This is a genomic window from Paenibacillus sp. JT31N11 (assembly GCF_056269285.1).
The window spans coordinates 749729-807399 of the sequence record NZ_JBWDNQ010000001.1 but is presented as its reverse complement, the minus strand read 5'-3'; the positions used below and the strand labels follow the sequence as shown (position 1 = coordinate 807399).

The following is a 57671-nucleotide window of genomic DNA, read 5'->3' as shown; positions in this document are numbered from 1 at the left end:
CCCCTCAGAAATATAAGCAAAGTATGATGAAATTTTATTCGTTCTTATATTTTCAAAAAAAAGGGACCCGGCTGCATGCAGCCGGGTCCCTTTTTTTGAAAATATGCCTTTGATGCTCAAGCATCTTCAGGATAAGAATTATAAAACACTGATCAGGTATTTGGCCCGCTCGGTCTCCAGAACCAATGCATCGTTCTCCTGCTTCGCATAGTTTAATCCCTGCAGCGGAATCTCGAAGGTGCGGGAAGGAAGCTCCTCTTCGCTGTCTTCGGTTATTACAGTACCCCGCCCGTGAAGCAGCAGCGCGCTGTCCGATGTATACTCATCGATGGAATCGCTTCGGCTGCTTCGATAATCGATATCGCTCAGCTCAAGGCGAACCTCGTCCAGATCCTCCTGCTCCTGTTTTCGGATTAGGAGCTCCTGGCCGGTATGGCTCTGCAGCCAGTCGACTAGCGATTGCCGTGATAATGTCATCATTCGTATCTCCTCCAGGACTGAAGCGGATTGTTTATGTGGTCAGAACCGCCGCTCCACGGTTGTTGTATTATTTTACCCACTTTAGGCAATTTCCCACCAGTAGATGCAAAATAAACACCGTTACTCCGTTATCAAGAAGAAACGGCTGCACCGTCCTATTGGCGTGCAGCCGTTTCTTCCTTCAGAAATAGAAGCAAAGTATAGGGGAATCTTATACTTCCTTATATGTTAAACAAAATTTCTCGTATCGTTGTTTCGTCCGAACTTGTAGGTTGCAATCAGGAAGAACACTACGGCGAACGCAAGCAGCACCGCAAGGTTGAACCAGATGCCACTGAGCGCGCCTCCCGACTGCAGCTTGCTGATCGACTGCAGCACCCAATTCTGCGGCAGGAAATCCGCTATGCGGCGGATGGCCTCCGGCATGATGCTGATCGGGAAGAAGCAGCCGGATAACAGGCAGGTGGGTGTTACAATCAGGTTCTGCATTGCTCCTGCCATAGCCGTATTCTTGGAGAAAGCGACGACAACGAGCGAGAGACTAACCGACACCAGGGCGAACAGGGACATGATGCCGAGCATCTCAACTGCAGGAATACCGGGCTCGAGTCCGAAGATAACGAACATGAAGAACAGCGCAACCACAATCTGAGCCATCATGATGCACAAATTCACAAATACATTGGACATGACGTAGGTTCTGGCATCTACCGGTGAAGACAAAATGCGGAAATAAGTGCGGTTCTCGCGATTTTTGAGAATCAGCTCCGAGAGGTTGACCGCAGACATCATCATAAACATGATCAGATAACCAATCGACTGGTAGGACATATCCTTGGTGGAGGATGTATCATTCACGGACTGTGCCGACAGCTTGAAGTCCGTTCCCCGATACGAATCGTACAGCTGCTCGAACTTTGCTGTATCTCCTGCTGATATTTTGCCGATGGCGGAGATATTGTCAATGTATCCGGCCAGCATAGACTTCATATAAGCGGTCACCTGGGCGCCCTTGAGCGACTGGATTCCGATATGAGCGGGGCTGCCTTCAAGCACGCTTTTCGAGAAGCCTTCTCCGATGACAATTCCGCTGTCCAGCTGTCCGGCTGCAAGCTGACTCTTCAGCTCGCTCTCTGTTACGCTTACGATTTTCACATTATCCAGCCCCTGAACGAAGCCCGCCGTATCCGCCGCTATGGCTTCAGATCCATCCCCGTTCACGACTCCAACTCGGAGCACCGTCTGTCCCGGGGAACCGTAGAGAAGGGTGGACAGCAGAATTCCGGCAACCGGGAGACCGAAATACAAGATCAGGTTGGAGGGCTTACGAAATGTGGTCCACAGCGTAATCCGGACCAGAAACCAAAAATCCTTCCACATTTACAAACCCTCCCTGCGTTTCATAATTGTTGCCGATATGACGAGAAACAATACTGCAAGACCAAGGTTCAACCCCATAACCGGCCAAGCCGCCGATAAGTCGTTGGAATAGATAATTTCTGTCAATCCCCGATTCGCCCAGCGAATGGGGGACAGTTCCGTCACGAAGCTCATTATGCCTCCGCCGACATCATCAACAGGGAAATAAGCGCCGCCGAAAAAGGAAAACAGCTGTACGAGCAGATTAACAATTCCGCGTGATGAGGTCCCTTTCAGCAAATAGCTTGCCGCGAGCCCGAAGCTGGCCGCCATTACCACCTCCGTGAGCAGTACGAGCAGCACCAGGCCCAGATGATCGCCCCAATACGCTTTAAACGCAAATTTGCTGAAGAATACAATAATCACGACACATAGCATGTTAATGACAATATTGCCCATAATCTTGCCGATAAAAATTTCGCTTCTGCTCACCGGAGCCGCAACAAGCCGGGCCACCGTACCGCGTTTGATTTCACTGCGGATGAGCTCTCCCGCTGACATGGCGCTCCATAAGGCGATCATGACCGTCATGGCCAAAGCATAGTAATCCATCGATCCCGCCTTGCGGTCGGCAATGATCGAGGTTTCCTGAATATAACCTCCGCCGCTCCCGGCGAATACGAGACCGATTTTATCGGGATCGCTCTTTTCTACGGCTGCGGCCGCATTATATTTATCCGTAAAAGCGCTCAGCATCCCCTGTACGATATTGCCTTCGAGGGCACTGCGGTCGCTGCCGTACAGCGATATGCCGCTATCCGTTAGTTCCACATAACCCTGGTAACGATTCTCCGCCACCTCTTCCCGTCCGTCAATGTCTGCCTTGGCCGTCTCGAACTGGACGCCTGTTGAGCCAATTTCCTTGGCGAATGCCTGGAAGGACTGGGACAGCATGCCGCTGCTTGTATCCTTGACGAGCACCTTCATACTGCCAATGCTTGCATTGCTGGTAAAAGCATTGGTCAGAGCCAGGCCGAGAATCAGCATAAGCACGATGGGAAAAGCCAGCATGAAAAACAGCGTGCGCCGGTCGCGAAAATCCCTTTTGATTTCCTTCAGGGCAATCGATAATGTATTCATAGCCATAACCTCCTCTCTATGGATGTTTAATCCCTTAATTTGCGCCCGGTCAAGGTGAGGAATACCATCTCGAGGTTCGGCTCCTGTTCCTCGACAGCACGGATTTCCATATTGTCCTCCATCAGCCGCTTCAGAATCAGATTCAGATTGTCAACGGCGGCATCGCTGTGAATGCGGAGAATATTTTCCTCCTGAAGAACCTTGCGCACCCCCGGAATCCCCTGCAGCCGCTCGCCTTCCGAGCCTTGGGCCGACTTCAATTCGATCCGGATGTCCTTCACGTCGGTTATGGTGGCTTTGAGCTGCTCCTTGGTCCCTTCCGCGATGATTTTGCCGTGATCGACGATCGCGATGCGGGAGCAGATCTCCTCCACTTCCTCCATGTAGTGGCTTGTGTAGATAATCGTGCAGCCCGATTCATTGAGCTTGCGCACGGAGGTCAGAATATAATTGCGCGACTGGGGATCGATGCCGACCGTCGGTTCGTCCATAATAATCAGCTTGGGCTTATGCGCGATGGCGCAGGCGATGTTGAGCCGGCGCTTCATGCCGCCTGAGAAATTTTTCGGGAAGGTCTTCGCCTTATCGCTCAAACCGACGAATTCCAGCGCCTCCTCTGCCCGTTCCCTCAGCCGGGAACCCCGAAGACCATACAGCCCGGCAAAAAAGCTTACATTCTCATAGGCCGTCATATCCTCATAAATCGCCAGGTCCTGCGGCACTATTCCAAGGTTGACCTTCGCGAACCGGCTTTGCTTCATAATGTCCCGGTCCAGGATGCGGATTTCTCCGCTGGTCGGTCGAAGGAGCGACGACACCATGTTGATGGTCGTGCTTTTGCCGGCGCCGTTGGCTCCAAGAAAACCGAATATTTCGCCTTCGCGGATTGAAAGCGAGATATTATCGACTGCGATGAAATCGCCGAACTTCTTCGTAAGATTGCGGATATCCAATACATTCATGAGGTTCACTCCGTTTCATTATCTCTTTCATGTCCTTATTGTAAGAAAAAAGGATGCCCTCATGCCAGTGCATAAGTTCATCCTTTCGGAATGAGAATTCTCATGTTTTTATGATGAATGCTCCCCCGGCCGGGGTGAGATTCTTCACTGCGCGCCGCTCGGAAGCAGGGTCGTGACAATAAATCCTCTTGTTCCATCGGCGATTACCGTACCGTTCATGGCGGCCGCACGCTCCTCCATACCGATCAGCCCCAGTCCCTTTACAACCTTCGGCGCACCCTGTCCATTATCCGATACCACCGCTTTGATGAACCGGTTGAGCACCCTGATTTCCACATGAATCGCCGTTGCGCTGGCATATTTGGCGGCATTGGTCAACGATTCCGTCACATTCTCGTGAATGATTTTCCACTGCAGAGGCGTAATGACCTCCATATCCCCTTCATGCACAACGCTTGTCAAGAGCCCTGTCCGGCCTCCGAAGGCTTCCACGATGGACTTCAAGCGGCTGATTCCGAGCTGCTCCTTGAGCGGTTTGGTGTTTTTGAGCGTCAGCCGGATCTGCTCGATTCCTTCCTTGGAGATGCCGATAGCGTTCTGCAGCAGCGTCGCTGCCGCGGCAGGATCGTCAGCCATCAGCCGCTTGGCCGCCTCCATCTGAATCAGAGCCCCCGTCATGGCATGACCGATGCCGTCGTGAATTTCCTGCGACAGCCGGCTGCGCTCCTCGAGCTTGGCCGTATATTCCGTAGTCCGGAGAAAATCCCGGTTCTCATTCTGCTTCTTCGACAGCCGGTGAAGATCGCCGCGCATCCGCTCCAGGCTGTCCTCCTGCTTGTTCACTCTGGCCATATACTTGCGGATCATGACGTAATTGAAGAAACTCAGCACCGCTGTAAACCCATACAGCGCCAGCATGGAGTTGCGCATGAAGAGCATAGGCAGCAAAATAAGCATCAGCACATACACCTGGTTCTGGATCCGGAACGAGGACAGCTCATAGGCGCTGAGCGGAAGGAGCAGGATAAAGTACGGATGCACATACGCTGCACAGCCGATGAGATAGAGGATAATGCACCCAATGATGCCTTGCTTGACGCGAGGGTCCTTTACAATATGAACAACCAGATTCATCGCCAAATAGATCAGGTAGTACAGCACCAGCCAGGAGATCGGCTCTGAGACGGCAAAATATGAAGCCGCGATGACATAGAGAAGCAAAATGGTTTTATTGCCGACAGTCCATAATTCCATGTGTTTCTTCGAATCCTTTCGTTCAGCGGATTTTACCCGTCAAATAATATATGGCGATCTGTGTGCGGTGCTCCAGTGTGGTCTTGCTCAGGATGGAGGTAATGTAATTGGCGATAGTACCTTCGGAAATAAACAGCTCCTTGGAGATTTCCTTGTTGGAGTACCCCTTCGCAATGAGCGCCATCACATCAAGCTCGCGCTCCGTGAACGGACTGCGGTCGAAGGGCGTGCCGGAATCGGCCGGCGCCGGCGCGCCCATACTGGATTTAAGCTTGTCCAGTGCGACATCCTGCAGAACATTATGGCCGTTGTGCACGCTCTTGATGGCGTCGCGGATCCGCTCCGGATCATTGTTCTTGAGCAGGTAGCCTCTGGCCCCGAAACGGACCGCATCCAAAATATACTCATCATCGTCGAAGGTGGTCAGGATGAGCGGTCTCGTCTTCGTTTCCTCAGTCAGCCGTCTGGTTGCCTCTACGCCGTTCATATTGGGCATGCGGACGTCAAGCAGTGCCACATCCACCTCGTTGGCTTTGCAAAATTCAACCGCTTCCGCTCCGTCTCCGACTGTTGCCACAACCTCAAACTCCTCAAAGGAATGCAAAATAATCCGCATCCCTTCGCGGATGAACGAATTGTCGTCTGCGATTAACACTCTGATCTTCATCTGCACACTCCCTATAATCATATCCATCTACGGTCAGGTTATCTATTTAGTTCAACAAAAGTACAGCGAAGACCTTCATGCAGGGAAAAGTAGGAGCCTTCGATTCTCGCGAATACAATATTCAACATAAACGACCGTTTTCATCGCATACAGCAGGGCCGCACCGCAAGACTGCCCGCCGCCACGCCCAGCTGCATATAACCCGCCAGCACAAATAACCGTTAACGTCATAGCCTGCTCCCCCTTGGCCTTCCTTCTATATTCCATTCTAGGTGCCTCAGGGGAATCTGCTCAGTTCCAACTTTCATGGGACGTAGCGATAAGGGGTACTACATGGTGTAGTACCCCTGGCTATATTCCCTCCATTAATTCAAGGATGAAGCTATCCGTTTCACAAAATAATCCGCGAAGGATATGCCCGCGGTCAGCTCCTCCGACTGCAAATATCCGTTGATCAGCTTGCCGTATACGTCAAGGGGCAGCTCGTATCCGTCCTGATTGTAAATTCTCACCGTCTGCTCATGGTTGAATTGCCCGGCTACCCAGTCCGGGATGATGACAGGTCTGCTGTCCGGTGCCGGGTCTGAGAAGAAGACACGCTCCGCGTTGTCGTGCATGACCTTCCTCAGCTGCTGCTCCGACAGCCCTGCGCCGATTTCCGCGAGCCATGAGATGCAGGCAGGCATCGTCTCATTGCGCGAATAGATGACCGGATATTCGCTCCCCCACATGGTCCGCTCATAGCCGGCCCACTCCAGGACGAACGACATCCAGGGCAGAAAATCCCGATGCGGATAAGGAAGCGTGCTTCCATGCCCCCCATGTCTGGAGAAGATGGCGTGAAATCTCGGATGGCCCAGCAGCTCCTTGACGGACGACCTGTCCCGGAAACCGGCGGATGCGGCCTCGGTGTACAGCAGATGGGGCGAGGCGATCCTCCCGGCCGGATACTGCTCCAGCCAATCCAGATAATTCCGGGTAAGCTCCTCCGACTGGAAGGGAGTGAGGGCGAACACCCATTTCCCCTGCTCCCCGAGCAGCTTGAGAATATCGGGATTGCCAAGCGCTTCGCCGGCTTCCATTCTGATGCCGATGACGCCCGCCTGAAGCTGCAGCAGAACTAGCTCCATACGCTGCTCCGGCGTTTGACCGAACGGGATTCCGACTCCCCGGATGACCTCCGGATAGTCGCGGATGCCTGCGAACAGGCTGGCGAACTCGGGAACGGCGTTGAACAGCACCATGACCGACTTCCGCAGTCCGAACCGCTTCATGTTGTTCACAAAGTCCTCAATCCCGCCGTAACGGGGCAGACCGATATGCGAGTAGGCATCTGCTGCGTAATTCATGCGATCAATCCTCTCTCCTTGTGTTTGGCTCATGCTCATAGCAGTCCGTTTCTCCTGTCATCCGACTCATAGATTTTGCCCGTAAAACGCGGCAGATCGGCAATATCGAATTCCGGTACAAATTCGTCCAGAAGCCGGACGTTGCGCTCGACTTCTTCCGGCCACCTCGCGCCGACGTTCAGCATGTGGACCCTGGAATCCGACAGCAGAAACTTCAGGCAGAGCGCATATATATCCTCGCTTGCAAGCAGCCCGGGAACCAGATGCTCCAGCATCCGCTGTAAAATCCCCGAGGTCATCGGCCTCATAACCGCAACGCCCAGCTGCTTCTCCGCAGCCCTGTCAAGCAGATGAAGCGCGGCATTCTGATAGATCAGGTTGTAATTGATCTGGATGACGTCGAACAAATCCGTATCGATCAATTCCAGAATGGAGCAGGCATCCTCTGTCGTGATCCCCAGCCATCTGACCTTGCCCTGCTCTCTTAATGTTTGCAGGGCTTCCATCGGCCCGCTGTTCAGGATGGCCTGCGAGTCTTCATGCGAAAAGACGCCGCCATGAAACTGGATAACGTCGACATACTCCATTTTCAGCCGCGCAAGGCTGTCCTCCACACCGCGAATAACGCCTTCCTTGCCGATGCCCGACCAGGAATCTGGCCATGTCACCTTGGTAGCCACCAGGCATTGACTGCGTCTGCCCTGCAGGGCATCTCCGATGATGCTTTCGCTGTGTCCGCTGCCATAGGCGGGAGCCGTATCGACATAATTAATGCCGGAATCCAGCGCTGCATGAACGACGCCGATCGCATCCGCTCTTCCCTGCTTGCTGTACGGGTCCCAGCCCTGCGCTTTGTTGACGCCCGAGAACGGATAGCCGCCCACGGCCAGACGGCTTACGTTCTGCCCTGTTTTGCCTAATGTCGTATACTTCACGGTTTACTCCTCCTTGTATGTATCAATGGTAGATCATGCCCACAAGCCCGGGATTCCGCTACAGCTGGCCGGCTTTCGCATAGGCCTGCTGCATCTTCAGCTTCCGGTAATCGGTGGGTACGACCCCTTTCTGCTCCCTGAACAAACGCGAGAAGGTTTTGTACGATCCGTATCCGACCTCGTAGGCAATCTCCGTAATATTCATCATCGTGGAGACCAGAAGGCTGCAGGCATGGCGTATCCTCAGATCGTTCAAAAATTGAACGAATGTCAAATCCGTCATTTCCTTGATCCGTTCGCTGATCCGCGACATGCTCATGGAGAATTTCACCGCCAGGTCGGACAGGGTAAGGCTTTCCTGGTAATGACTCTGAATATAATGAATGATGCGCCATGTGGGATTGAGCTTGCCGGAGCCGTTTGCGGTCTCGGCAGACGCCAGTTGGCCTGCCCTTCGCTTCCGGTCGAAGAGTACCAAGAGCTCCGTCAGCTTCGCTCTGAGCATCGAGGCCCGCAGGCGCTCGCTTCCCTCATATTCATCAAGCATATCATGAAGATGATTGCAGAAGCGTTCATGATCGCGTCCGCCAAGCTGCACGAATGAAGCCAGATCCTCATCTTCCGTCAGCAGACGGTCCAGCTCCGTCTGCCCTCCCGCTTCCATGAGCAGACTCATGCTGAACATGCAGTTGACCAGGACAAGCGTCTCGCCCGGATCGGTATGAATCTCATGAATCTGGTAGGGCAGTATGAACGTGAAGGTACCCGGAATCATGGGATGCGGGATACCGTTAATGGTCTCGTGCCCCCTCCCCTCGATGACATATGAGAATTCGAGAAAATCATGCCGGTGGCTTGGATAGCCGTTTTTAAGACGGTTGATCTTGATATGCAGCGGAAGGGATGAATCCATGTTCGGGTACGATTTTAAATTTTTAGGGAAATAGGTCATGTAAGGACTCCCCTATCGAAATATTGGGATATTCTTCGAAACAATTGGCATACATTTCTTCCGAATCTATTTTAACATGAAATGAAGCGTTTACGTACAAGCCAAAGGAGCGAAAATACGAATGAGTAAAATCAGAATCGGGATTATTGGCGCAGGCAACATCGGTGGGGTTCATATGGGGGAATTCTCCAAACTCCCGCAGGAATGCGAAATCGCCGGTGTAACAGATCTTAATCTGGCACGCGCGGAGCAGCGCGCGGCGCAGTTCGACATCCCCAGAGTATTCCAAACGAACGATGAACTGATCAACAGCCCGGATATCGACGCTGTCATTATTGGAGTGCCCAATCAATTCCACGCTCCGCTTGCTGTTCAGGTGCTGGCTGCAGGGAAGCATGTGCTGCTGGAGAAGCCTATGGCACTGAATGTGGACGCAGCCCGTCAAATCGTAAGGGCCAGCCGCGAATCGGACAGAACGCTGATGGTCGCCCATCAGATGAGATGGGAATCGGTTCCCATGCAGATCAAGCAGCAGGTTGAAGCCGGAGAACTCGGCGACATCTATACCGCCAAAGCCGGTTGGTTCCGCCGCAAAGGCATTCCCGGCTGGGGAACCTGGTTTACCCAGAAGGAACAGTCCGGCGGCGGACCTCTTATCGATATCGGCGTACATTTGCTCGATCTGGCTCTCCATCTGATGGGCAGTCCGAAGCCGATTGCCGTCTCGGGTGCAACGTATGCCAAATTTGGTCCGGAGCGCAAAGGCATCGGCACATGGGGAACCCCGGATTGGGATGGACGCTATGATGTAGAGGATCTGGGAACGGCGATGATCCGGATGGAGGATGGCAGCACATTGACGCTGGAAGTCAGCTGGGCCGTTCATATGGATACCGACAACTCACCGTTCATTCATTTGATGGGAACGGAAGGCGGAGCCAGCTACCGGGGCGATGCAGGCAAGCTGCTGACAGAGAAATTCATGCGTCCGATTGATACCGAGCTGGGTACGCCGCAAAATGATGAAGGCGCACGCCTTCGCCTGAGCCGCCACTTTCTGGAGTGCATCCGGGAAGGCAAACAGCCGCTGACATCCGCCATGACCGGATTTACAAGCAATCTGGTGCTTGATGCGATCTATGAATCCTCCCGCACCGGACAAGAAGTGAAACTGGACTGGACCATTTAATCCGTTTCCTATTGGGACTTGAACGATAACAAGAATAAGCACCGCCGGTCTCCAAGCGGCGGTGCATTCTTGATATATAAGGAGGTACAGCCCATGAGTTTGCTCACATCAGAGCAGAAGCAATCCTTGGTCAATCAGGGTTTCCTTAAAGTTCCCGGTGTCATCCCGCCTATTATGGTGGATCATGCCATGCGTCATATCAACCATTCCATCGGGAACGGGATGAATGTCGAAGACATCACAAGGTACCGCGCACAGTCCTACTGCCCGGAGCTGCAGGGTGAAGCGCCGATCGTCGATTTGTTTAACCAAACGCCTGTCAAGAGCATGGTCGATTCGCTGCTCGGTGCGAATAACGCCCGTCCGGTCAACTATGGCCAGATTGCCATCCGTTTTCCTTCGCTGCAGGATCCGCCTAGAGCTTCCTCCCCCCATCTGGATGGCATGTATTCGCCGCACAACGGCGTTCCAGAGGGCACTATCGGCAACTTTACCATGCTCGTCGGCGTGCTGCTCTCGCCTGTCCGGCAGCAGCAAGCAGGCAATTTCACCGTTTGGCCGGGAACACACCGGATGTACGAGCAGTATTTTCGCGAGCATGGCGCAGACTCGCTGCTTAAGGGGATGCCGCCGGTTGAGCTTCCGCAGCCTGTTCAGACGACGGGGGAACCTGGAGATGTGTTTCTTGTACACTACCAGCTGGCGCATAGCGTTGCGCCTAATGTCTCGCCGTTTCCCAGATACGCTATCTTTTTTCGTGTGACGCATGTGGATCATCACAAGGATTGGCGGGCTCCTATGACCGATATTTGGCTTCATTGGCCAGGGGTCAAGTGAATTGACGCACAGCAAGGCCGGAAACCTGCAGGTTCCCGGCCTCTATGCGGAAGGTTCCGTTTCGCCTCCTTTTCTTGCTGCACACGAATACCCATGCTTTTCAATTCATACTTACATAGAATGTGTTGTGCTTTACTCTCTTCTTGTGACCTTCTCTTTGGAGGTCTTTTTTTTGGGGTGATTCTGATTGAGTAATCCAATGTTAGCTTCCAGCCTGTTCAATTTAATTCCCTCCCGGATTAAAATAGCCAAACGACCCAATAGGTCAGCACAACCAGTGTAAAAATAAGAGTGATCGGAATAACGATTGAAGTCACCTTAAAGTATTGACCCCAGCTTATTTTCACGCCGCCCTTCTTGACAATATGCATCCACATCAAGGTAGCAAGTGTACCGATTGGCAGGAGCAGCGAACCGACATCGCTGCCGATCACACTCGCCAGATAGGAAATCTTCAGCATAAGCGGATCGAGTCCGATATTCGTCAGGGTAATCGTCCCGATCATCAATGCCGGATGGTTATTGAATAAATTGGATAGAACCGTCAACAGAATGCCCATCGATACGCTTGCATTGAGCAGACTTCCCGTAACAATGGGATGGAGAAGCTGGATTAGCCACTGGGTTAAACCAATATTATTCAAGCCGTAGATAATTACATACATACCGAACGCGAAAATGAGGATATACCAGGGTGTTTTTTTTAACATATCTGCAGGTGAAATTTTCAAATACCTCCATCTCCACAGCAGCAAGAGCGTTGATCCGATTACCGCCATGACAGAGACGGGGAAATGAATGTAGGAAGCGACGAACAGACTTAGCCGAACGAGAAATACAAAAATCAGAATTTTGATCATAAATCTGTTCCGGTTCTCTTTTGGTGCGTCCCCCTTTAGCGGATGGCTGCCCGGCATAAAATTCCATGTCGTCATTGTAGGTATTTTGGAGGGAATTACCCGGTAGAACACCGCGAACAGAAGAACGGCCAGCAGAACAAGTCCCAGCGATGCGGGGATAAACATCATCGCGGAATGCATGTAAAGATCCATATGGACGATCTTGAGCGCAATCAGATTCACGATGTTGCTTACTCCTATCGGGGCGCTTGAGGCCGTAGCAATCAATGCGCCGGATATCAAATAGGGGATTTTTTGAGCATTCTTTAATCCCAAATTACGCAGCAGCATCAGCAGGATCGGGGTCGTGATGAGAATACTGCCATCATTGTTCACGAACAGCGTCATGAGGAAACAAAACAAATTGGTGTACCAGAAAAGACGGATGCCTGATCCTTTCGCTTTTCTTGTCAGAATTTCGGCGGACCAGTAGAAGAAGCCGAAGCTCTCGAGCACAATTGCCATCACAATGGTGGCTATAATAGTAACGGCAGCACCGCTTATGGTACCCGTGATAGCTCCAAGGTCAGCCAATGAAACACTTCCGCTTGCTATTACAAAAAAAGCTCCCACCGTTGCAGGTATAGCCTCATTTACATTCGGACGCCAGAATATAAAGCCGATCGTCAGCAGGAAGGAGCAGACGGTAATAATGACCATTAAGTCATTCATGATTAAACCTCTTTTCAGATTACGAGTTTTCTATTTATCCATTCTCCTTTGCCTTTAAATGTTGTTTCACAGATTCATTACGTTCTCCCAAGGCCTCTCATAGATGGTCTCCCCCCTTAACATGCTTTAGATATTCAAGGATGTACTGTATGTATACGTGCAAGATAGATGGCTCGTACTGGTCAATAACCTCTATTCTATGAAAATCTGCTAGTATCAATCCTTGATGTTTATCTCTCAGTGATAGATGCAGAGCATAGATGATTACCTATATCTGCTGGAACCGGAATGCCAAAAAAAGCCCTTTTCAAGGGCCCTGCCAAGGCGTATGTCTCATGACGGCTGTATCGGCCTGTCACAATCGGCTTCCGTTTTACCTTTTCGGGAGAATGTCCTGATCTTCATCCTCGTCCCGGGCAAACCTGCTTCCAAGCTCTGCCGAAGGAAGCAAGCAGGCATCCCTTCGGCCAAATAAGCGGTAGCGGCTGCCCGCGACAATGTCATACACCTTGTCTCTGATCGCTTCATTTCTTTATCCAGCCGCTGCATGCATTCAGCGCAAATAAGAACAACAGGCTGGCGCCGTCTATAGGCGGCGAAAGCTAAAAAACCCCGAAGCACAAGCTCCGGGGCTGTTCATTCCTACGATGTTCATGCTGATCGTTATGCTTTCAATCTGCGTTTGGGCGGATGCGCTTTGGGCGGATCAGGTATCACCGCTGGAACAATGTCCGGCGGATACAGCCGTTTGGCCAGCATCGTCTGCAGGACAACGATCAGACCGCCGACGCACCAGTAAAGCGGGATGGCGGCAGGAACCGAGAATGAGAAAAATCCCATCATCACCGGGGAAAGATAGATGATCCAGCTCATCCCCATCTGTCCGTTCATCGGAGGGTTGGCGGATTGCGTTATTTTGGCCTGAAGCAGATAAACGGCCGCCGCCAGGAACGGCAGGATCTTATCCGGACTTCCCAGCTGAAACCACAAAAACGTATGCTCAGCCATATCCGGGGTCATCCGTATGGCATAATACAGTCCGGAAAGGATCGGAATCTGCAGCAGCATCGGCAGACAGCCCATGGCAAGCGGATTATACCCGTGCTTGCTGTAAACCGCCATCGTTTCCTGCTGCTGCTTGCGCTGCGACTCGGCATCCTTGTGTTTGGCGTACTTTTCCTTGATCGCATTGATCTCCGGCTGCATTGTACTCATCTTGCGTTTCATGATTTGCTGGCGCTTGTACTGGGATATCATGAACGGCAGCAGCGCCAGACGAACCAGCACCGTGATCGCGATCAGCGCTAGGCCGAAGCTGCCGCCGAACCAATCGGCAAAATGTTCAATCATCCAGGAGAACGGAAATACGACGTAATGATTGAAAAATCCCGGCGTGTTGGCATCCACTGTGCCTGTTCCGCAGCCGGCAAGCAGCAGAATCATGGCGAAGCCACCGCCAAGCAGCAGGATTCGCTGCCATTTACGGCGGCCATTCTTTATGCCGCCTGCAGCCTCATTGCGCCGCTCTTCGCGGCGATTATTATGAATGGCATTTGCTTTCTTATCCAATTCCATGGTTTCCATAACCATCCTCCCTGTTGATCGTGTATGCACGTATTCAACAGGGTCGTACACGGGGATGAATCATCGTCGGGCGCTTCCTTGCGCTTGGTCTGCCGCGTGAGCCGCTGTCTCCGGGTCTGAACGATTCCGGAAGGCTGCGCAAGGCGCGGCAGCGGGTATGCCGCTTCGCCGACCTTTGTCCAATTCATCCCGGCTGCCGCCGGGACCCAGAATAAATAGAGATAAGCAAAAGAGCACAGAATACAAATGGACATAATATCCGCAAGCGCATCATGAAGCTCGAACAATGACAATCACCCCCATTCAAGTATTATCCGTTCATTCTAAACCAATTTGAAGCTTAAAGAATCGGTCGGAAGGCCGATTGCAGATCCTTGTCGGAATACCTGCTTCTGCAGCTGCAAAGCCTCATTCACCGGGAAGCGGCTTGCGTCCGGCAAATCCATCATGCCAGCCATGATAATGCGAGGCACGCGGCTCCCCTTCCTTCCAGCATATCAGCACTTCCTCCCCATCCAGAACGGCGGGAAAATCGATCAACCCCGGGTTGATCATTTTCAGCAGCACGCCTTTTCTTGTGAAGTTCTCGATCAGCATTTCCGCTTCCATCTTGAGAAATTCGAGCCGACCCTCCCGCTCAAAAAAAGGATCCTGTGCGCCTCCTGCCGGGGCAGCTGCCTGCTTATGTAACGCCTTCCTCTTCTGCAGGTCGGAATACTGCTCTTCAAACCGTTTCGTCAATTCCTGCAGCTGGAGCAAGTCCTCTTTCAACTGCGGCAGAAGCGCATTTGCTTCACAAGGTGTAAACCCTCTCTTCTCCAGTTTAATCCTCTCCTTCGTGCAAGTATACGTTCATGCTGATTTCAACGAATATGTGCCTGGTCAGGCCAAGCCTATGGAATGAACAACGGGCAGGAATCAGGCTTTGTCTTCCATCAGCCTAAGAAAAGCCGGAGGAAGCTGGAACTGCTGATTGTTGATCACCAGCCGTTCTAATTCATCCATTTCATCCAGACGATGCTCTTCCTTTATGAGTCCGATTTCCTTATGCAGCCGTTCCATCTTCTGATCCAGCGCATTGGCCGATTCCGCGGCTTCCTTCAATTCCCGCAGAAGCTCCAGGGGTACGGACTGATTGTATTTATAAAATATTTTATGCTCCAGGCTGGCCCAGAAATCCATGGCGATGGTGCGGATCTGGATCTCCACGCATACATGCTCCTGGCGGTCGGACATGAAGATGGGCACGTTGACCAGCAAATGAAGGCTTTGATAGCCGTTTGACTTGGGCTTTTGAATATAATCCTTCACATCCAGAATTTCCAGATCATGCTGTTTCCTCAGCATATCGCTGACCCTGTAAATATCCGAAATAAACGAGCAGGTAATCCTCAGCCCCGCAATATCCTTGATATGATGCCTGATGCTGGCAAACGAAATATCGCAATTCTTCCTCATGATTTTGTTCATGATGCTTTCCGGGGATTTCAGCCTTGATTTGGTATGCTCAATGGGGTTGTAGTCATGCAGCATCTGAAATTCTTCCTGCAAAATTTCAATTCGGGTCTCGATCTCGCTCAAAGCAAATTTATACATCATCAGGAATCTCGTAATCTCTTGTTTAAAATTTTTGATCTGCGTAATCTGTTGAAAATCCATTCCTCTGTCATTCCTTTCGAATATGCGCCTTAAAAAGCAAACTCTATCATTCCTTCATCATAACGTGCCGGTAGGAACAAAGCAAAACAGACAATTAACCGGATACGCTCCTGCATAAATATCATGCTTCGGCAAATAATACCATGGATCGAATATCAGCTCTTCCTTGGACGAGGGGGATTCTTAATGGAAATGAACTTTGAGGAGCATACAAAACAACAGAATAATGCCGATAGGATTTCCGTTGATCTTAAGACCAGTGAGCAGCATATCAAGGAAATATTTGCAAACTGCCAGGATATTATTTATGAACGCTTCCATTTCGGACCGTCCTACGAGGGCTCTGCAGCCATGATTTATTGTGCGCCTCTTACGCAGGAGATGGATGGCGGCCAGTTGAACTCCGCTCTGCAGGATCTGGTTCCGGAATCTGGGGACATGGAAAGCATACAGATTGAAAATATACGCGAGTTCTTCGAGCGCAGAAGCTCGGCTTTCCAGTCTTATGAGCTGTTGACTGCTTATGACGAGATTACAGAGGCAGTGCTGGACGGTTACGCTATCCTGATTTTCGACGGCTGGGACAAAGTCGTCAGCCTGGACGCCGGCAGCGTCGAGAGAAGACAGGTGGAGGAGCCTACAAGCGAAGCCGTTGTCAACGGCCCGCGTGAAGGAATGGTCGAGCAATTGGACAAGAATATTGCACTGATTCGTCTGCGCCTGCGAACACCGGATTTGAAGATTGAAATGTATCAGGCAGGTACGCTGACCAAAACAAGATTTTTGGTGGGGTACGTGGATGGGAAAGTTGATCCTTCTGTTCTGGCAGAGCTGAAAAAACGCCTTGAAGGCGCAGACAAAATCGATGCTCTGGATACCAATTACATCCGTGAATTTGTGGAGGACTCCGTCTATTCTCCCTTTTCCCAATATCGTGTTACAGAACGTCCGGATGTAGCGGTCGGCTCGCTTCTGGAAGGCAAAATCATCCTGATGGCCGACGGGACCACATCAGCCATGATTTGTCCGACCTTCTTTACCGAGCTGTTCCAGTCTGCCGAGGATTATTATCAGCGCCCGGTCTACGCATCGATGATCCGTTTCCTGCGGATTGCCGCATTCTTTATCGCGCTTACGCTGCCCAGCCTTTATATTGCCCTCTCCAATTTTCATCCGGAGCTGATACCGACTACCCTGCTGCTCAAGATTCTTGATACGAGAGAAGGCATTCCTTTCCCAGCCTTTATCGAAGCTGTAATCATGCAGTTCTTCTTCGAGCTGCTGCGCGAAGCGGGCATACGCCTGCCTCGTCCCATCGGCTCTGCGGTCAGTATCGTAGGCTGCTTGATCATCGGCGAAGCGTCGATCCGGGCAGGAATTGCCTCTCCCATCATGATTATCATTATTTCGCTGACAGGGATGGCGTCCTTCTCCATGCCGCAGTATGAGCTTGCAATCGCGCTGCGGATCTTGTTATTTCCGCTTATGGTGCTTGCATTTATGTGGGGAGGCTTCGGTCTGATGATCGGCTACATCCTCATTTTTCTTCATTTGGCGACGCTGCGGACCTTAGGAAAACCCTTCTTCTCCCCTATTGCTCCCATGCGGATGTTGCAGATGCTCGACGTTTTCGTGCGCGTCCCGACCAAACTGAGAATGAGAGCGGCTGCCAGGGCAAAACGGGCTGCAGATCTTAATACAGCAAAGGAATGATGAGGGTGAGATGGATAGCCTTGCTTCTATGCGCCTGTCTGCTTGGCGGCTGCAGCGGGAAAGAGTTGATTGAGCGGGGATTCATTCTGGGGGTAGCTCTGGATCTGGATGAGAACGACAACCTTATTCTGACTTCACAATTCTATAAGCCGTCGAGAGGTGAAACCGATCCATCCGGCTCCTATGTCAATATCCGCACAGGAGGCAGCACCATGTTTGACGCAGCGCGCAACATTACGATGCGTCTGGGCCGTAAAGCGCAATGGAGCCATATGCAGACCATATTGGTCGGTGAGAAAATGGTTAAATCCAAAAGATGGAAAGAAGTTCTCGATTTTTTCTACCGCGACGATGAACCGAGGCTTACAACGCGGATTGTAGTCACAAAAGGAGATGCAAGCTCATATCTGTACGCCAAACCCTATATGGAAACGACCATCAGCCGGCAAACCCATGAGGTTGAAGGATCGTCCTATTACTATTCGGGCAAGACGATCCAGATGTCGCTGCTTGATCTCAGACTGGAGCTGGACAGCGCTGTAGAGACGGCGGTTCTGCCTTATATGACCTTTGACGATGTCCCGCGGAAGGATCCGTATTTCAAAGGAGCAGCCGTGGTCAATAAAAACAAAATGATTGAGCTTCTCAAGGCGAATGAGGTAGAAGCCTATCACATGCTCAAAAATACCTATCATGAAGGCATTATTGTTCTTCCCTGCGGTGAATCGGATAAAGGGGATTCCATTGAAGTCGTTTCCTTCCATACCAAGCTCTCCACCAGACTGAAGCAGGGAATACCCCAGGTTCATGCAGCTATCAAGGTTAATGTCACCGTGCGCGAGCTTATCTGCCATTCACTGGCAACAACCGCCGAAGCCTACGCTTACCAGGGTGAAATCGTCAAACAAATTGAAAAACAGCTGACAGCCTTCACGCAAACCATGAAAAAAAGCAAGATTGATCTTCTTGGCATTGGAAACGGGATCTATCAGCATCATCCCAGGGAGTGGGAAACCATGAAAAAAGATTGGGGCGATCATTTAAAGCAGGCAGAATTCAAATTTGATATCAAGGTCTCTTTATCTAACACGGGACTGGAAGATGGCAAATCAGCGCTGGATGAAGGAGGATAAGCAGTTGATAAGCAGAATCATGATCTCGCTGTTGTTTTATCTCGTCACTGTTGTGGGAATTTATGCACGATCACATGCGAACACCCGCAAAGAGAACATGGTTATTGTCGTATTGCTGTGCTGTTCGCTGTATTTTTCACTCAGCTTTATTCTGGGTCAGACCTGGCCGGGTATTGATGATCTGGCAGTCGCTCTTCTGCTTAAGCCCATGAAAATGATTATGCAGTTGATTAATGTGCATTCGTATTAACCTGTTTATCCGTTGGAGGAGGCCAGTAAATGAATGAAAAAGAATGGGTAAGCCCATCCCAAATTGCCATGCTGCTGCTGGCCTTTACGCTCGGCTCCTCAATTGTTTTTATTCCTGGTCCCGTCATCGCAGCTGCCGGCAACGGGGCCTGGCTGTCGGTAATCATCTCGGGAGCCGCAGGGATTCCCGGGCTTCTGAGCATCTTGTATCTGCATCATATCTACCCGAGCAAATCTTCCTTCCAATACCTTGGAGACGTTTTCGGCAAATGGATGGGTACGCTGTTCTCCTTGCTGATCCTGTTTGTACTCATTCTGATGATCTCTAATATTACCGTCGGTGTAGGGTCCTTCTTCTCCAGCACCATGATGGTGGAGACCCCTACCTATGTATTTAATTTCCTCATTCTGATGGTCTGCGCACTCACAGCTCTTGCCGGAATCGAAGTAACCGCCCGTTTATTTATCCTGTTCCTTATGCTGATGCTGGCTACGATTTTCGTTATTTTGTTCCTCGACCTGGGGAAATACCATCCTGAAAATTTACTGCCGCAGCTCACTGAGGGCATCTCTCCGATTATGCATGGAGCCATAATTACCCACGGCTTTCCTTATTCCGAGATGTTTGTCTTCTCCGCGCTGCTTTTTTTTATACGCCCTGCCAAAAACGAATCGACCGGCAAGTTTATGTTTTTCGCCTATTTCGCTAATATGATTATTTTTCTTGGAGTCGTATTATGCGCCAGTATGATCTTTGGAAAAGCGGCGGGAACACGCAACTTCACCTTGTATGAGATGGCGCGGGTTATTGAAATCACCGGCGTCTTCGAGAGGATTGAAATGATTGCCGGTATTACGTTGATCGCCGGCTCCTATATCAAATCGACGATAGCGCTGCTCGCGCTCAGCTCGGGCTTCGCCCATATTTTCAAGCTGAAGGACAGCAGGACGGTCATCCTTCCCGTCTCGCTGCTGATGTTTTTCATTTCGATGAGCATGTTCTCGACGGAAATGGAATCCAACACCTTCTGGACGCTGATTTGGCCCGCCATTACGACCTGCGCCACGATCCCTATTGTGCTGGCAGCGGTTGTCACCCTAATCAAGAACGCGTTTAAAGGGAGCTGATTATCGGTTTAAAAAAATAATTTCATCACATCCGTTCAAATAGAGTAGACATTGGTAGACATGACAATAAGATCGCCTGCTTCGGAAATGGCTTTTTTGCACTGCTTGCCATTCATCCGTCAGACGACCTTTTTTGTCAGAGATTGCAACTAGCCGACAAGCTGGTTATTTTAATTCTTCTACGATATTCGGCGGGGTTTGATCGCTTAATGCCGCGACCAGGTTTTGCGCCGCTAGCATCGCCATATCGAATCTGGTCCTGGCGGTAGCCGAACCGATATGCGGCAGTGTCAGCACCTGCGGCATTTGAAGCAGAGGATTGGAGACCTCGACCGGTTCCTTCGCGTAAACATCGAGACCCGCTCCCTTGATTCGTCCTTCCTGAAGCGCCTCAATGAGCGCTTTCTCGTCAACGGTTCCCCCTCTGGACGCATTGATGAAGATCGCCGAGCGCTTCATAAGCTGAAATTCGTCCCGCCCAATCAAGCCTTCTGTCTGCGGCGTCAACGGTGCCATCAGCACAATAAAATCCGATTCAGCGAGCAGCTGCTCCAGAGACGCATAGCTGACCCCAAGCTGTTCTTCCGCTTCGGGCTTCCGGCTGCGGTTATAATAGAGCACATTCATATCAAAGCCGTATCTTGCCCTCCGGGCAATGGTTTCTCCAATTCTCCCCATCCCGATAATCCCCAATGTGGCATGATGCACATCTGTACCGAACCATTTCTCGCCAACTTCCGGCTTCCACTGCCCCTGTTTCACATAAAGGTCCAGCTCCGCCACTCTTCTGGCTGTTCCCAGTATGAGTGCGAACACCAGGTCAGCAACAGTATCGTTCAGGACATCAGGCGTATTGGTGCCGATAATGCCCCGTTCCTTCATCGCTCCGACATCAAAATGATTGTAACCGACACTGATGCTGCTCACTACTTTCAGATGAGGCGCATGTTCAAGCAGTTCGGCATCAATTTTCGTGCCTGCCGTAAGCAGCCCCTTCACATGTCCAACCTTCGACAGCAGCGTTTCACGCGGTATCGGTTCCGAACCGTCCCATTTCTCAATCTCGCAATGCTCGGATATGTAAGCTTCTACCTCGTCCGGGATGCGCCGGTCGATAAATATGCCAGGTTTCATACTGATTCTCCTCTCAGGATATCCTGCCCGCATAACTTGCGGCATGATCCAATTATAGAACCAAACGGCTGATTACAAAAGCCATGAGGGGCAAAATTATACGATCATTGCTTGATTTTGCCGCATTATGTATTTGCTGTAACAGGAATCGGTAAGAAGAAATGGCTGTGTCGTCCTTTGGCGGCAAAGTTCGTTTCTTCCCTCAAACCTTATAAAATTTTATAGATGTGAAACCTATACCTTCTATAAGGTCAAAAAAATAGAGCCCTGATTCCGGCAGGCTCTATCTTTATACATTCCTGGTTTCATTGCTGTAACTGCCCTGCCGCTTCCCTGATGCTGAGCTCAAGCGGCGAATATTCGCTGCTTCCGTCCCTCTTCAGCTGCAGGCGTTCCTGCAGCGGCGTCGTCCGGTTGCACATGAACCGCGGGACTCCCGAATGGTTCTGCGATGAAGCATGATACAGAAAAGGGTGACACAGAAAGACATCCCCCGGTGAGCCGGTTGTCTCCAGCACTCTCAGCTGCACTCCGTCTTCATCGGTATACCAGCGCTTCATGAAAGTTTCAATCCGGCTGCCGGCGGTATCGCTCTCCCTCTCGTCCCCGGCTTTAAGCCCATTATGAAGCGGAAGCGAATCCGGGGCGGATGTACCCGTCAATTCGGCCAGCCACGGATGGCTCCGGTTGGCCAACGCGATCGCATCCTTATGCTCCAGACCGCCGGGATGCCGGGAGAGAAGCCTGGCGACGACTTTATGGGAGCCTTCTGCAATCAATGTGCCTCCCCCGCGGCGGCCAACCTCCGAAAACAAGCATAAACAGAGCAGCCCCTGATCCGGGCTGTCGACCGCGTGACGGAAGTGGATGCCGTCCCAATGCCAGCCCTTGACCGGAACATCCCACGGTTTATCGGCATCAAGGGCAAAATTGACCGGCCACCAGCCGTAAGCAGCCTGAAACTCCGTTTCCCTGTATACGCTTCGGTTCACCAGACGCCCTGCTCCTACCAAATCCTCAATCCCGTCGGCCAGCCGAGGCGTATTGCAGCGTTGAAATTCCTCTGTGGAATAGTTCTCGTTGATCCGGATCAGCGGCTGTGTCCAGGTTGCGCGATCCTGCTTCCTTACTCCCCGATCCTCCAGCTTGTTCCACAAACAATCCTGCGCGGCAAGCGCTGTTTCGCGCGGGAATGCTTCATCGAGCTTCACCCAGCCAAGTTCAATAAACTGTTCGATCTGGCTCTTGTTCAATACCTTGCCTGTCATAGCGATCCCTCACTTTTCGCGATTGATAATGCCCCTGCAAGCAGCCTCCGGCCTTCTTATTAGTGAACGAGCCGGTTTCCTTTTTTCTCAAATAGCCAAAGAATCGCCGTGACGCCGCGCGGGTAATATTTGCTGCCGATGATTTCTCCGGACAAAATTTGATCGCTCCAGCACCAGTAGGAGAGCTGCGGATGCAGCAGCCAGTTGACATGGGCCGCATCGGCCGCCGCGCCCTGCTGCTCCCATGGCAGATTCATAATTTCTCTGGCGATATACTGGGCCAAATAGATTTTGCTCAGCCATGAATTGTTGCTTGTCGACGAGAGCTTCCACGCCCCGTCCCCGAACAGGCATACGCCCGGCTCAAGAACCGTCTTCAGATGTGTCGCCAGAGCCTCCAGATAACCGCCGAAGCGTCCGCCCGGACTCAGCGCATCCTCGCAGCCGGTAAAGTACGGGAAGATCAGACCTTCGATTGCCGGAATAATCCGGGAATCGTTATTCTCGCCGATGACCGCAGGAATGTATCCCTTCTCTGTCAGCTGTGCCGTTACGGACGCCGCGCACCGGTCGGCCTGCCGTCCCGCTTCTTCGGAAAGCTCCGCCAGCTTCTCGTCTGCTAACAGCTTCTCCAGCGCTACATAGGCAGCCCAGCATTTCCCGGCCAAATAAATATTGTTCCGCGACTGGCCCAAAGAAACGTCCAGGCTGTCGTAGGTGGAAATCTCCGCCCCTCCCTGCGTGCGGGAGCTGTCGAGTCCCATGAGACCATTGCGCTTCTCCGCTTCAGGATGATCCCTGTTCAGCATACTGTCGAAGCATTGGCGGATTACAGGCAGCATTTCCTCCCTGAACCCCGCATCTCCGGTCTGCTCAATGTACACAAGGGCGCAGAGCAGCCAGTTGACGAGTTCCTCATGGCTCATATACGAGAAGCAGTCGTCAATACCGGCCAGCTCGTAGGCGGAATATTGGGGACGCGAGAAGACGTTCGCCACACCGACATCGTGGGTAAATGCTATTCCCCCGGGATATTCCCGTTCGTCGCCGGGGAAACGCACCTTGTCCTCGTAGCTGTAGCGCTTCACGAACAGCTCCAGCTCATTGCGGACCGTCCACGGATTCATCTTCAGTTCATAGAACAGCTGATCCGCCGTCAGATCCAGCGTATTCATCATCCTGTACTCGCCTTCATTGACGATCCAGATCGGCTCATCTGCCGCCTTCAGCAGCTGGGTGCTGCCGTAATAGCTGTGAATCGCATGATTCAGCATGAACCGTTGATCCTCGCTCAGAGCTTCCGCCTCGATCCAGCGGTCGGCCGCCTCACAGGACGCGGTCAGTCCGGCAAAGCGGTCCAGAGCAAAGTCCGCCACATCCTCGATGCTCGCAAAATAACGCGAGTAGTAATAAGACGCGTCGATGCCGGAAGTGACCAGCCCTCCGCGGTAGAAGCATACCGCGAACCGGTAGGTCCGCTTCTCGCCGGCTGGCACCTCCATCAGCAGCGCCCCTGTGCCGCCGAGGCCAAAGGCCAGATTATGGGGAAGCCTCTCTCCCAAAATTTTTTCCAGCGAGAATCCGAGCGCCGGCGTCACGCCGTCATCATCGGAAACGATGGCGGTGGAGCGTCCTTGGCCAATCCCGGTGAAGCGGTCCCCGCCCGTATCGCTCAGGCGGCGCATGGCGCTGTACCGATCGCTTCCTTCATAGCCGAAGAAGCCTCTGCGCGCGGACGTTCCATGCGTATTGTCGAGCGTCAGCTCAGCAAACACGGCGGGCACGATCGCCTCCTTTATTGCGGCTTCATCCGCTTTACCCGGCTCAGGCACGGGACGGACAGGCGAGTAGATGCGGAACGTCAAATCCCCCGCCTGCCAGGTGTCGGTACCGGTCCTGAATTCACGTGTAATCGCTTTCTCTGGAAAGTGAACGATTCCGGTTGTTTTATCCTTTTCTCCCTGCTTCTCAACATCATAGCGGGCGCTCTCGTCCTCTACCGAGCCGAAGAATGGAAGCGCTTCATAATAATCGCCGCCGCTGGCCTGAAAACCGATATACACATTCTCGTCGGCCGGCCTGCCCAGCTCGAGTCCAAGCCCTCCGCTTTTGCCGCGGAACCCCAATGTAAAGCTGGCAAATGCGCCGATTGGCGAATGATGCGCATTAAAAAATTTATTAGACTGTGCCATAAGTCGTATCCCCCTCATCTCCATGGTCGCCATGCTGACGTGGCGAGTCACGTTCATCCTAGCATAATCGAATAGGGGTGACCATTGCCAAATCAATCAATAATTTACCCAAATCGGGCCATTCATGCTATACTGGCACCAACCAAATCCGCAAGCCAAAGGGGAGAATTACGATGGCCGGCTCCTTTCCTCCGCCGACTCTGGGCCATATTATCGAAGAAACGATACTGCCCGACGTGAATACCACCGTGAACCTGTTCGCTATCCACCTGCGCCGCGTCAGCGGGGAGTGGGAATATCCGCTTCACGAGCATACGCAATTCGAGATCAATTATGTATTGGAAGGCCAGCAGCTTATGAATGCGGACGGGAGCAGGCTGCTGCAGGAGGTGGGCGATCTGATCCTGTTCCGGCCCGGATATGCCCATTCCAGCAGAAGCGGCAATGACGAGCCGTTCACCTATTTCTGTCTCCATTTCAATATTGACGACCAGCTGTTCCTGTCCATGCTCAGCAGGATCAGGCAGACGCTCTTCCGCCGCGACAGCATGCTGACGCGTCAAGTGGAGCCTGTCCTGTCCAGGCTGATCGACATCGTCCGTGTGGCCGGGAGCGCAACCATGACCCAGCGGATGCGGCTGCATTCGGCGATCTTCGAATTATTCGGAACACTGTGGGAAGCCGTATCGAATGAGGCCGATCTGCTCTCTTCGTCTGCGTATGAGAAAGCAGAACTGGCCCATCAGATCCGCAATCGATTGCAGGGTCTGATGAGCCAGCATTTCAAACAGGGCGCCGATGCCCAGAGGCATTACGGCATTGACGATATCGCAGCGGAGCTTGGCATCAGCGTCTCCCATTGCAACCGTGTATTCCGGATCGTATACGGCATCTCCCCGCGCGCGTATCTGTCCGGACTCGTTCTGCACGAGGCCAAGCTGCTGCTGTCCAATCCGCTGCTGACCGTACAGCAGATCTCCTCCGTCCTCGGCTACCGGGACATCGCCCACTTCAGCCGTCAATTCAAGCGGTGGTCGGGGGTTTCGCCGAGCGATTACCGACAGTCGGCTCAAGGCGAATTAATCCATTAGCTGCCCGCCGTTGACCTCGATAATTTCACCCGTGATGTAATTCGCAAAATCCGAAGCGAGAAATAAAGCCGCGCCAACCGATTCCCGGGGCGTTCCCTCGCGGCCCATAGGAATGGTTGCCAGCGTCTTGCTCCGGATCTCCGGAGGCGTGAAGCGGTCATGGAAAGGCGTTGCAATGACACCCGGAGAAATCGCATTCACGGTAATGCCGTATTCGATCAGATCCTTGGCCAGCCCGCGCGTCAGTGTGCTGACTCCTCCCTTGGAGGCGGCATAGGCAGCCGAGCCGAAGCCGCCCCCGTTGCGGGCGGCTATCGATGTGACGTTGATTACTTTGCCCGCGGAGGAGTTTCTGAGCAGCGGAAGCGCCGCCTTGGTCACCAGATATACCGACTTCAGATTTACATTCATCACTTCATCCCATAACTCTTCATCCAGATCGCCGAGACGGGCCCGTTTAATCAATGCTCCCGCATTGTTCATCAATATATCGATGCGGTCCCAGCCTCCCCTGATCTCCGCCACCATCCGCTCCACCTCCGGACGGCTTCCCACATCGCCGGCGACCAGCATGGCCTTGCGTCCCAACGCGGTAATTTCCGCAGCGACCTCCTCCGCCTGCTGCATATTGCTGTTGCCATGAACGATAACATCGGCTCCATGCCTCGCAAATTCGACAGCCGCGGCTCTGCCGATGCCCGTGCTGCTTCCCGTCACCCAAACGACTTTTCCGGCAAACGTATACATCCACGCACTCTCCTTTTTTAACTTATAGAAGTTATATAATGATTCACATCTATATACTTCTATAAGTTCTTGGCGAAGAAGCCTGCTTGCCGCCATGGGGACGAAAACAGGATTCTTCATGCTGCAAGCATTGCTTATCTTAGAATTACTTCTACTTCGCCTCCTGCTTTCCTGCCTGAGGTCGGCTATTATACAGCGGTTTGCCTTATCCGGCGCAGCAAAAATAAAACAAAGAAGAGTGCATGATGCAGTTCGTCCGTACGTTCCTTCTTCAAGGAATCACCTTGCGCCTGCGCAAATCGTCGAAAATATCCATAAACATCGTTTCCGTCTCCACATACTCGTGGAAGCCGAAGCGGCGCGCCTTCGATCCGTCTGCGAACAGATCATAATCCCAGGAGAAGACGAAGTCAGCGAAGCCCCAGGAGGATACATCTTTATAGGCATGACGTTCAAGGCCATGTCTCCCGGTCATCGAATCCCACAAGCCCGCTTTGTCGGCCATGACGACATCAAGCTGCATGGGCAGGGGCGGAGCCGTCTCCAGATCAAAATAGCGGGCGATTTTCGGCCACATTTCGCTCCATCTGAACAAATCGCCATTGTTGATGTTGAAGGCCTGATTCGCACAGCGTATGTCTGTGGCAGCCCAGACGGTAGCCTTGGCAAGAAGGCTGGCATCGGTCATTTCGAGCAGCTTCTCATAGGCCCCCGGCTTGCCGGGAAAACGCAGCGGCAGCCCCAGTTCCTTGCAGATGGAGGCATAGACGGCAATCGAAACAGCCAGATTCATTGGATTGCCAAGCGCAAAGCCGCCGACCACCGAAGGGCGGATAGCCGACCAGGTCCAGTTTTTACCCTTCTGCCGATTCTCCAGATAGTTCTGCTGATCGACATTGAATTCAGGCGGCATGTGGCCGGCATCCGTCTCACGGGCCGGTGTCTTGAACGGGCCCAGATGCGCGCCGTACACCTTGTAGCCCTGCATCAGACTTATATGCGTCAAGTGGGGAGAAGCCTCTTCGATCGCTTCAACCGCATGGACCAGCATTCTGAGATTCGGTTCCACGAGCTCAGCCCAGCCCGGACGGTCCTGATAAGCCGCATAGAAAATATGCGTAACCTGGCTGAGGCTTCCCAGCTTCTCACGGGAATCCTGCTGATCGAGCAAATCCACCGCCACATGCCTGACACGGCCTGCCGCCTCCCCGCCCCGCCTGGACAACCCGATAATATCCCAGTCTCCTGTTCCCTCAAGATGATTGATAAGATTGCGGCCTATAACACCCTGTGCCCCCACTACAAGAGCTGTATTATTCTTTGCTGCCTGGCTGCCCTGCTCCGATGCCGCATATTGAGAACGATTATCCATTGTGATTATCCTCTTTTCTATTTATATAGATTTATAGATATTAATAGCGGAAAAGAAAGCCTGCATCTCCACTCATTATGACTGAAGCAATGATGCAAGCTTTCAGAGACCATTAAATAACGCTTCGGACCAATCCGCCATCCACTCTCAAGGCGGCTCCATTAACGGCAGAGGCTAACGGACTGCAAACAAACACGGTAAAATCAGCGATCTCCTCAGGGCGGATCAGCCTTTGAATGATGGAAGTCGGGCGGTTTTCCTTCATAAACTTTCTTTCCGCCTCGGCAACGGATAAATTCCCTTCCGGATACAGCGTCTCCAGCATCTGCTCTACCCCTTCAGTCAGCGTAGAACCCGGCAGGACGGCATTCACAGTCACATTGGTTCCTTTGGCAAGCTCCGCCAGACTGCGCGACACGGCGAGCTGCATCGTTTTAGTCGCACTGTAATGGGCCATCTCCGGCGCCGGCACAATAGCCGATTCGCTTGCCACGAAGATGATCCTTCCTTCTCCGCGCCCGATCATACCATTCAGATAATGACGGCTCAGCCTGACTCCGCTCATTATGTTGACCTCAAAAAATCTGAACCAGTCCTCATCGCGAATCTCAAAGAAATCAGCAGGCTCGAATATCCCCAAATTATTGACCAGGATGTCAATCTCGGGAAACTGTCCGATAATGTCCTGGCAGCCCTGCTCCGTCCCCAGATCAGCCGCCGCGGGCTTCAGCATGGAACCGGGATATTGCGCTCCGATCTCCCGAATGACAGCATTCACTTTATCCGGATGGCGTCCGTTAATTAACACGGTGGCTCCTTCACGGGCCAATGCGGCCGCAATCGCCTTGCCAATTCCGGCGGTTGATCCGGTTACCAGCGCAGTCTTGCCTTTTAATTGCAAATCCATGATTGTTTCCTCCTATTGTTTAAGTAGTTAAAATAGCTCCCAAACCAAAGGCGTGCTCATCCTATATTCTCCTTTAACCCTCTATTCATACTTACGAAAATCCAGATATCTAATATTCTAGATATATAAGCTCAAAAAAAATGGGCCGGAAGGCTGGCTGCTAAAGCTCCTTCTCTATGTACTCGGCAAATTCGCGAATCGTCTGTTCGTTGCGGCGGTAATACGTCCACTGCCCGACCCGCTCTGAGTCCAGCAGACCTGCCTTCTGCATCGTATGCAAATAACTCGAGATGACGGATTGGGCAAGCCCCGCCTTCTCCTGAATATCCTTTACGCACACGCCTGGTTTGGTTTGGGTGTCCGTCTCATAATGCCTGCCGAAATGTTCAGCAGGATTCCTGAGCCATAACAAAATCTGACGTCGGGTTTCATTGGACAGCGCTTTGAAAACAAGTAAATGTTCCATATTCACATTATATCTATATTTATAGATTTGTAAATATCTATTTGCAAAAAAAGAATGATCCTGGGAAGGACCATTCTCCAATTTAAAATTGGGATATGATAGCACGCTGCTCTTTTATGTCTGTTCTCGCGTTCATGACGACTAATGGATTGCCCATAGTTCATTACAATCGTCAGGATCATAATGAAATGGTTTGCGCTTTGTTCCATACCGTGCTTGGAATCTCCCGGCGCAGGACAGGTGCAATTTCGGCGGCAAACCGCTCAACCTGCTCCAGCTGTTCGGACTCAGTAAGCCCATCGACACTAATGCTGAGCACCTGATGGCCGAATGCTTGATGATAATCAAGGATTTTCTCAATGACGGAATCCGCGCTGCCAATCAGGGCAGGGCCGTTCGCGACCATGTCCTCCAGGCTCTCGAAGGGAGACTGGTTATGCTGAGCCGCGGCTGTTTCGTTAAAAGCATTATAATAAGGCCTGAACCGCTCGATCGCTTCCTCCCTGGTATCGGCCAAATATAAACTGCCTGCACCCGCTCCGATGACGGCTTGCTTGGGATCATGTCCATAGAAGGCCCAGCGTTCGCGATAATGGTCGATCAGCGCTTTGTACTTATCCTGCTTGTGAAAAGAGTTGGAGGAAAAAATCGGCTCGCCGTATTTGGCCGCAAGCTCTGTCGATAATGTGCTGGACGCGCTGCCATGCCAAATCGGTATGGATTTCTGATAAGGCCGGGGCTCGGTTGTAACCCTGTCCAGAGCAGGACGGTATTTGCCCTGCCAGGATACCTCTTCTTCATTCCACAGACGCCTCAGCAGACCGTACCGTTCAGCCATGGAATCCCACTGCTCCTCCTCGGTAATCCCAAACAGCGGATAATGGCGCGGATCATTGCCTTTGCCAATAATCATTTCCAGGCGTCCTCCTGAAAGATGATCCAAGGTTGCATAATCCTCAGCAACACGGACAGGATCAAGGATACTTAATACCGTTACTGTTGTCAGCAGCCGGATCCGGGAGGTTTGGGCCGCAATGGTAGCCAGCATGACCGGCGGCGAAGAAGAGAGAAAAGGGGCGCCGTGCCGCTCACCAATCCCATATGCGTCGAAGCCGAGCTTTTCCGCCAGCTTGGCCTGACTCAGCACATTTTGAATTTTCTCCTGGGCAGACAGCGTTTCCCCAGTTACCGCATTGGGCAGATTCATCATCAGGCTGAATAAAGCGATTTTCATTGATATCGACTCCTCTGGAAATGAAGAAGAAACGGCTATCGCCGCGTTAGCTTCCGGGATGGCGTTCAAAGCGCCCCGGGATGAATGGCTTTACGGAGCAGATGCATCGTTCCGTCCCCATTATCGGTTTCGAAGGCATGAAAACGTTCATACCCTCTGCGTTCATACATGGACAGAAGCCAGGGATGTTTCTCCGCCGTCGCCAAAGTTACCGCAGATGCGCCCAGACGCTCGCCTATGACCGTTTCCTCCACCCATGTGAGCAGCCTGCCTCCGAAACCCCGGCCCTGATAAGCCGGATCTACAGCAAACCACTTGATGAAAGGAAGATCGGTTATGGACTTGATTTCGCCGTTTTTGGACAGCGTCACCGTGGCTGTGATCAGACCGTCAATTTCCAGCACATAACATTCATTATGCCTTATATTATCCTCAATCAGGGCCAGATCCGCATTCGCCGCGGGCCAATGAAGCTCAAGCTCCCGGATCGTTGCATAGGCTTCGTAGATAATGTGAAGCAGTCTGGGAGCATCCTGAAGGACGGCCAGACGATATATTTCGCTCATGTTTTCACCTCTGCTGTGTAATGTTAACATATCCGCATTGTTTTAATCGGAATAGTAAAACAACTTTATCATCATCTCTTCCCCGCGGCTAATCAATTTATTCTATAAGCCTATACAAGCTTGTGCAAATATCAGCGTCTGCAAAGTTCGATTAAAGAGTTGGATTATGATAATATTGCTTAATGGGTATTCGGATAATTGCAGCAGCTAAAAATCGTAACTTTATGCCCTGCTCAATCGTCTATTTTATATCGCTGTATTTCCGGGAGGTCAAGGATGGTTTTTTTGCTTAAGAAAATACTAGGCAAGCTGGACGGGATGATTTTGCTCCTTTTGCTTGTCTTTATGACAATCAGTATATTCTGCATATACAGCGCAACATGGAAGGATCCCGCCTTTGCCGGCTCCTATATAAAAATGATTTATTTTTATGTACTGGGCTTCGCCGTCGTTTTTGGCATGCTGTTTTTCAATTATAAAATTTTGTTGAAGCTGTCCCCTATTCTATATTTAATTGGGCTTGGTCTCCTGGTCTTATTGTTTTTTCGGGGACAAACCATTAACAATGCCCAGGGCTGGTTCACCGTCGGCCAGTTCAGCTTTCAGCCCGCCGAGCTTTGCAAGCTGCTTCTGATTCTGTTCCTGGCCTATTTTCTCTCCAAGCGCGAGGTGGAATCGCTCAGTCTGCTTAAGGAAGTTATCCCGATGGGCGTCATCACCTTCGTTCCGTTCCTGCTGGTGCTGATGCAGCCTGATCTGGGCAACTCTATCGGATATGTCATCATCTTCATCGTGGTTTGCTGGATGGGGAATATCCGTTACCGGCATGCCCTGATCGGTCTTGTCGTTGTCGCAGTGGTAAGCGGCGCTTCATTGTACAGCTACATCACATACCATGAACAAGTGAAGACCTTCATGGCTTCCTACGACAAAGAATATTGGCTCGATCGGATCGATGCCGTGCTGCTTCCGGAGCAGGCCTCCGAGAAAGCGACCTACCATATGGAACGCGCGGTCATCGCCATCGGCTCGGGGTCGCTCGAAGGGGACGGCTATCTCAAGGGAAGCTCGATTCAAAGCGGACGCGTCCCGTATACCTATTCCGACTCTATCTTTGTCGTCATCGGGGAAGAATTCGGATTCCTCGGCTGCTCCATACTGCTCATGCTCTATTTCTTCCTGATTTACCGGATGACCATCATCTCTCTAAGCCTTTCAAGCAAAAGGGGCATCTACATTATAGCCGGAATCTCCGCCATGTTCCTGTTTCAAATCTTTGAGAACATCGGAATGCTGATCGGCATTATGCCCATCACCGGGATCACCCTGCCTTTCATCAGCTATGGAGGCACATCCTTATTGATAAACATGATTTCGATCGGACTGGTGCTGAACATCCGGATCTATGACGATGTGGAGACGGAAGCGATGACCGTCGGCCAGCCCTCAGTATCCTGACTGACCCCAAGGCCCATTCTCAACCCGCACGAGTATATAAAACGCGCAGCCCATGTGGTTTGCGCGTTTTTTTTCTGGCTCTTAACCCTGTCCGTTTGTGAATATTGTGTGAAACGAAAAAATCCGAATCATGGCTGAATTCCGCTCCCTGCGGGGGCGGAGACTTCGGGCTGCCGCAGCCCATAGCCCAAACGGGTCATAGCACGGAAACGGAGGGTTTGCTAGAATGAAACACATCTTGCAAGCGTTTGGGGGCCTTGATTTTGAAAATTAAACAATCGGATCGGAAATTTGTTGTCGCTGTAGTCATTCTGCTTATCGTCATGGCCGGTTATTTCGCTTACAGTATGCTCGGCAATAATACCGGCAAGCTGCCCGTTGTCATGGATTCACCGGACTTCACTCTTCAGGGTCTGGACGGAAATCCATTCACCTACAGCGCGAACAACACGGGGAATGTTCACATCATTGAATTTATGTTTACCCAATGCCCGGATATTTGTCCCGCAACGACCTACAATCTGGTGCAAATACAGGAGGAGCTCAAGAAAGAGGCCCTGTTCGGCAGTAAAGTGAATTTCCTGGCGATCTCCTTCGACCCTGCCAACGATACGCCGCAGGTTCTGCGCAAATATGCCGACAGGCTTGGCATGGACATGTCCGGCTGGTCCATTCTCACCGGGAAGGAAGAAGACACAAAGAAGCTCGCGGAGAAGTTTGGCATTTCCATCACGAAGATGCCCGACGGCACATTTGTACATACAGCCACCTCTCTGCTGCTGATTGACGACAAGCAGCGTGTTCGCAAGGTCTACCGGATGGGTAATGATATGGACAATGAGCTGATTCTCAAGGATATCCGTATGCTGGTCGACGAGAAAGGAGCCTGACTTTCGAATACACTATAAGGAGAGATGGCCATGCAAAAATGGACGATGTTTGTTTTAGTATGTATCGCAGGCGCATTATGTGTCGGTTTGCTGCTGTTCAACCTTCCTGCCAAGGAAGAGGAGACAGCGGGGAATGAACCGTCTGCTGTTTCCATACCTGATACCCCGGTGGATGCCCAGGCGGCGGAAGAAGTGTTCAAGAGCAACTGCGTCGCCTGTCATGGCGATCAGCTCCAGGGCGGAATGGGTCCCAATCTGACAGCCGTCGGAAGCAGCATGGACAAAGAGAGCATTTATACCCAAATCGTGCAGGGCGGCAATGGGATGCCGGGCTTTGAGGGAAAGCTGACCGATGAGGAAATTGCCAATTTGGCAAAATGGCTGGCTGCGAAAAAATGACACCCCGCAAAATGGTTTAAATTGTGCAGGCATTCTGAATAAAATAAAAAAACCATCGCGGATGTTTGCGATGGTTTTTTGGCAGCCAGCCTCTGCCGGCCAGCAATAATGATACCCATTTTCAAACCTTAGCCTTGTTCCGGGTTGACTGCATTTTCATCCATATGCACGAACTCCCATAGATGACCGTCAAGATCCTGGAAGCTCCATTGGTACATAAATCCAAGATCCACCGGGTCATTGGAAGGCGTTCCGCCTGCCGCCAGAGCGCGGTTTACGATTTCATCGACCTTATCCTTGCTGGCCGCCGACAATGCCACAATGACTTCCGTGCTTTTAGCTGTATCGGCAATTTCCTTGGTGGTGAAGGTTTTATAGAAGCTTTCAACCAGCAGCATAACAAATATATTTTCGCTGACAATCATGCATGTTGCATTCTCATCGGTAAACTGCGGGTTGAATTCAAAACCGATGGTACTGAAAAAATCGACGCTTTTGTTCAAATCCTTAACCGGTAAATTCACAAAAATTTTATCTGCCGTCACTGCCATAACCGATCACCTCTATGGTTTAGTAGCTTGCCATTCTTTCGCTTGATCTTAAGCTCCCGGACTTTGAACACCCTTGCTGATTTGGCGCCCTCCCTTACAAGCATCTTAATCAGTGCCTGAACTGTTTGACTCTATATTCGATCTGAGTATAGCATAGAGAATATGAGATGATTTCTTATGGATTGCTATTTTCCCCGGTTCTGAACAGACAGCTCGGACATTGAAATAATCCGCCAATTGCGGGGACTTCAACCGTTTCCCGGTTCCTGCGTGGCATCTGCCTCTTCCAGCGCCCGGATCATCCTGGACAGCCTCTTCTGAAGCTGGGCGATATCGGAATACGCGGCTGTGGTCAGCCTCATTAGCTCCGCGGCGGCTTTCTGACTGGCCGCCCTTTCTGCCGGACTCCGGTCATAGTCATCATCGGCAAGAAGCGAATGCGTGTCGAACTGGGCGAGCCTGCCGATCGGCCTTCCCTGGGCCAGCAGCTCGTATACGGCTGATACGTCGGCAGCATCCATCACGCCGCGCGCTCCCTTCAACGGGCTGCTGTCCATCAGCTGATCCAGCAATTCTGCAATTCCGCTGTAATCTTCCATTGATATGCCGGGATGTGCCATATACTCCGTTTCACGGCCAGCGGAAACAGCCAGTCCTCCGTACAGCTCCTTCAGAGAATACAAGGTTTCCCCGACATCCAGACCCGGATGCATGTCAATCTCGACAAGGATATCCGTCACCGTTTTCACATCGAGCCTTGGTTTCACGACCGTTTGTCTCTCAATAAGCGCCTCCGCCCTGACAGGCAGCGCGGGGACATTGACCTCTTTGAAACTGTACTGCAGCCTGAGCGCGTCTGACAGCCTGCCTTTATATAAGCGGCCATCTTCGGATTCCATCCGGAATATTCGTCTGGCGGGATTCAACAAGATCAAGCTCCCCTTCACGCGAAACCTATCCGCCGATTCGGTTGTTTCATTGATCAACCCGCAGCCTGCTTGAAGCTGGCGCATGCTCAGATCCACAGAATTCCGCTCACCGCCTGGCGCAGCCCATTCGATGCTTGCGGAAGCAGACAGATCCAGCAAAACGCGCAAAAAATGCTCATATGCAGCGGCAGCCATGAGGGACAGCTTTCCAAGCCGCTTCTGAAGCGCCTTCAGATCTCCGGTATCGCCAAGCAGCCTGACCATATTCCCTGCCGCACGCGTTGCTGAGGTTACTCCGAACAGATCAGCAGTACCCTCGGAGGCAAGCCGGACGGCATGATCGCCGCGCTCCCTTATTTTGAAGGTATTATCTGCGACAATGGAAGCCGGCGGCTTTCTTGAATCCCTCTTCCAGCGCTCGTCGAGGGAGTAGATAACGGCCTGCAGAGCTGCCACCAGCTCGTCCGTAACGCGTCCGGCCTCTTCATGGGGGCCGTCAGCGGCTGTCAGATACAGGCTGATCACATCCCGCCCGCTATTCCCGGCTTCCACTTCCGTTGTATTTTCAAAAAAACCAGACAGTTTGCCCACCTCAACGATCAAGTGAAAGTTATAGCATAACTATAGTATAAATCACCCAATCAGACAAAATAGTCCAAAAAAAAGAAAACCCAACGATATGGGCTTTCCCGATTTGCTGCCGCCGCAGCGGCCTGCTTTGAATTTAAAGAATTCGCTCTGCAATGACAATGGCGCGCTTACTCTGTTCTACGGTTCAATTTGAACCGCTTGATGGCTTTCAATGCTGCGGTACGTATCGAATACCAGCCGGAGCGTTCGGAGGTTGTCGTCTCCCGAGGTCTGAAACGGAATGCCCGATGTGAGACAGTCGATAAAATGCGTCTGCAGCCGGAAGTGGCTTTCCTCATGATCAAGCTCCGTCTGTTCCGCTACTACCGTCTCATAGCCATTATTATCGATGATAACGATTTTCCCTTGATCTCCATACATCTTAAGCGTCGCTTTGCTTCCATCGACAACGAAATGCTCGACGAAACGGGCATCGACCTGATCTTCAATGATGGGTCCCGTCAATTCCCGGCGCGATACCCAGCATAGGTCCATCATTCCGTAAAAGTCATCGTATCCCAGCGTGACGACGCCGGAATCCTCCCCTATTACATGGCTGCTGAACGACCCGGCTTCCGCATAAAGCCTCTTTGGTTCCCCAAAGAGAAAACGCCACGTATCGAACCAGTGCGGGCCCATTTCATAGAACATCAGCCTGGGCATTTCCGCCAGGAACGGCTGCGGGAGGTTGGCCCCCGGCACCATTCGTTCAGTGAAGAAATCCGAATGAATGAACCGGGCGACACGAATATCGCCAAGAGCGCCGGAATCCAGCACCCGCTTGATAGTCTGGATGGGCTGCAGCCAGCGCCAGTTCTCGGTCACCATCAAGCGTACGCCAGCATCCCGGGCGGCCGCAACTATCGCCTCCGCCTCCTCATAGCTCGGTGCGAAGGGCTTCTGGCACATGACAGCCTTGCCCGCCGCGGCTGCCGTTCTAACCATGGCAAGATGCGTTTCGGGAGGGGTGACGAGATCGACAATATCAATATCCGCATTCGCCAGCATCTCATCAAGCGAGCTGTAGAGACGTTCATGAGGAACCCCGTATTCGTCGGCCTTTTTCACCAGCTTCTCCGTGCTTCTGTTGCACAGGGCATGAATCTGAACGCCGGGAATCCGGCTCCATGCCTTCAGATGCTTCCCGGACCAGAAGCCGGTGCCGACCAGTCCAACCTTATACATGCCATGCGCCTCCTGTTCCGCTGCCATTATTTCAGCCCTTCCGCTTTGTCCGGATGAAGCATCATATCGACCTGCTCATAGATCTTCTCGGGCTTGTAGAGGTCCTGCCAGCCTTCCTTGATCATGGCTTTGCGCCCGTAATCGATTGCGATCAGACAAGCGTCGGAGAACGGATTTACTTTCTCGAATACGATGCCAAGCTGGATGTTGATATGCCCCAGCATGAAATCCTTCGCCGCCTCGTAGGGGACCCCGTTCTTCACCACTTCCTCCATGGCCTCGCCCAGAATCGTCACCACCATCGAACCGATCGTTTCCGCCATTGCCGGCTCAAGCATGGCCATCTGCTCCAGGGTTATCCGGTGCGACCGCATGACAGGGGCGTACATCTCTCTGGCCAACTCTTCGCCAATTTGATAATGCTCCTCGGGTCCCTGCATCAGAGCGCATACGATAGCCTGCTTCGCAGCGACACCGCCGAAGAAATCCCGTTTCGCCTCGGGCGTTACTTCGTCGTTGAATACAGGCGGGTGGCAGGGGTGCGTGACAAAATAGGTGATATCTCCGCGCTGCGGAAGCTTGCCGAGATAAGCTGCCGCCGGGTCGAGCATCATTAAGATAGCGCCCTTCTTCATAGCTGGCACGACGGAAGCCGACACGTCGCCGATAGCGGCGTCCGGCACGGCCAGAATAATGATATCCGCATCAATCAGCGCTTCCTGCCGGGGAGTTGTCGCAAGTCCCCGTTCGGAGAGCCGTTCGACACCCTGCTCGCTGATCTCCACATAATGAACATTTAATGTTCCTTTTTTCAAATTATCGGCAATTCTGCATCCCATTTTGCCGCCGGCGCCGATTAGCGCGATCGTTTGTGTACGCATAAATCCTCCTGATTATAGATGAATTTGAGTATGCCGGATGTGCAAACCGGGAAAATCGCGCCGGTGGTATCCTGAATATCGCTAAGACAAATGTCGCTGTCCTTCAACTCCTGAGCTTAAGGTGCCGCATAGCCCTTGGAATCATCATCCAGGATCAGAACCCAGTCGTCGTTTCTTCCGCTTGATGGCGGAAAAAATTTGACCTCCGCTTCGTTCTTGTACAGGCCTGCCGGCTGCGTCTCGCCGGTCCGTGGATCATACCAGCTCGCACGGATACTCTCCCCGGCAATGATTCCCATCCTGACCTGGAAGGGAAGTCCGTTCGGGCTGTAGATGAAGGCATAGTCGGCGCCGCGGCTTGCCTGGATATGATTGGCGCCGCTATCATTGCCGATAACCAGGCTTTGATCCGGAATACGGTCAAAGAACGGTCTGGATTCAATCAGCCTGCGGGCATGACGCATCTGCATGGCACCCGGACGGACGATGGCCTGCCTCCAATGCATAATAAAATAGTCGCTTTGCTCCGTGGTCATCGACCAGATGCTGTGATGTCCGTACGTATGTCCGAATGCGCCGGCGAATAAAGCCCAGTATGCCGCTTGTCTGACATCCGTCGCATCGAAGTAGCCGTTCACCGCCTTGAAATTGATCGGGTGATCCTCATAGCATGGCTCCGCATCCAGGGTCGGTTTGACAGGAGCCAATCCATAATCGTGGCTAACATGCTCGTTATTGGCAGTGTTAAGCGCACCGTGACCGGATTGAATCATATTGAAATCAAGCCAACTCTCGTCATGAAGCTGCTGCGATGAGGATTTTCCGCCCATGGGATGGAACGTGATCAGGTGCTCTCCGCCATCCGCCTGCTTAATCCCTTCCGCCATGGCCTGGATAACATCGAAATGCTTGCTGGTCACAAGCGGCCTGTCCCCGCCAAGAATCCAGATAATATTGCTGTTTGCCTTGTATCTGCTGGCGATCCACTCCCCGTATGCCTTGGCATTGCTCTTCGTAAAGATTTCCGGACCTTTGCCCCACATGCAGTTGTACTTGTCCCCCCAGGTGGGCAGAAGCCCGATATAGAGACCAAGCTCCGCTGCCGCATTAATGATGAAATCCATATGATCCCAATAGCCGTATGCTCCGTCTTGCGCCAGGTCGGGCAGAAGCGGATCGTATTTCCCTTGGCCGTTCTGAAGGAGGGGCAATCTGCCGTATGCGTTCTCAACGGTGAGACCCTCGAACTCTGACAGGGCCACCGCCTGAATAACGGTAAAGCCCGCTTCCGCCCGGTTTTGCAAATATTCCAGCGCCTCTTCTTTATTCAATCTGTGAAATAGCTCCCATGCTGTATCCCCCAGCCAGAAGAACGGAGTGCCGTCCTCCTGTGCCAGATAACGCCGGTTGTCGCTGACTTTCAACTTCTGGAATTTGCTTGTCGTCATGTTTACTATCAACCTCTCTTATTGGGATCTAATTTGCAATTAACCTTTCACGCTGCCGAGCCGGATCCCGCTGACGAAATACTTTTGCAGGAACGGGTAGGCAAGCAGGATCGGAATAGCGGCAACAATCATCTGCGCGCCCTTAACGGAGCGGTCATTCAGTTTGGCTAATCGCTCAGCTTCGGTGGCCGACATGGTGGCAAAGTTGAATTTCACAACAATCGTCTGCAAATAGCTCTGCAGCGGGTAATTCTTCGCATTCTGCATATAAATCAATCCGTCGAACCAAGAGTTCCAGTGTGCGACCAGACAGAACAGCGTAATCGTGGCGATTGCCGGCGTGGAGACGGGTACGTAAATCTGCCAGAGCGTTCTCCAGTGGCTGGCGCCGTCAATATTGGCTGCATCCTCCATCTCCTCCGGAACCTGGCGGAAGAAGTTCAACATGAGAATAACATTGAACACCGTCACGGCACCAGGCAGCACAAGCGCCCAGATCGTATTCATAATACCAAGTTCCTTGACCAGAATATAGGTCGGAATCAGACCGCCGTTGAAGAGCATGGTGAAGAAGAACACCCATACATACACCGCTCTCATGCGGAATTTTTCTTTACTTTTGGACAGCGGATAGGCCAGCAGAATGACCAGCACGACGTTCAAGGTGGTACCGATTGCCGCCCGCTCCAGCGTAACGCCGAAGGCCCGCCAGAATGCCTCCCGGTTGAGAACGTATGAATAGGGCTCCCACGTGAAGCGAACGGGCCAGAAGCGTACCAGATTTCCCGTTACGGCAGAGTTGTCGCTTAAGGAAATCGCGAGAATATGGATGAACGGAATGAAGCAAAGAACACAGACCAGAGACAGGAAGATAATGTTGAATATGTTGAATATTTTTTGCCCTGTCGTTTGTCTTGCGGGCATAGTCTTCCCTCCTTAGAAAAGTCGGTAGTTGAACAGGCGGTATGCAGTCAGGTAGGATATCGAAATCAGGATAAAGGACACGAAGGATTTCAATAATCCGACGGCAGTCGATGGGCCGAATTGAGCTTGCAGAAGTCCCATGCGGTACACCATCGTGTCGACGATATCGCCAGATTCATAGACCTGCGGACTGTACAGATTGAAGATCTGATCGAAACCGGCATCCAGTACACTTCCGAGACTGAGCACCATCAAAAGTACGATGATCATATGCATGCCCGGCAGCGTAACATGCCAGGTCTGTTTCCATCTGCCCGCACCGTCCACGGCAGCCGCTTCGTAGAGGGAAGGATCAATGCTCGTAATCGCCGCCAGATAAATAACGGTGTTGAAGCCAAATGTCTTCCACACGTCGGAAGCGACCATCGTATATGGAAACCAACTGTTCTCGCCGAGGAAATAAATCGGCTTGATTCCGAAAATGCCCAGGAAGCTGTTCACGATACCTCCGGATGGGGATAAGATATCGACCAGAATGCCGCCCAAAATAATCCACGAAAGAAAATAAGGAAAATAAATAACGGTTTGCATGACACGCTTGAACAGCACATTGCGGATTTCATTCAATAACAAGGCGAATGTGATCGGTACGATCAGTCCCATAACGATCTTCATAATGGCAATGAACAATGTGTTCCAAATCACCTGCCAAATGTTCGGCATCGAAAAAACATACTTGAAGTTGCCAAATCCAACCCAGTCCTGGTTACCGAAAAGACCCTTGAGCGGTATAAAGTTCTGAAACGCAATCGTAACGCCGATCATCGGGATGTATGAGAAAATAATAACAAGAACCAGTCCCGGAAGCAGCATCAGATGGAGCGGCAGCTCTCTTTTCTTCCTGTATTTCCCCCCGCCTGCGCCGGTTTTCAGCTTCTTCGGGGCCGTTAATTCAGTTTGCATGCAGCTCCCTCATTCCAGCTTATAGTATAGATAACAGCTGCAGGTGCCCTTGAAATGCCATCCAGGCACCTGCGTAGGATCCATCGCAAATTTGCTGTCTTTACTTACCCAGTGCGGCGTTTACCTCCTGTACGACCTGCTCGCCGCCGAGATTGTTCCATTCCTTCACCATATTGTCAAATCCGCTGTCCGCATCGGTCTTGCCCAGAATGATGCCGGTGAGCGTCGTGACGATCAGCTCATCCATCGAGCTTCCCCGGGTAACCTCGGTCGGCGTCGGAGCACCCAAGTACGCATCCCACATGACCTGATCCGGATACGTTTCGTCAATGAAGGCAAACGGCGTATCCGTGGGGCCGAACATCATCGAGATGGACCAGTTGCCGTCCTCCATGGATTTGTAGAAGCCTTGCCCGGACCCCTTCAGGCTGTCCGTAGTACCATCCTTGAGCGCCTGCTTGATATCCTGATGTCCCTTAAGGTCAATCATCGGATCCAGCGTGTATACCGGCGACATCCACCAAATCCCGTCCACGCCATTCTCGCCGAAGTATTTGTTGAATTCGGCATTTTCGCCAAACAAGGCCTCAACGTAAACATTCATCATTTTGATCAGGTTCTCCGGATGCTGCGTCCCTTTCTTCACGACCAACCAGCCGTCGGCTGCAATCTTCAATGGAATGGTCGGTTTATCGCCAGTCTTGGTCGGGAGCGGAACAACGATCCACTTGGCCGCCGGATCATTCGCAAGTGTCTTCTCCGCTGTAAACGCCATCCAATGCGGCCCGTAAAACATGCCTGTCTTGCCTGCTGCTACGGATTCCATTGCTTTGGGATTGTCCTTCGACCCGAATTCCTTGTCGAGCAGACCTTCCTTGAACATCGTCTGGAGAAGGGCAAGCGGCTCCTTCATTTCCGGCTGTACGACACCGCGGTCCACCTTGCCGTCCTTCTCGATCCAATTGAGCGGGTAAGCATTATAAGCCCAGAATAGCCCCTGCATGTTGTACCGGAAATCATTGTCGATTTCCAGACCGAAGGTGTCGTCCTGGCCGTTGCCGTCAGGGTCGTTCTTCGCGAATGCCCTTGCAATTGCAAGGACGTCATCCATTGTTTTGGGACGGGAAAGGCCAAGCTTGGTCAGCCAGTCCTCGCGGATCCAGAGATGATTATAGCCATTGGTTGAAGGCATCTTCAGCGGAATGCCGTATCTTTTGCTGTCGCTTGTGACGGGCTCGAAGATCCGGTCCGTTTCACTTTCTATGATGCTCTTGAGCAGTGGCGAGGCGTACTGGTCATAGAGGGGGCCCATTTCCTCAACGGCTCCCGCATCCATCAGCTGCTTCATATCGGCTGGCTGGTCGACCTGGAATATATCCGGCAAATCCCCCGAAGCCATGGACAGCTTGAGCTTCTGATCGTACGACGTAGTATCAGGGGCCAACATTTTGTATTCAACCGTTACCCCCACTTTCTCCTTGAACATGCGGGTCCATCGGTTGTCGGTAAGCGTTTCTCCGGTTTGCTCTTTCAATTTGGCGATATTCTCATCATTTTCATTCAAATTTCTGCCGAACGTATAGGTGATTGGTTCATTGCCTGAAGGGTCGGCTGCATTGCTGCCCTCTGCTGCTCCTTCGTTACCCCCTGCGTTGTTACCATTCGAATTGGAACAACCAACGATTGCGGCGATCATAAGCATGGATAGACACCATAGAGACCATTTTTTTATCACTTGCGCAAACCTCCCAGATCTAATTTTGTATCGATTACGCCAGCCTTGCGCATGATTCGGGAATCTTCTCAGGCAGATTTTTTATGAAGCGCTTACAACTCAAATCGAATACATCTCGTTGTGATTAACCCCATACATATTGATTCGGGCATCCTGTCCATTTGGAAGCAGCGGCCTACCCGGATATGCGTTTGGCAATCCCCCTTTTCCTGTACCTGTAATGATCATCTTTGACCGGCAGCCTATCACCGACCGGCGGCAATGCCGCCTGCAGTGCTCTCCTCTGGCTGGCTAGAGCCGGATGCAGCCGTCCACCAGTGATTGACTCGCCCCATTGATATGCCTCAACCAAAAATCGTTTACGAATACACAATACAACATTGTATTCAAATTGTATACAATAAATATTTATTTAATTGACATCCGCTCTTTCCGGCTGTTAATCTAGAATTGTATTCAATAATGGAGGAGCCATTTATGAAATTTGGTCTCAGTACTTATACGCTTACTTGGTCCATCGGCGTACCCGGATATTCCGCACCGGTCCGTCCTCTTGGCGCAATTGGCCTGATCGAGCTTGCCGCCTCGCACGGTCTGGAGCTGGTGCAGATTGCGGATAATCTGCCGCTTCTACATTGCGGCGCCGCGGAGCTTGCAACGATCCGGAAAGCGGCTGAAAGCTGCGGCGTGCGGATTGAAATCGGAACGCGCGGCACAGAGCCTGCCCATCTTCTCCGGTACTTGTCCATAGCGCAGCAGCTGGATGCTGTCCTTGTGCGCACGCTGATTACAAGACCGGGCATCGACGAGGCCGGGCAGGAAATTCGAAGCATTCTTCCTGCTTTCGAAGCGGCCGGGGTGACTCTTGCAATCGAGAATCACGGGCTTCATACAACAGCACAGCTTGCCGGTCTGCTGCAGGGACTCGGCAGCGCCTATGCCGGCTGCTGTCTCGATACCGTCAATTCCTTCGGCGCGCTTGAAGGCCCGGAAATGGTTATTCAAGGGCTGGCCCCCTTCATCGTGAACCTGCATATCAAGGACTTCGAAATCACACGCGTCGATCACCAAATGGGCTTCGTCATCCTCGGTACGCCGGCAGGGGCAGGACGCCTGGATATTCCCGGACTGTGGAAGGAAATCATGCACTGCGGCAGGAATCCGACGGCCATATTGGAGCTTTGGACGCCTTATCGAGGTTCCGTTGAGGATACAATTGCCCTGGAGAACCGCTGGCTGGCCGAAAGCATCGCATATTTGAATTCACTGGAGCTGGAAGGAAGGGAGGACTGACATGGCCGTTACACTGAAGGAAAAAGCTTATGCCCAGCTTCGTGAGCTGATCATGAGCGGAGATATTCACACGAGCGGACATCTGACGGAGAAGTATCTGGTCGAGCTGCTCCAGATGAGCCGCACCCCGATCAGGGCGGCGCTGGAACGTCTGGCTGCCGAAGGCGTTGTGCTCTACTCGCCGAACAAGGGACTCAGCCTGCCTGAGCATTCCTTCCGGAGAGTCGTTGATTTTTTTGATTTCCGGATCGCCATTGAAGGTCATATTGTTTATAAATTGGCTTCTCGCATCTGGGAGGAATCGGAGATCGCCTGGTTCAGGAACAATCTGGCAGAGCAAAACGAGCATAAGCAGAATCTCGATTACGCTGCTTTCACCAAGGCGGACACGCTGTTCCACAGCCAGCTCGCGATTCTTTACGACAATCAGGAAATTGTCCAGACGATGGAGCAGCTCCAGGACAAGCTCTTCCTCGTCGCTTTGGGCGTGCTGAAGAAGGATAACGCCAGGATTCAACGCTCCTATGAAGACCACTGCGACATCTTCGAGTTCATATTGGCGAATAAGCCGGAAGAAGCACGGGCTAAAATGATCGAGCATCTGGAGTTCGGCGCGAGAATTCTCGTTTTCTAAAACTGTCTGCCCCGTACCGCAGCTGCTTCCCCGATCGCCGCTGGGTCAGATTTGAACCGGCCGCCATTCTGCCGCTCTTAAAGATGCGCGCCGGAAATAAAAATCAGCTCTGGCCTAAGCTCTCAATCACAGAAAAGGGATAAGGTTCTCGTCATCCGCAGATGACAGCACCTTATCCCATATCTTGTGTCACGCCTGCTCTGCTTCTTTCAAATGTTTATCGAGACAAGTGCTGCAAATACAGGATTTTCTCACCTGGCTTGCCGGTACGCGTTCCAATAATTCTTCGGGAAATACAGCCCCGTAGCACCAGCACGAGCCCTGCGGATCTCCCGACGGATTTCCGCATTTGTTGTCCCCGCCGCAGATGGGGCAGCGTTTAACATTCTCTTGTATCATGGCTTATTCGGCCCCTGTCGAGTCTCTGAACGGACATCTGCGGGCTTCCCCGTCCTTTCTGCAATAACTGGATCTGTCAATATGAGCTGTTGGTTGTAACCCCGAATGAGACTACCGCGAAATGAAGCTGCCCTAAATCGCATCATGCGCTCCATCACAGGCGGCAAACGCCTCACTCAATCAAGCAAGCCGCGGATCGAAGCTTTGCTCCTTGGCCAGCTCGCTGTACAGCTCCTTCACCTTCTCCGAGCCTGCGCTGGGCACGGTTACCTCCACCGTAATGTAGAGGTCCCCGGCAGTTCCATCAGGCTTGCGCATCCCTTTGCCTGATAACCGCAGCTTCTGGCCTGCGCCGATACCTGGCGGCACCTTCACACTCAGCATGCTCCCGCCGGGCACGCGAATCTTCGCTTCCGTGCCAAGCGCCGCGTGCCAGGGAGCTACCAGCAGCTTCGCGGCAAGATCGTAACCATCGACCGCATACTGCGGATCCGGTTTGATCTGCAAGGTTACATACAAGTCTCCTTTGATGCCTTTTGCGGTGACGCCGCCCATTCCCTTCAAGCGGATACGCTGGCCGCTGGCTACAGATTCCGGGAGCGTGATGTTCAATTCCTTCTCCCCCACTTGAACGCGGACCTTGCCTCCCCGGACGATTTCATCCAGCGTTACGGATAAAGCGGCATCCTGATCCGCCGGATCATCGCGGGTATCCCAGCCGTCATCATTGAAAAAACCGCGCCCGGCCTGCGATCCGCCAAAAAACTGCCGGTACAGATCATCAAAGTCCGCTTGTCCCGCCTGGGAGTTGGCCGTGCGGAAGCTTCCTCCCGCCCCCTGCCCGTTGAAGCCGCCGCTTTGCCCATAACCTCCGCTTGCCGACTGTCCGGCATGAGTCCGTTCGCGCCAATGCTGCCCGTAGCGGTCGTAGCTTTCCCTCGATTCATCGTCGGATAGCACTTCATACGCTTCCTGTCCTTCTTTGAAGCGCTGCTCCGCTTCAGGCTTTTTGTTCACGTCCGGGTGATTGGATTTTGCCATTTTTTTATAGGCTTTTTTGATATCTTCCTTGCTTGCCTTGCGGTCAACGCCAAGAATAGCATAATAATCCTTTGCCTGTGCCATCGGCTCCACCCCCTACACTTGGTCAGTTAAGGTCAAACCATCTTTAATAAAAAGCACACGGCATAACGGTCATACCACCCGCTGCCAGTGCGTTATCCATGTTCGTTGTGATTGTCTTTATTATACATCTTTTGGCTAAATCAATCAAAACAGCGCCTCTGAATAAGGGCACGGCAATACCATTATTTCAGCCAACGGGGCGCCCACCAGTTCCATTTGCCAAGCCAATTCATAAGGGAGGGCACCAGTATCAGGCGAATTACCGTCGCGTCGACAAGAACAGCCGCTGCAATGCCAACACCCAGCTGCCGCACACCGGCAACCTCTCCGAAAGCAAATGGAGCAGTGACTGCAACCATGATTGCGGCAGCCGAAGTAATAATTCTGCCTGTTGAGACAAGTCCCCATCTAACCGAGTACTCATTATCGCCTGTTTGCCGATGGATCTCATAAATCCGCGATACCAGAAATACTCCATAATCCATGCTGATGCCAAAAGCCAGTCCGAATATAAAAACAGGAATCATGATCGCAATGCTGCCCGGAGCAATACCGAAGAATCCTCCCTGGAAGACCCAGACGAGAATGCCGAATGAAGCGCCAATGCTCATAAAATTCATCAGAATCGTCTTGAGGGGAATCAGAACGGAGCGGAATGCGAGGAACAGCACGGCAAAATTGGAAACAAAGATAAATGCCAGAACCTGATGGATATGGTCAAAGACCGCATCGTATACCTCCTGCTGATATTTGGCTTCTCCTCCCAACAGGAAGGGGCTTGCTGATGCAGCCCCCCGCCGCTCCCATTCCCTGAGCCAGGACATCACTTCACGTGAAGAAGGCTCTCCGGCGAGCATCACTTGAAGCGACGGATATTCACCCCTGAGTTCATCCACCCGCAGCACACGGGGATCGGTTTTCAGTGCGAGGGTGAGCGGGCCGGCATCGATCGGATTCCGGTTGTTCTGCTCCTGCCGCTCCTCCCCGTCCACGATATAGACAGTGGAAACGGAAGGGGAAACAAACTCGGCTTGATAAACATCGAAGGCCATGCGGGACTTATAGTCAGGAGGCAGGGAACCGGCATCCGGGACCGCCAGCTTCATACCTGCAACAGGCAGAATACAGATGCCCAGAAGGAATAACGCCAGCAGAGCAGACCGGCGTGGTCTGTTCATGATAAGGGATGACCATGCATGCCAGATAGGGGTCCTGCGGATTGTCCGTGCAGAGCTCCGCTTCACCTGAATCGCAGGCCACAGCATGGCCAGCAGTGCCGGAACCAGCGTTAGTGCGGCCAGCGCCGACACAACAAGCACCGTCATGGCCCCGATAGCGACAGTCGTAAAAATAGGCAGCGGGATAAACAAGATCCCGAGCAGTCCAAAAAACACGCTTAGAGCGGAATACAAGATTGCTCTCCCTGCGCTTTTCATTGTTGTGATCATCGCTTGTTCCACTACCGCGCCGCTCGTCAGCTCTTCCCGGAAACGGCTGACCAGCATCAAGGCAAAATCGATACTGAGGGCAAGTCCCACCATCGGGATTACGTTCAGGACAAAGTTCGACAGTCCGATCTGGGTTCCGGCCATGTACATGATCCCCATAGAGCCTGCAACCACCGTTAATCCAACCATCACAGGGATGACGGCCGCTGCGATACCACCGAATGCGAGCAATAAAATGATAAAGGCGGCAGGGATTCCGATTGTCTCCGCCTGCCGCATATCATGCTCGCTTGCCTGATTGACATCGGCTTGCACCGCCGCTTTCCCGGTTATGCCAACGGCCATATCCCGGTCAACCGGCAGCCTGCTGCGCAAATCCTCCAGAACGGAGGCCCGATCGCCGATCCCGATATCGGAAGATAGAAGCGCGTAGGCATAATTCCCCCTCATTCTTCCGGCTCCCTCAAGCGGGGACCATGCTTGACTCACTCCTTCTGCAGCTTGAAGCTGCCGCATCGTCCGCTCAATGAAGCGTCTGAATACTTCCGGAGATACCGATGCTCTCTTCTCGAATACGAGAATAACAGGCTCCTCGGGGATATGAAAGTCAGCTGCGAGAGTCCGCTTGACCTGTTCATTGGCTCCTGCCGGAGATAGGCCGTGATCCTGCAGAACACCAGGCAGCCGGGAAGCAAAGAACCCAAAAAAGGCCAGGAAGACCACCCAGAGGAGAAGGATTATTTTCGGATGGCGAAGCGACATCACCGCAAGCAGATGGAAGCCCATAACCATGCTCCTAACGGATGTATTTCTACGAATGATCGTTCAATCTCGTTGCCTGAACCATGCCGAATGCCAGCCGGGGCGTAAATTGCGCTGCGCCCAATACCAACCGGGGCAGCACAGGGACGCCGAACATCCATTGAAGCCGTCTTCCCCATCGCAGAGGACGCCGGAACTCGCGACGAACCGATTGTGTGTAGAGATGCTCCCACTCCTGGAGAGAAATTTTCCCGCGCAGATAGCCGCCAGCAAGAGGTGCGCACAGCTCTGCCGACCGCAAAGCCATTGACATGCCGTCGCCGCATAATGGCGGAATCATGACCGTTGCGTCGCCCACCTGGGGAACAACATTCCAGGCCAGCAGCTCCCGCTTCAGATTGACCGGCGCGACAGCCGCTTGCGTGCCCGCAGCCGGAACAGCATCGGCCAGACGCCCGGACAGCCGTGAATTTCTGCCGGCTGCGGCATGGATCATTCCGAGAACGGATTTGTCTTCTGTATGCCCGAATGTTCCCTGCCGCAGAAGAGCGGCTGCATTGACATAGCCGTCCTCGACCGGCGAGATTCCCAGATACCCGCCAGGGAAAAAATACAGCTCGACAACCGGCTCCTTCCCGATTCCCGAAAAATGGGACTTCACCCCCATATACCTGTCCTTTAAGGAACGCTCGGGCTGACTGCTGCCGGGAAGACCCGCGCGCGGATTAGCGCCCCATGCGGCAATGACAATCCGCGCCTGATAGGCGACCCTTCGCTTGCTCTGCATGGCCTCAACGAGGTATCCCGATCCGCTTGTATAGACGGAGGTCACGGTTGTGTCCGTCTGCACCTGGACACCGGCCCGCAGCGCCCCGCGGTGAAGCTCGGAGTCCAGCCGATAGCGGCTTATTCCAAGCGCCGTTCCGGGCAGCGGGATTTCCAGCTGCTTCCCGCGATTGAAGATCAGACGCGTCCGGGTGATTAAGCAAGGACCGATTTGATCCAGCGCTTCCTGCAGGCCCAGCGCCTTCAGCATGCTCTGGGATTCCGGAGAGAGAAATTCGCCGCACACTTTATGGCGGGGAAACGAATGCCGGTCAACCAGCAGCGTGTTCCAGCCCTGCCCGGCCAGCGACAGGGCCATGCTGCTTCCGGCAATTCCCGCACCCAGCACAATGGCGTCATACATCATTCTTTCCAACTCCTATGGAAGGATCGGTTAGGGCTTGTCTTTTGAATGACAACGGCATATCGGAATAAAGGCCGCCAGGAATAGGTCATATGGGGATTTTCAAGAGCGAGTTGAAGCTTTCTCCAATCAGATGAGCGGAAGCCTTTTGCCACCGATAATGGTCCATCATGCCTGATATACGGGTTTTTGGAAATCAGCCGCGCCGTAAGCCATACCGCCGACCAAGGTATAAAATGGCGGTGAATGTCATTGATCACAACTCCGAGCCGCGACACGTCAAGCAGCCTTTCGACCACCCCGGGGAGCTCGTCCTCCGGAAAGTGGTGAACAAACTGCGTTCCCGTTACCACGTCCGCAATACCTTCCTGCAGGGCAAACAAATCCTTCCGGATCACCTTGACCCGCGGTTCGTTCCGGAAGAGTATTCTGGCTTCCACACAGGCTTCCTCCGTAAGATCAACCAAAGTGACGGTCATGGCAATCTTGTTCCTGTCCGCCCAATTCAGAAGATGGGCGTTCACATCTCCCGAGCCGGAGCCCGCATCCAGAATGGACAAGGAGGCAGGCCTTCCCGCTTCCTCCCATAATTGTCTGACTCCGAGGAGTGTAGGCGCTGCAGCCGCGAAGATCCGGTTCAAGCGGCGCAAATGCCGCAGCGCCTCGCGCAGCTCCGGCCCGCCTCTTGCGAAGTCATCCATCAGTTCCGGCTCGGCGGCGCGCTGCCTCAATCCTTTAAACACTTGAACTCACAACAGGCTGCTTTTCAATAATGGTGGCCGGCAGGTAGGTGAATTGGATTATTTCCACCGTAAGCCCTGGTCCGAATGCCATCGCAAGCCCGCTTACCCGGCTTGAACCGGCTGCTTCCAGCGTCCGCCTCATCTCGTCCAGCACGAACAACAGGGTTGCAGAGGATACGTTCCCGTAATCGCGAAGCACGGTCCGGCTTGGCGCCGTCTGCTCATCTGTAAGCTCGAATGCCTCCTGCAGGGCATCGACAATTCCCCGGCCTCCGGGATGGATCGCCCATAATTCAGGCATAACGTCATCCGGCAGCAGGCGTTTCACTTCCGCTGGAATGACTTGTCCGATCAGTCTGGGGATCGCCGTGGACAAATACAGATCGAAGCCGTGAACGCCAACCTCCCAGACCATTTCTTCGGACGAGTCCGGCAGCAAGGCGGAAAGTTCCTCTCCCAGCTGGAACAACCCCTTGTGGGCGGCACGAGGCGGACCGACAATACATGCGGACGCTCCATCGCCAAAGAATGAAGCCGCGTAAAGCGCTTCCCTCTTGCTGGAGGGCTGGATATGCAGCGTACACAGCTCGACGCTGACGATTAATATATGTGCCGCTGGATCTCCAGCAGCAAGCTGCCTCGCGAGGCAAATAGCTTTCAATCCGGCTGCGCAGCCCAGAAAATTGAGCGGAATCCGGTTGACAGTAGAGCTGAGTCCCAACTGCTTGGTTATCGCCGCATCCATACCCGGAAGAAACTGTCCCGTGCAGCTGACTGTAATCAGGTGGGTTACCTCAGACGGCGCTATACCACTATCCTGAAGGGCAGCCCTTGCGGCTTTCATACCAAGAGGAACCGACTCCCGCTTGTATATTTGCATCCGCTGGGCGGTAGATGGCGCTTCAACAGTGGAATTATGCGGAAAATAACGGCAGCTATCTGCATCCTGCAGCAAATTCGGCTCGCAGGTATAGCGTGTTTCCACAGCGCACTGCTTAAAAATCCGTTTGGCCCAGCGTCTGGAATCGGAATGATCCCGGAGCGCATCGGACAGCCGCTGCGAAACGTCATTTTGATCCATTTTATAGTCCGGGACGGCCGTACCGATCCCCAATATCGCAATAACCGGAGTTGCCTGCTCCATCACCAGCATCAGTTCCCTCCTGCTTATTTGCATGCCTTCCCCGTGTTTTAAGAGAGGCTGGACATGCCGCTAACTCTATCTATTCCTATTCATTTTTCCCGCATATATGACAGTCATCACAGGCAGGGCGGCTTGCTCCAGGTATGGATAAAGGTATAAAAACAGGAAGAAGTACGATACTGGTAAGTAAAACAAGATTATGGAGATATGTTTATGAGCGCAAATTCTTATTGGTACCTGGGTTTGGCGATTCTAAGCGCGGCTCTTCTCCTCTATATCTTTATCAAAAAAAGAGAAGTGCGAAGCGTGCTGCTGTTCATAGCCATGATCGGCTTTGGATATATGATTGAGACCATTATCTATACATTTCTGGGAAGCTATCAGTATTATCCGAAATTCATTGAAGATAATGCTTATTTCGACAGCAATTTAGGCGCTAAAGCCTCAAACGCCCTGTCCCTGCCGATCATTGCCGTATTCCTGTCGTCTTTTCAGCTGGGCTGGATCTGGATACTGGTGTTTACCGGGATGTTTGTCGGAATCGAGTGGTTGTTCCGGGAGCTTCATATCTACGCCGATAACTGGTGGCGGCTGGGCTATACGGCTATTGGTCTTCTGCTTTATTTCCCCTTTGCCAAATGGTTATATCATAGCATGTTCCGCCCTCTGAGCGGATTTGTTCTCGGACTTTTGCTTTTTCTGATTGCGTTGGCGATTTCCGATACTTTGAATATTGTTCCTATTATGGCCTTCTCGAACCGGGTTTATGAGCCTGGCTGGTTCCAGAATCCGTCCCATGATATATCAGCCTTCGGAACGGTCTATTGTATTAGTATCAGTCTTTTCACGGTGATGGTTGTAACCCGATACTGGAAGCATACGTGGGTGAAATACCTGTTCGCCCTGCTGTGTATCATGGGTGTGGAAATGGCTCTGAAGGCAGCGGGAATCCAGCGGAGCCTCGTCTGGTGGGATGAGTGGTACTTCCTGCTGATCAATTTCGGCTTGCTCGCCATCACTCAGGCAATCTGCAACTACTTGATGAAGGGACCCCCGATTTGGAAAATGTAAGCGGTATGACTCTCCAATTATATGGCTGCAGCTGCCGCATCAATCTCCAAAAGAATAGCAAATAAGCATGGCGGACTGCCCGCAGGCAGCCCGCCATGCTTATTTTGCGACATGATTTGGCATAAGCAGTGAGTTTGGACGTTATTGAGCTCCCTGTGACGGGGAGTGCAAACATCGCTGCAGCCTAGCTTCATATCTGCATGTGAAACCCGGCTTACAAAGCATCAATAATATCGCCCGCAATAAGCGAAGCATTGGACCATCTGGATGCAGCAGCCCGATCTCCCGCCATACCGTGCCAGTAAACCCCGAGGGCAGCGGCCTGAATCGCATCCAGACCTTGGGCGAGCAGGCTGCCGATTATACCTGCAAGCACATCCCCCGAACCCCCGGTAGACATCCCCGGATTCCCCGTCGTATTGACATAGACATCCCCATCAGGAGCCGCCACCACTGTGCGAGCCCCTTTAAGCACAACGATCACATCCTGCTCCCTGGCAAATCTGCGCGCAATCCCGATCCGGTCACGCTGCACCTCCGGCGTGCTTAACCCGCACAGCCGCGCCATTTCGCCGGGATGCGGCGTAATAATCGTCGCTGCTTCCCGCCGCTGCCAGGCAGCCGGAGCCTGCACACTGTCATTTGCTTCAACAGACAGATCCTGTGACCTTTCGTTTGCGAGCTTCCTGTAATCGGCCCACATATTGAGCGCATCGGCATCGATAACCATCGGCGCTTCGATGCCTTCCCACAGCTCCTGAAGCCATTTCGCGTCGCCCTCCCATCTGCCGAGACCCGGCCCGATCACGACCGCCTGCTTTCCCTTGGCAGCTGCGAGCAGTTCCGGTATATGCGCTGTTCCCCATTGGCCGCTCCCGCCATCGTCAAGACCAAGGAGCATCGCCTCCGGCAGCACTCCTATCATTTCCGGTGCCAGACGCCCCGGCAGCGCCCAGCTGACCAGCCCGCTGCCGCCTCTTAATGCGGCTTTCGTGCACAATACGCCCGCGCCGCTCATTGCAGCGGAGCCGGCCAGAACCAGCACATGACCATAAGTGCCTTTATGGGAATCCTGCGGCCTGTTTTGGGGAAATTGCAGATTTAACTTGCGGGTCAACCCGGAGGTATCAAGCACATATGTCTTTACGCCAATAAACTTGGCCAGATCCTCCGTGATGCCGATAGAACGAACCACAACCCTGCCGGCTGCTTCGGCTCCCGGGTGCAGCAGCAGACCGCGCTTGCTATATGCAAGCGCCACTGTAAGATCCGCCTTCACGCAAGCATCGGATACCGCTCCGGTATCCGCATCCAGCCCGCTTGGGATATCTGCCGATATAATGGGCAGTCCGCTGGAATTTGCCGCCCGAATGAGCGAAGCGTACGGTTCGCGGGGCTCGCCTGTCGTCCCTGTTCCCAGCAAGGCATCAATAATGCCGTCCCAGCTGCGCCAGGAAATTTCCCAGGAACCGTCTTCATTCACGGCTTCCGGAAGTTCCGTCAAGCCGAGCTTCCGTACAATATCCCGTTGCAGCGCCGCTTCAGCCCTCAACTCATCAGGATGCACCGCGTAAACAATACCAACTTCATATCCCATCTCAGCCAGATGTCTTGCACAGACAAGCCCGTCCCCGCCGTTGTTCCCTTTGCCGGCAAGAATCAGCCAGCGGAACCCGCTGCCTTGTCCATTCCGGCCGCATTCCTGGCCCCGCTTGCGTGCAAATTCCACCGCTTCCTCCGCAATCGCCCGCCCGGCATTCTCCATCAGGACCATTGCAGGCAGGCCGGTCGCTTCAATGGCATGCCGGTCTATTTCCCTCATTTCTGCTGCAGTAACCAGATACATTTCATTTACTGTCATCGGATAATCCCTCCTTTCATCATTGAACTATTCATCCCCGTTTCCGGCTGAAGTGAACCGTACACCCCAATACCATCCATTAATCCATAAGCGGCAAAGGTCAAAAAAGCCCAAACCTTCTGGCAGGAAGGTTCAGGCTCCGTACGATTGCCAAGCTGTAACCGGGGGTTTTAGTTCTTGACAGCCTTCACCCAGTCGCCAGCGAATTTCTCGATGCCTTGGTCTGTCAAAGGATGTTTCGTCAGCTGCTCGATGACGCTGTATGGGATAGTCGCAATATGCGCGCCAGCCATCGCTACGCGGGTCACGTGATCCGGGTGGCGGACGGAAGCGGCGATGATTTGCGCATCCAGATTATGCACGCGGAACAGCTCGGCGATTTTCGCGACCAGCAGGACGCCGTCTTCCGAAATATCGTCCAGGCGGCCCAGGAACGGAGAAACATAAGCTGCGCCTGCACGGGCGGCGAGCAGCGCCTGGTTCACGGTGAAGATCAGCGTTACATTGACTTTGACGCCTTTTTTGGCGAGGTAGCGGCAAGTTTCCAGGCCTGCGAGGGTCATAGGGACTTTGATGGTGACGTTCTTGTCGCCGCCATTTATTTTGATCAGCTCATCGGCTTCGGCTTTCATATCTTCAGCAGTGACCGCGTCTGGCGTTACTTCTGCGGAAACAGATTCAACCTCAGGCACAAGCTGCAAAATTTCAGCAATACGGTCTTCGAATTTGATGCCTTCCTTGGCAACCAGGGACGGATTGGTCGTAACTCCGGACAAAACTCCAATTTTGTATGCTTTCTTGATATCCTCGATATTTGCACTGTCAATAAAGAATTTCATTTCCCTAACCTCCAGTATTTTTGTCTGCTCACGGCTTGTCCAACGGATTCAAGCACAAGAATACCTTGCATGAACAATGTCGCATCATCAATTATTATAGAACATATGCCAAAATAATGTAAGGGCGCTAGGATGGCAGGCGGAAGAGAGCAAAGGGCTCGCCGAAACGGAATGAACGGCTGAGCTCGTCCAGTTCTGCCGCAAGCTCCGCACCGATGGCAAGCGGAACACTTGCCAGATTCTCGGTAACCTGCCCGGCTTTAGTGGCCCCGACAATAACGGTTGAGACTGCAGGCCTGCGGATCAGCCAGGCGATCGACAGCACTCCGGGGCTGTACCCGTGGGCCTCCGCCAATCGTGCGACCTCCTGCCCCAAACGGATCTTGTCGCCGCCGAGATATCTTTTGAAATTGGGATCCTTATCCGCCCGCGAGCCTTCCGGCGCCGCTTCCGGTGAATTATATTTGCCTGTCAGAATGCCCCCCGCCAGCGGGAAATAAGGGATGATGCCCACGCCTTGATCGAGGCACATCGGGACAAGCTCATTCTCAGGAATGCGATCCGCCAGGGAATAACTGACCTGATTGGATACAAAACGGTTGAGTCCCGACTTCTCCGAGATGCCAATCGCCTTCATCAGCTCCCAGGCGGCATAATTGGAAGCCCCGATATAACGGACCTTCCCTGCACGCACCATATCGTCCAAAGCCCGCAGCGTTTCTTCAAGCGGCGTATTGGGATCAAATGTGTGGATTTGGTAAAGGTCAATATAATCGGTCTTCAGCCGTTTCAGGCTTGCTTCCAGCTCCATCATCAAATGATGACGGGATGAGCCTCTTTCATTGGGGCCGTCACCCTTTACAAGCCCGGCTTTGGTTGCCAGTACGACCTGGTGCCGGTGCCCCTCCAGCGCCTCACCGATTATTTTCTCGGATTCGGATTTGGTGTAGATATTCGCGGTATCGATAAAATTAATTCCATTGTCCAGGGCATGATGAATAATTCCCATGGATGCCTCTCTGTCCGCTCTTGTACCAAATGAATTCGTGCCCAGTCCCAGAACGGAGACCTTCACTCCGCTTGCCCCAAGATAACGATATTCCATACCAGCCACACTCCTGTCCAGATATGTAAAAAGCTCCAGAGCTTTATCATACCCTATTTGAGCAGATCGATCTGCTTGAGAAACGAAAACCGTCACTCCGATCGGCTCTATTATGATACGCGGCTGATCAAATGATACCCAAAAGGCTAGCGGCTGCTTTTAAAAAGGCTTGCTGATCATTAAAAACAAAATCACAACGGGCGCAAGCGTCGCCAATGTGCCAAATACCGCCCAATACGCGGACATTCTCCGGTATGCTTGCGAAACACCGCAGCCGCTGACCGCTTCCGCGCTGAGCCTGATCATTCCCCTCTGAAGCGGCAGCAGCACCGCGGCCCACAGAATGCCCGTGATAACGAACAAAATCAACGAGGCTGTCAGCCAGCTCATCCCCCACATTGCGTAATCTGACTTCACAGCCATCATGATGCCGGATACCACGATCAGCACAAGTCCTGGCAGCGTAAAAGCATAATCGGCCAGCATCACATTCTTCGCCGTCTGGTGAATCATAGCCGCATCGCCCTTCACATCGGCCCGGACCTTCCAAAATGCCGCTGTTATAATATTGCCCAGAAACAGCACGCAGCCGATAAGATGCATGAATAATAGAAGCTTCATGGCTTGTCAGTCCTCCTTCTTGCGTCCGGGCTGCAGAATCCCGGATATAAACCCGGCATATTCTTTCGCGCCAAAAGCGGAATCCGCGGCCCCAAAGAAGCTCCGCACCCGCAGTCCAAAAGTAATCAGCTCAAACAGCTCGGCCGTTTGATCCGGATCAAGGCCAGCAGGAATAACTCCGGCGTTCTGGCCTGTTACTATCCAGCTTTTGGAGGTTGCCACCGCCCGGGTATAAAATTTGCCGACGATTTGGGAAACCTCCGGCCGGTCGCTTTTGCCGATTAAATACATCAGAATGAGATTGGC

The 57671-nt window shown here is 52.5% G+C and carries 55 protein-coding genes (1 of these 55 cut by a window edge); 13 read left to right on the top strand and 42 right to left on the bottom strand.

The window, feature by feature from the left end; genetic code table 11:
- Positions 1–138: 138 nt before the first annotated feature.
- The 9 genes from ymzB to AC0YNV_RS03610 all read right to left on the bottom strand — a co-directional run bounded on the left by ymzB (position 139) and on the right by AC0YNV_RS03610 (position 9098).
- The gene (gene ymzB / locus AC0YNV_RS03650) at positions 139–480 is read right to left on the bottom strand and encodes a protein YmzB (protein WP_210039309.1); all 342 of its coding nucleotides are present in this window, start codon (positions 478–480) and stop codon (positions 139–141) included.
- Positions 481–708: 228 nt separating this feature from the next.
- Positions 709–1860 carry an ABC transporter permease gene (locus tag AC0YNV_RS03645; RefSeq protein ID WP_475765890.1) on the bottom strand — a complete coding sequence of 384 codons (1152 nt, stop codon included), beginning with the start codon at positions 1858–1860 and terminating at the stop codon, positions 709–711.
- Positions 1861–2979, bottom strand: a complete 1119-nt coding sequence (locus AC0YNV_RS03640) for an ABC transporter permease (protein ID WP_475765888.1) — start codon at positions 2977–2979, stop codon at positions 1861–1863. It lies immediately after the preceding gene.
- Positions 2980–3005: 26 nt separating this feature from the next.
- Positions 3006–3941, bottom strand: a complete 936-nt coding sequence (locus tag AC0YNV_RS03635; protein ID WP_210039312.1) for an ABC transporter ATP-binding protein — start codon at positions 3939–3941, stop codon at positions 3006–3008.
- Between the two features lie 144 nt (positions 3942–4085).
- Positions 4086–5195: a sensor histidine kinase gene (locus tag AC0YNV_RS03630; RefSeq protein WP_475765886.1), complete on the bottom strand. Its 1110-nt coding sequence runs from the start codon at positions 5193–5195 to the stop codon at positions 4086–4088.
- 22 nt (positions 5196–5217) lie between these two features.
- Entirely contained in the window at positions 5218–5862 is a 645-nt protein-coding gene (locus AC0YNV_RS03625; protein ID WP_475765885.1) for a response regulator transcription factor, read from the bottom strand.
- Between the two features lie 365 nt (positions 5863–6227).
- Positions 6228–7211 (bottom strand): amidohydrolase family protein, encoded by a 984-nt coding sequence (locus AC0YNV_RS03620; protein WP_475765883.1) that lies wholly within the window; start codon positions 7209–7211, stop codon positions 6228–6230.
- Positions 7212–7246: 35 nt separating this feature from the next.
- Entirely contained in the window at positions 7247–8146 is a 900-nt protein-coding gene (locus AC0YNV_RS03615) for an aldo/keto reductase (protein ID WP_475765881.1), read from the bottom strand.
- Between the two features lie 58 nt (positions 8147–8204).
- Positions 8205–9098, bottom strand: coding sequence for an AraC family transcriptional regulator (locus AC0YNV_RS03610; protein WP_475765879.1), 894 nt, complete (start codon positions 9096–9098; stop codon positions 8205–8207).
- A gap of 121 nt (positions 9099–9219) precedes the next feature.
- On the opposite strand from AC0YNV_RS03610, the gene AC0YNV_RS03605 reads away from it, so the two are divergent.
- A complete protein-coding gene (locus AC0YNV_RS03605) occupies positions 9220–10287 on the top strand; it encodes a Gfo/Idh/MocA family protein (protein WP_475765878.1) in 1068 nt (355 codons plus the stop codon).
- 93 nt (positions 10288–10380) lie between these two features.
- Positions 10381–11124 carry a phytanoyl-CoA dioxygenase family protein gene (locus AC0YNV_RS03600; RefSeq protein WP_475765876.1) on the top strand — a complete coding sequence of 248 codons (744 nt, stop codon included), beginning with the start codon at positions 10381–10383 and terminating at the stop codon, positions 11122–11124.
- A gap of 239 nt (positions 11125–11363) precedes the next feature.
- Here the strand turns inward: AC0YNV_RS03600 and AC0YNV_RS03595 are convergent, their stop codons facing one another.
- From AC0YNV_RS03595 to AC0YNV_RS03575, 5 genes are all read right to left on the bottom strand, one after another.
- Positions 11364–12695, bottom strand: a complete 1332-nt coding sequence (locus AC0YNV_RS03595; RefSeq protein ID WP_475765875.1) for an arsenic transporter — start codon at positions 12693–12695, stop codon at positions 11364–11366.
- A 663-nt stretch (positions 12696–13358) separates the two neighbouring features.
- Positions 13359–14279 carry a membrane protein insertase YidC gene (gene yidC, locus AC0YNV_RS03590; protein WP_475765874.1) on the bottom strand — a complete coding sequence of 307 codons (921 nt, stop codon included), beginning with the start codon at positions 14277–14279 and terminating at the stop codon, positions 13359–13361.
- Entirely contained in the window at positions 14192–14566 is a 375-nt protein-coding gene (locus AC0YNV_RS03585) for a hypothetical protein (RefSeq protein WP_475765872.1), read from the bottom strand. The genes yidC and AC0YNV_RS03585 overlap by 88 nt, the downstream gene beginning before the upstream one ends.
- Before the next feature lie 121 nt (positions 14567–14687).
- A complete protein-coding gene (locus tag AC0YNV_RS03580; RefSeq protein ID WP_475767284.1) occupies positions 14688–15101 on the bottom strand; it encodes a DUF2203 family protein in 414 nt (137 codons plus the stop codon).
- Between the two features lie 96 nt (positions 15102–15197).
- Positions 15198–15938 carry a GTP pyrophosphokinase gene (locus AC0YNV_RS03575; RefSeq protein WP_475765870.1) on the bottom strand — a complete coding sequence of 247 codons (741 nt, stop codon included), beginning with the start codon at positions 15936–15938 and terminating at the stop codon, positions 15198–15200.
- Positions 15939–16124: 186 nt separating this feature from the next.
- Here AC0YNV_RS03575 and AC0YNV_RS03570 point away from each other — a divergent pair, with 186 nt between their 5' ends.
- The 4 genes from AC0YNV_RS03570 to AC0YNV_RS03555 are packed head-to-tail and all read left to right on the top strand — an operon-like array spanning position 16125 to position 20161.
- Positions 16125–17651, top strand: a complete 1527-nt coding sequence (locus tag AC0YNV_RS03570; RefSeq protein WP_475765869.1) for a spore germination protein — start codon at positions 16125–16127, stop codon at positions 17649–17651.
- A 5-nt stretch (positions 17652–17656) separates the two neighbouring features.
- A complete protein-coding gene (locus tag AC0YNV_RS03565) occupies positions 17657–18784 on the top strand; it encodes a Ger(x)C family spore germination protein (RefSeq protein ID WP_475765867.1) in 1128 nt (375 codons plus the stop codon).
- A 4-nt stretch (positions 18785–18788) separates the two neighbouring features.
- A complete protein-coding gene (locus AC0YNV_RS03560; protein WP_475765865.1) occupies positions 18789–19034 on the top strand; it encodes a hypothetical protein in 246 nt (81 codons plus the stop codon).
- Positions 19035–19063: 29 nt separating this feature from the next.
- Positions 19064–20161 (top strand): GerAB/ArcD/ProY family transporter, encoded by a 1098-nt coding sequence (locus AC0YNV_RS03555; RefSeq protein WP_475765864.1) that lies wholly within the window; start codon positions 19064–19066, stop codon positions 20159–20161.
- A gap of 165 nt (positions 20162–20326) precedes the next feature.
- Here AC0YNV_RS03555 and AC0YNV_RS03550 read toward each other — a convergent pair whose 3' ends face one another.
- The 3 genes from AC0YNV_RS03550 to AC0YNV_RS03540 form a co-directional block, all read right to left on the bottom strand.
- A complete protein-coding gene (locus AC0YNV_RS03550) occupies positions 20327–21295 on the bottom strand; it encodes a 2-hydroxyacid dehydrogenase (protein ID WP_475765862.1) in 969 nt (322 codons plus the stop codon).
- 305 nt (positions 21296–21600) lie between these two features.
- Positions 21601–22563: a phytanoyl-CoA dioxygenase family protein gene (locus tag AC0YNV_RS03545; protein ID WP_475765860.1), complete on the bottom strand. Its 963-nt coding sequence runs from the start codon at positions 22561–22563 to the stop codon at positions 21601–21603.
- 59 nt (positions 22564–22622) lie between these two features.
- The gene (locus AC0YNV_RS03540) at positions 22623–24755 is read right to left on the bottom strand and encodes a glycoside hydrolase family 52 protein (RefSeq protein ID WP_475765859.1); all 2133 of its coding nucleotides are present in this window, start codon (positions 24753–24755) and stop codon (positions 22623–22625) included.
- A gap of 173 nt (positions 24756–24928) precedes the next feature.
- Between AC0YNV_RS03540 and AC0YNV_RS03535 the strand changes: the two genes are divergently transcribed.
- Positions 24929–25846, top strand: a complete 918-nt coding sequence (locus AC0YNV_RS03535; protein WP_475765857.1) for a helix-turn-helix domain-containing protein — start codon at positions 24929–24931, stop codon at positions 25844–25846.
- Here AC0YNV_RS03535 and AC0YNV_RS03530 read toward each other — a convergent pair.
- From AC0YNV_RS03530 to AC0YNV_RS03505, 6 genes are all read right to left on the bottom strand, one after another.
- Complete coding sequence (locus AC0YNV_RS03530) at positions 25835–26593, bottom strand: SDR family NAD(P)-dependent oxidoreductase (protein WP_475765856.1); 759 nt, start codon at positions 26591–26593, stop codon at positions 25835–25837. The two genes, AC0YNV_RS03535 and AC0YNV_RS03530, sit on opposite strands and share 12 nt — an antisense overlap.
- A 271-nt stretch (positions 26594–26864) precedes the next feature.
- On the bottom strand, positions 26865–27965 hold the full coding sequence (locus AC0YNV_RS03525) for an SDR family oxidoreductase (protein WP_475765854.1): 1101 nt from the start codon (positions 27963–27965) through the stop codon (positions 26865–26867).
- A gap of 112 nt (positions 27966–28077) precedes the next feature.
- On the bottom strand, positions 28078–28872 hold the full coding sequence (locus AC0YNV_RS03520) for an SDR family NAD(P)-dependent oxidoreductase (protein ID WP_475765853.1): 795 nt from the start codon (positions 28870–28872) through the stop codon (positions 28078–28080).
- A 160-nt stretch (positions 28873–29032) separates the two neighbouring features.
- Positions 29033–29338 (bottom strand): ArsR/SmtB family transcription factor, encoded by a 306-nt coding sequence (locus AC0YNV_RS03515; RefSeq protein ID WP_475765851.1) that lies wholly within the window; start codon positions 29336–29338, stop codon positions 29033–29035.
- Positions 29339–29516: 178 nt separating this feature from the next.
- On the bottom strand, positions 29517–30572 hold the full coding sequence (locus AC0YNV_RS03510; RefSeq protein WP_475765849.1) for an LLM class flavin-dependent oxidoreductase: 1056 nt from the start codon (positions 30570–30572) through the stop codon (positions 29517–29519).
- A gap of 65 nt (positions 30573–30637) precedes the next feature.
- Positions 30638–31138 carry a GNAT family N-acetyltransferase gene (locus AC0YNV_RS03505; protein ID WP_475765847.1) on the bottom strand — a complete coding sequence of 167 codons (501 nt, stop codon included), beginning with the start codon at positions 31136–31138 and terminating at the stop codon, positions 30638–30640.
- A 276-nt stretch (positions 31139–31414) separates the two neighbouring features.
- On the opposite strand from AC0YNV_RS03505, the gene AC0YNV_RS03500 reads away from it, so the two are divergent.
- From AC0YNV_RS03500 to AC0YNV_RS03490, 3 genes are all read left to right on the top strand, one after another.
- Entirely contained in the window at positions 31415–32596 is a 1182-nt protein-coding gene (locus AC0YNV_RS03500; protein ID WP_379113127.1) for an FtsW/RodA/SpoVE family cell cycle protein, read from the top strand.
- Positions 32597–32859: 263 nt separating this feature from the next.
- Positions 32860–33486 carry an SCO family protein gene (locus tag AC0YNV_RS03495; RefSeq protein ID WP_475765846.1) on the top strand — a complete coding sequence of 209 codons (627 nt, stop codon included), beginning with the start codon at positions 32860–32862 and terminating at the stop codon, positions 33484–33486.
- 30 nt (positions 33487–33516) lie between these two features.
- Positions 33517–33885 carry a c-type cytochrome gene (locus AC0YNV_RS03490; RefSeq protein WP_475765844.1) on the top strand — a complete coding sequence of 123 codons (369 nt, stop codon included), beginning with the start codon at positions 33517–33519 and terminating at the stop codon, positions 33883–33885.
- A 128-nt stretch (positions 33886–34013) separates the two neighbouring features.
- Here the strand turns inward: AC0YNV_RS03490 and AC0YNV_RS03485 are convergent, their stop codons facing one another.
- From AC0YNV_RS03485 to AC0YNV_RS03450, 8 genes are all read right to left on the bottom strand, one after another.
- Positions 34014–34436, bottom strand: a complete 423-nt coding sequence (locus AC0YNV_RS03485; RefSeq protein WP_210039339.1) for a VOC family protein — start codon at positions 34434–34436, stop codon at positions 34014–34016.
- Positions 34437–34684: 248 nt separating this feature from the next.
- Positions 34685–35956, bottom strand: coding sequence for a hypothetical protein (locus tag AC0YNV_RS03480; RefSeq protein ID WP_475765842.1), 1272 nt, complete (start codon positions 35954–35956; stop codon positions 34685–34687).
- Between the two features lie 177 nt (positions 35957–36133).
- On the bottom strand, positions 36134–37207 hold the full coding sequence (locus tag AC0YNV_RS03475; protein ID WP_475765840.1) for a Gfo/Idh/MocA family protein: 1074 nt from the start codon (positions 37205–37207) through the stop codon (positions 36134–36136).
- A complete protein-coding gene (locus tag AC0YNV_RS03470) occupies positions 37207–38061 on the bottom strand; it encodes a phosphogluconate dehydrogenase C-terminal domain-containing protein (RefSeq protein WP_475765838.1) in 855 nt (284 codons plus the stop codon). The genes AC0YNV_RS03475 and AC0YNV_RS03470 overlap by 1 nt, the downstream gene beginning before the upstream one ends.
- 116 nt (positions 38062–38177) lie before the next feature.
- Positions 38178–39509, bottom strand: coding sequence for a glycoside hydrolase family 140 protein (locus AC0YNV_RS03465; RefSeq protein ID WP_475765836.1), 1332 nt, complete (start codon positions 39507–39509; stop codon positions 38178–38180).
- A gap of 39 nt (positions 39510–39548) precedes the next feature.
- Positions 39549–40433, bottom strand: coding sequence for a carbohydrate ABC transporter permease (locus AC0YNV_RS03460; protein WP_475765834.1), 885 nt, complete (start codon positions 40431–40433; stop codon positions 39549–39551).
- A gap of 12 nt (positions 40434–40445) precedes the next feature.
- Positions 40446–41306 (bottom strand): ABC transporter permease, encoded by an 861-nt coding sequence (locus AC0YNV_RS03455; RefSeq protein WP_379113148.1) that lies wholly within the window; start codon positions 41304–41306, stop codon positions 40446–40448.
- Between the two features lie 190 nt (positions 41307–41496).
- Complete coding sequence (locus AC0YNV_RS03450) at positions 41497–43131, bottom strand: extracellular solute-binding protein (protein ID WP_475765832.1); 1635 nt, start codon at positions 43129–43131, stop codon at positions 41497–41499.
- Positions 43132–43608: 477 nt separating this feature from the next.
- On the opposite strand from AC0YNV_RS03450, the gene AC0YNV_RS03445 reads away from it, so the two are divergent.
- Positions 43609–44424 (top strand): sugar phosphate isomerase/epimerase family protein, encoded by an 816-nt coding sequence (locus tag AC0YNV_RS03445; RefSeq protein WP_475765831.1) that lies wholly within the window; start codon positions 43609–43611, stop codon positions 44422–44424.
- A 1-nt stretch (position 44425) separates the two neighbouring features.
- Positions 44426–45058 (top strand): GntR family transcriptional regulator, encoded by a 633-nt coding sequence (locus tag AC0YNV_RS03440; RefSeq protein WP_210039347.1) that lies wholly within the window; start codon positions 44426–44428, stop codon positions 45056–45058.
- 189 nt (positions 45059–45247) lie between these two features.
- Here the strand turns inward: AC0YNV_RS03440 and AC0YNV_RS03435 are convergent, their stop codons facing one another.
- The 6 genes from AC0YNV_RS03435 to AC0YNV_RS03410 all read right to left on the bottom strand — a co-directional run bounded on the left by AC0YNV_RS03435 (position 45248) and on the right by AC0YNV_RS03410 (position 51868).
- Positions 45248–45457, bottom strand: a complete 210-nt coding sequence (locus AC0YNV_RS03435) for a cysteine-rich CWC family protein (RefSeq protein ID WP_475765829.1) — start codon at positions 45455–45457, stop codon at positions 45248–45250.
- Between the two features lie 180 nt (positions 45458–45637).
- Complete coding sequence (locus AC0YNV_RS03430; RefSeq protein ID WP_475765826.1) at positions 45638–46582, bottom strand: DnaJ C-terminal domain-containing protein; 945 nt, start codon at positions 46580–46582, stop codon at positions 45638–45640.
- A 182-nt stretch (positions 46583–46764) separates the two neighbouring features.
- A complete protein-coding gene (locus AC0YNV_RS03425; protein ID WP_475765825.1) occupies positions 46765–48816 on the bottom strand; it encodes an MMPL family transporter in 2052 nt (683 codons plus the stop codon).
- Between the two features lie 25 nt (positions 48817–48841).
- The gene (locus AC0YNV_RS03420; RefSeq protein WP_475765824.1) at positions 48842–49984 is read right to left on the bottom strand and encodes an NAD(P)/FAD-dependent oxidoreductase; all 1143 of its coding nucleotides are present in this window, start codon (positions 49982–49984) and stop codon (positions 48842–48844) included.
- The gene (locus AC0YNV_RS03415; protein WP_475765822.1) at positions 49981–50724 is read right to left on the bottom strand and encodes a methyltransferase domain-containing protein; all 744 of its coding nucleotides are present in this window, start codon (positions 50722–50724) and stop codon (positions 49981–49983) included. The genes AC0YNV_RS03420 and AC0YNV_RS03415 overlap by 4 nt, the downstream gene beginning before the upstream one ends.
- Positions 50717–51868: a type III polyketide synthase gene (locus AC0YNV_RS03410; protein ID WP_475767281.1), complete on the bottom strand. Its 1152-nt coding sequence runs from the start codon at positions 51866–51868 to the stop codon at positions 50717–50719. Before AC0YNV_RS03410 ends, AC0YNV_RS03415 begins: the two co-directional genes overlap by 8 nt.
- A gap of 213 nt (positions 51869–52081) precedes the next feature.
- Between AC0YNV_RS03410 and AC0YNV_RS03405 the strand changes: the two genes are divergently transcribed.
- Positions 52082–52939 (top strand): hypothetical protein, encoded by an 858-nt coding sequence (locus AC0YNV_RS03405; protein WP_475765819.1) that lies wholly within the window; start codon positions 52082–52084, stop codon positions 52937–52939.
- A 214-nt stretch (positions 52940–53153) separates the two neighbouring features.
- Here the strand turns inward: AC0YNV_RS03405 and AC0YNV_RS03400 are convergent, their stop codons facing one another.
- The 5 genes from AC0YNV_RS03400 to AC0YNV_RS03380 form a co-directional block, all read right to left on the bottom strand.
- A complete protein-coding gene (locus AC0YNV_RS03400) occupies positions 53154–54785 on the bottom strand; it encodes an NAD(P)H-hydrate dehydratase (RefSeq protein WP_475767279.1) in 1632 nt (543 codons plus the stop codon).
- 185 nt (positions 54786–54970) lie between these two features.
- On the bottom strand, positions 54971–55639 hold the full coding sequence (gene fsa, locus AC0YNV_RS03395; RefSeq protein WP_475765817.1) for a fructose-6-phosphate aldolase: 669 nt from the start codon (positions 55637–55639) through the stop codon (positions 54971–54973).
- Between the two features lie 127 nt (positions 55640–55766).
- The gene (locus AC0YNV_RS03390) at positions 55767–56744 is read right to left on the bottom strand and encodes an aldo/keto reductase (RefSeq protein WP_475765815.1); all 978 of its coding nucleotides are present in this window, start codon (positions 56742–56744) and stop codon (positions 55767–55769) included.
- 159 nt (positions 56745–56903) lie between these two features.
- Positions 56904–57365, bottom strand: coding sequence for a DUF2269 family protein (locus AC0YNV_RS03385; protein WP_475765813.1), 462 nt, complete (start codon positions 57363–57365; stop codon positions 56904–56906).
- Between the two features lie 6 nt (positions 57366–57371).
- Positions 57372–57671: the end of a TetR/AcrR family transcriptional regulator gene (locus AC0YNV_RS03380; RefSeq protein WP_475765812.1), read on the bottom strand. The gene runs 303 nt beyond the window's last position; the window shows 300 of its 603 coding nt (coding positions 304–603); its start codon lies off the right edge, out of view; it ends in the stop codon at positions 57372–57374.

Coding starts and splice junctions, on each gene's coding strand:
- AC0YNV_RS03460 (WP_475765834.1), bottom strand. CDS start 40,433: ATGCCCGCAAGACAAACGACAGGGCAAAAAATATTCAACATATTCAAC.
- AC0YNV_RS03440 (WP_210039347.1), top strand. CDS start 44,426: ATGGCCGTTACACTGAAGGAAAAAGCTTATGCCCAGCTTCGTGAGCTG.
- AC0YNV_RS03500 (WP_379113127.1), top strand. CDS start 31,415: ATGGTTTTTTTGCTTAAGAAAATACTAGGCAAGCTGGACGGGATGATT.
- fsa (WP_475765817.1), bottom strand. CDS start 55,639: ATGAAATTCTTTATTGACAGTGCAAATATCGAGGATATCAAGAAAGCA.
- AC0YNV_RS03390 (WP_475765815.1), bottom strand. CDS start 56,744: ATGGAATATCGTTATCTTGGGGCAAGCGGAGTGAAGGTCTCCGTTCTG.
- AC0YNV_RS03420 (WP_475765824.1), bottom strand. CDS start 49,984: ATGATGTATGACGCCATTGTGCTGGGTGCGGGAATTGCCGGAAGCAGC.
- AC0YNV_RS03470 (WP_475765838.1), bottom strand. CDS start 38,061: ATGCGTACACAAACGATCGCGCTAATCGGCGCCGGCGGCAAAATGGGA.
- AC0YNV_RS03525 (WP_475765854.1), bottom strand. CDS start 27,965: ATGGATAATCGTTCTCAATATGCGGCATCGGAGCAGGGCAGCCAGGCA.
- AC0YNV_RS03635 (WP_210039312.1), bottom strand. CDS start 3,941: ATGAATGTATTGGATATCCGCAATCTTACGAAGAAGTTCGGCGATTTC.
- AC0YNV_RS03465 (WP_475765836.1), bottom strand. CDS start 39,509: ATGACGACAAGCAAATTCCAGAAGTTGAAAGTCAGCGACAACCGGCGT.
- AC0YNV_RS03540 (WP_475765859.1), bottom strand. CDS start 24,755: ATGGCACAGTCTAATAAATTTTTTAATGCGCATCATTCGCCAATCGGC.
- AC0YNV_RS03475 (WP_475765840.1), bottom strand. CDS start 37,207: ATGGCAGCGGAACAGGAGGCGCATGGCATGTATAAGGTTGGACTGGTC.
- AC0YNV_RS03445 (WP_475765831.1), top strand. CDS start 43,609: ATGAAATTTGGTCTCAGTACTTATACGCTTACTTGGTCCATCGGCGTA.
- AC0YNV_RS03505 (WP_475765847.1), bottom strand. CDS start 31,138: ATGAGCGAAATATATCGTCTGGCCGTCCTTCAGGATGCTCCCAGACTG.
- yidC (WP_475765874.1), bottom strand. CDS start 14,279: ATGGAAACCATGGAATTGGATAAGAAAGCAAATGCCATTCATAATAAT.
- AC0YNV_RS03555 (WP_475765864.1), top strand. CDS start 19,064: ATGAATGAAAAAGAATGGGTAAGCCCATCCCAAATTGCCATGCTGCTG.
- AC0YNV_RS03520 (WP_475765853.1), bottom strand. CDS start 28,872: ATGGATTTGCAATTAAAAGGCAAGACTGCGCTGGTAACCGGATCAACC.
- AC0YNV_RS03435 (WP_475765829.1), bottom strand. CDS start 45,457: ATGATACAAGAGAATGTTAAACGCTGCCCCATCTGCGGCGGGGACAAC.
- AC0YNV_RS03385 (WP_475765813.1), bottom strand. CDS start 57,365: ATGAAGCTTCTATTATTCATGCATCTTATCGGCTGCGTGCTGTTTCTG.
- AC0YNV_RS03510 (WP_475765849.1), bottom strand. CDS start 30,572: ATGAAAATCGCTTTATTCAGCCTGATGATGAATCTGCCCAATGCGGTA.
- AC0YNV_RS03485 (WP_210039339.1), bottom strand. CDS start 34,436: ATGGCAGTGACGGCAGATAAAATTTTTGTGAATTTACCGGTTAAGGAT.
- AC0YNV_RS03515 (WP_475765851.1), bottom strand. CDS start 29,338: ATGGAACATTTACTTGTTTTCAAAGCGCTGTCCAATGAAACCCGACGT.
- AC0YNV_RS03405 (WP_475765819.1), top strand. CDS start 52,082: ATGAGCGCAAATTCTTATTGGTACCTGGGTTTGGCGATTCTAAGCGCG.
- AC0YNV_RS03570 (WP_475765869.1), top strand. CDS start 16,125: ATGGAAATGAACTTTGAGGAGCATACAAAACAACAGAATAATGCCGAT.
- AC0YNV_RS03575 (WP_475765870.1), bottom strand. CDS start 15,938: ATGGATTTTCAACAGATTACGCAGATCAAAAATTTTAAACAAGAGATT.
- AC0YNV_RS03625 (WP_475765885.1), bottom strand. CDS start 5,862: ATGAAGATCAGAGTGTTAATCGCAGACGACAATTCGTTCATCCGCGAA.
- AC0YNV_RS03425 (WP_475765825.1), bottom strand. CDS start 48,816: ATGGGCTTCCATCTGCTTGCGGTGATGTCGCTTCGCCATCCGAAAATA.
- AC0YNV_RS03455 (WP_379113148.1), bottom strand. CDS start 41,306: ATGCTGCTTCCGGGACTGGTTCTTGTTATTATTTTCTCATACATCCCG.
- AC0YNV_RS03620 (WP_475765883.1), bottom strand. CDS start 7,211: ATGAATTACGCAGCAGATGCCTACTCGCATATCGGTCTGCCCCGTTAC.
- AC0YNV_RS03410 (WP_475767281.1), bottom strand. CDS start 51,868: ATGGAGCAGGCAACTCCGGTTATTGCGATATTGGGGATCGGTACGGCC.
- AC0YNV_RS03530 (WP_475765856.1), bottom strand. CDS start 26,593: ATGTATACGTTTGCCGGAAAAGTCGTTTGGGTGACGGGAAGCAGCACG.
- AC0YNV_RS03630 (WP_475765886.1), bottom strand. CDS start 5,195: ATGGAATTATGGACTGTCGGCAATAAAACCATTTTGCTTCTCTATGTC.
- AC0YNV_RS03545 (WP_475765860.1), bottom strand. CDS start 22,563: ATGACAGGCAAGGTATTGAACAAGAGCCAGATCGAACAGTTTATTGAA.
- AC0YNV_RS03645 (WP_475765890.1), bottom strand. CDS start 1,860: ATGTGGAAGGATTTTTGGTTTCTGGTCCGGATTACGCTGTGGACCACA.
- AC0YNV_RS03640 (WP_475765888.1), bottom strand. CDS start 2,979: ATGAATACATTATCGATTGCCCTGAAGGAAATCAAAAGGGATTTTCGC.
- AC0YNV_RS03490 (WP_475765844.1), top strand. CDS start 33,517: ATGCAAAAATGGACGATGTTTGTTTTAGTATGTATCGCAGGCGCATTA.
- AC0YNV_RS03600 (WP_475765876.1), top strand. CDS start 10,381: ATGAGTTTGCTCACATCAGAGCAGAAGCAATCCTTGGTCAATCAGGGT.
- AC0YNV_RS03605 (WP_475765878.1), top strand. CDS start 9,220: ATGAGTAAAATCAGAATCGGGATTATTGGCGCAGGCAACATCGGTGGG.
- AC0YNV_RS03535 (WP_475765857.1), top strand. CDS start 24,929: ATGGCCGGCTCCTTTCCTCCGCCGACTCTGGGCCATATTATCGAAGAA.
- AC0YNV_RS03610 (WP_475765879.1), bottom strand. CDS start 9,098: ATGACCTATTTCCCTAAAAATTTAAAATCGTACCCGAACATGGATTCA.
- AC0YNV_RS03550 (WP_475765862.1), bottom strand. CDS start 21,295: ATGAAACCTGGCATATTTATCGACCGGCGCATCCCGGACGAGGTAGAA.
- AC0YNV_RS03430 (WP_475765826.1), bottom strand. CDS start 46,582: ATGGCACAGGCAAAGGATTATTATGCTATTCTTGGCGTTGACCGCAAG.
- ymzB (WP_210039309.1), bottom strand. CDS start 480: ATGATGACATTATCACGGCAATCGCTAGTCGACTGGCTGCAGAGCCAT.
- AC0YNV_RS03400 (WP_475767279.1), bottom strand. CDS start 54,785: ATGTATCTGGTTACTGCAGCAGAAATGAGGGAAATAGACCGGCATGCC.
- AC0YNV_RS03595 (WP_475765875.1), bottom strand. CDS start 12,695: ATGAATGACTTAATGGTCATTATTACCGTCTGCTCCTTCCTGCTGACG.